Here is a 55,563-nt window from a genome sequence, read left to right on the forward strand (position 1 = left end):
GTCGTCGAGAGACCGGCCGGCAGGCGTGACCTCCTCCGAGCGGCCCGCGGCGGCCCGCGCCCCGGCGAAGTAGCGGACGGTCAACGGCCTCGGTTCCACGACTCAACCCCCGATCGCGGACATCGGCCGGGTCGGCTGGAGGAAGGTGGGGTCGTCGATGCCGTGCCCGGCCCGCTTGCCCCACATCGCGGTACGCCACCGCTGCGCCAACTCGTCGTCGGTCGCGTCGTCGCGCAGCGCCGCCCGTAGGTCGGACTCCTCGGTGGCGAACAGGCAGGCGCGCACCTGGCCGTCGGCGGTCAGCCGGGTTCGGTCGCAGTCGCCGCAGAAGGGCCGGGTGACGCTGGCGATCACGCCGACCCGGGCCGGGCCGCCGTCGACCAGCCAGGTCTCGGCGGGCGCCGCGCCGCGCTCGGCCGGGTCGGGGCTGAGGTCGAACTGGGTACGCAGGGAGGCCAGGATCTCCTCGGCGGTGACCATCGTGCTCCGGTCCCAGCCGTGCTGCGCGTCCAGCGGCATCTGCTCGATGATCCGCAGGTGGTAGCCGTGGTCGAGCGCGAAGCGGAGCAGGGCCGGCGCCTCGTCCTCGTTGACCCCACGCATCAGGACTGAGTTGATCTTCACGGGGTCGAGACCCGCGGCCGCCGCCCCGGCGAGCCCCGCCAGCACCGCGTCGAGGCGGGGACGGCGGGTGAGCTGGGCGAACCGGGCCGCGTCCAGGGTGTCCAGCGAGACGTTCACCCGGTCCAGGCCGGCCGTCCGCAGCGCGGGCGCCAGCCGGTCCAGGCCGATGCCGTTCGTGGTGAGCGAGATCCGGGGGCGCGGATCGAGCGCGGCGACCGCGCCCACGATGCCGAGCAGGCCGGGCCGGATCAACGGCTCCCCGCCGGTGAACCGCACCTCGGTCACGCCGAGCTGCTCGACGGCCACCCGGATCAGCCGGACGATCTCCTCGTCGGTGAGCAGCTCCGGGCCGGCCAACCAGGGCAGCCCTTCGGCCGGCATGCAGTACGTGCACCGCAGGTTGCACTTGTCGGTTAGGGAGACGCGCAGGTCCCGCGCGATGCGGCCGTACCGGTCGACGAGGACGCCGTCGGTACGTCGGTCGACACTCACCGGTCGACCGTAGCGCGCTCGACGCCGACCAGGGCGGCTCGGGCGACCCGGACAACCGCATCGCGGTAACCGGCGCCGAAGAGCGCGGTGTGCACGAGCAGCAGATGCAGCTGGTGCAGCGGCACCCGCTCGCGCCAACCGTCGGCCAGCGGCCAGCTCTCCCGGTAGGCGGCAAGGACCCGGTCCAGCTGCGCGACACCACCGAAGAGCGCCAGTTGGGCGAGGTCGGTCTCGCGGTGCCCGCCGTGCGCCGCCGGGTCGACCAGCCAGGCCCGCTCGTCGATGCCCCACAGCACGTTGCCCGGCCACAGGTCGCCGTGGACGCGGGCCGGCGGCTCGTCCCCGCCGAACTCACCGACGTGCCCGATCACCCGTTCGATGAGCGCGGCATCGCTGCTGGTCAGCGCACCGCCGTCGACGGACAGGCGTAGGTAGGGAACGAGTCGCCGCCGCGCGAACCACGTCGACCAGGGGCCGTCGTCGGGGGTGTTGTCCTGAGGAAGCGCACCGATGAAGCCGTCCCACGGCGCGCCGAAGGCAGGCGCGCCGGCCCGGTGCAGGGCGGCCAACTCCCGACCGAAGCGATCGGCGGCCTGCGGCGTCGGCTCGCCGGGCTCCACCCAGTCGAGCGCCAGCAGGTCGGGCAACGCCACGATCACCTCGGGTACGCCGATCGCGTCGGCCTCCCGCAGCCAGCGCAGCCCGGCGGCCTCGGCAGCGAAGAAGCCCTCGGGTGCCGGCCGGTCGGACCCCTCCGGCCAGGACTTCGCGAAGACCGAGTGACCGTCGTCCAGCGTCAGCCGGGCGGCGGCGCAGATGTCGCCTCCGGCGACCGGCGTCTCCCGGAGCCGCTGGTGGGTCCGGAACGTCGGCAGGTGTGCCGGGTGCGCGCGCAGGTACGCCAGGTCCATCAGCGCACGGTAGCGGCTGCCCATGACACCACGGTGTCCTGTGAGCACATCGAATCGCTTCTACCTCTGGGAATACGCTCCGTAGTTGTGGATAAGTCGCGTGTCATCCACAGGGTCTGGAAGGCTCCGCGGCTCGGACGCAGCCTTCCTGCATGACCTCGACCGAACGTCCGAAGCTCTCCGTCCGCTCGCCCGCAGATCTGATCGCCGCCGTGCCGTACCTGCTCGGCTTCCACCCGGCCGACAGCGTGGTCGCGGTGGCGCTGCGCGGTCGACAGATCATCTTCGCCGCCCGCGCCGACCTGCCCGAGCCGGCGACGGATCCGGTCGACCGTGCCCGGCACCTGGCCGGGGTGATCCACCGGCAGGGCGCGGACGCCGCCACCGTGGTGGGCTACGGGTCACCCGAGAGGGTGACCCCGAGCGTGGACGCGGTGCGCGCCGCCCTGACGGCGGCCGGCCTGGAGGTGCTCGACGCGCTGCGGGTGACCGACGGCCGGTGGTGGTCCTACCTGTGCACCGAGGTGGACTGCTGCCCGCCCGAGGGTCGGCGCTACGACCCGCAGGCCAATGCGGTGACCGCGTCGGCCGTGTTCGCCGGTCAGGTCGCCCTCCCCGATCGGGCGGCCCTCGTGGCGCAGGTGTCGCCGGTGGCCGGCCCGGCCCGCGAGGCGCTGCGGGCGGCCACCGTCCGGGCCGAGCGACGGCTAATCGAGCTGATCGAGCAGGCGCCCGCCAGCGACCTGCTGGGCGGGCGGGCCGTACGCTCCGCCGGGGTGACGGCGGTCCGCGACGCGCAACGACGACAGCGGCGCGGTGAGCGGCTCGACGACGACGAGGTGGCCTGGCTCAGCCTGCTCCTCGGGCACCTGCCGGTCCGCGACCACGCCTGGGAACGGACCGACGGCCGCGAGCGGGACATCGACCTCTGGACGGACGTGCTGCGCCGGGCCGAGCCGGAGTTGACCGCCGCGCCCGGCGCGCTCCTGGCGTTCGCGGCGTGGCGGGCGGGTCAGGGGGCCCTGGCGGCGGTCGCGCTGGAACGGACGCTGAGCCTGCACCCCGAATACTCGCTGGCCCTGCTCTTGGACGACCTGCTCCGGCGGGGCGTACCCCCCTCCGAACTGGACGGCTGGCCCTCGGTCGGTGTGCCCGGCGTGGTCCGCCCCCGCAAGCGACGTCGACGTGGCCGCCGCTGACCCGGGTCAGGTCGGCTGCTCGATGGTGATCCGCTGTGGGCCGGCGTACACGTTCATGGTCCGGCCGCGCAGGAATCCGACGAGCGTCATCCCCGCCTCCTCGGCCAGCTCGACCGCGAGGGTGCTCGGCGCGGACACTGCCGCCAGCAGCGGCAGTCCCGCCATCCAGGCCTTCTGGGTCAACTCGAAGCTCGCCCGGCCGGACACCAGCAGCAGGTGCCCGGTCAACGGCAGGTGCCGTTCCCGCACCGCCCAGCCGATGACCTTGTCCACGGCGTTGTGCCGGCCCACGTCCTCCCGCAGTGTCACCAGCTCTCCGGCCGGGGTGAACAGTCCCGCTGCGTGCAGCCCGCCGGTGCGGTCGAAGGCGTGCTGGGCGGCCCGCAGCCGGCCGGGCAGCTCGGCGAGGAGCGTGGCCGGTACGACGAGCGGGTCCTGGACGACCGGAAACAGCGAGCGGGTACGGACCGCGTCGATGCTGGCCTTGCCGCAGACCCCGCAGGAGCTGGTCGTGTAGAAGTTCCGGGACGGGTCGGTGGTTGGTTCCGGGACGCCGGGGGTCAGCACCACGTCCACCACGTTGTACGTGTTCGGAGTCTCCGCGCCGGAGCAGAGTTGAGCGGTCAGCACGTCGTCGGTGGACCGGATCAACCCCTCGGTCAGCAGGAAGCCGATCGCCAGGTCCAGGTCGTCTCCGGGGGTGCGCATGGTGACGGCGAGCGGCTTGCGTCGGTCCGGACCGGCCGGGCCGACCCGGATCTCCAACGGCTCCTCCACAGCGAGGGTGTCAGGCCGTCTGACGGCTGCGCGTCCGTCGGCCGCGTCCAGGTCGATCCGCAGTACGCGCCGTCGGTCAGTCGCCCGTCCCATCCCGCCATCCTGCACCCCGCCCCGGCCGGCCCGCACGGCCGCCGCCCATCAGGCACCCCGCAGCGCCCGGCGGCCGAGCGCCGGCACGGCTACCGTGACCGGATGGGGACGTACGCCGCCGTGGTGCTCGCGGGTGGGGCCGCCCGCCGGATGGGCGGGGTGGACAAGCCCGCGCTGCCGGTCGGTGGTCGCTCGATGCGCGACCGGGTGCTGGCCGCGGTGGGGGACGCCGCGCCGCGGGTGCTGGTCGGGCCCGCTGACGACGTGCCGGACGACGTACGGGTGACGCGCGAGGATCCGCCCGGAGGCGGGCCGGTCGCCGCGACGGCGGCCGGGTTGGCGCTGCTCGACCCCGACACGACGCTCGTCGCGCTGCTCGCCGCCGACCTGCCGCTGCTCACCCGCGCCGCGATCGGCGACCTGCTCACCCACCTCACCGCCGCGGGGAGGCCAGCACCAGCCGCCCCGGCGGACACCCCGGCACTCGCCGCCCCGGCGGACAGCCCGGCACTCGGCCTTCACCCTGAGGCTGTCGACGGGGTGTGCTTCGTCGACGCGGACGGACGGCGGCAGTCGCTCTGCGGAGTGTGGCGGGTCGACGCGCTGCGGGCCGGGCTGCTGCGGCTGGCCGCCGAGCGGGGCGGCAGTCCGGCCGGTGCTTCGATGCGGGCGCTGTTGGCCGGTCTGGCGATCCACGACGTGCCGTGGGCCGGTGCCGGTCCGCCGCCCTGGTTCGACTGCGACACTGACGAGGACGTACGCCGGGCGGAGGAGTGGGTGCGATGACGGTGTTGGACGACTGGGTCACGGCGGCCTGCGCCGAGGTGGGTCTGGACCCGGCCGAGGTGCCGGTTCCGGCGGTGCTGGACCTGGCCCGCGACGTCGCCCACCAGGTGGTGCGACCGGGTGCGCCGGTCAGCGCGTACCTCCTGGGGTTGGCCGTCGGTCGTGGCGCCGATCCGGCGGACGCCGCGGCCCGGCTCAGTGCCCTCGCGGCCGACTGGCCGGTCGGGCTCGACGCCGAACTCGCCGACCCCACCTCCTGACCGCCGCGCCCCGTGCGGGTGTCACGGCGCCGGGTGTCCGATCCCGGTCCGGGCTGATTCGAGCCGAGTGGACCGTGGGTAGGGTGATCGGAACGGACGGAGGCGATCATGACGGCTGACCACCCCTCGGCGTCGGATTCAGAGCCCGGCGGTACACCCGAGCCGGCGGAGTCGATCCTGCTCGACGACCCCAGCACCACCGATCTGCGGGCCAAGGTGACGGAGGCCTGGCGGGAGTTCGCCCGGATGCTCGCCCTGCGGCTACGGGAGCTACCGGCCGGCGCGCACCTCGAACTGACCCTCGATCCCACCGCCTCCGGTACGGGTGACGCCGTCTACTCGATCAGCGTCGACGCGACCGACGACGGCGGTCTCTCCGCTCGGGCGGTCGGTAACGCGGCGCTGCCGCAGGGCTACCGGCTGGACCGTGCCGCCGTGGCGGACATGGTGGCGCTCGGCTGGTCCCCGCCCGGCGTGGTGGCCGGCTCCGGCGGCGCGTTCGGGCTGGACGGCACGGTGGCGGAGGCCAACCGGATCGCCCCGCTGCTGTCCCGGACGCTGCGCGACGTGTACGGCGCACCCCACCCGGCCTTCCTCGTCTACCTGGTGCACGACGCCGACGGCGAGCCACTGGCCGTCGAGCCGTTGGGCACCGCGCGCAGCGAGTTCGGCCCGGACGCCGACGTGGAGGGGGACCTTCAGGAGGCGTTGGCCGAGGCGTCCGCCGACCGGGACGACGTGCTGGACCTGCCGGAGCGCGTCCGTACCGTCGTGTCCACGATGTTGAAGTCCGACGCCGAGCGGTTGCAGATCGACTCGGACGGCGACATCACCATCCGGGCCGGCTCGGCGATGGTCTTCGTGCGGGTGCGGGACAATCCGCCGCTGGTGGACGTCCTCTCCCCGGTCCTCACCGAGGTCGAGCCGACCGAACGGCTCTACGTCAAGCTGTCGGAGCTGACCAACCGCATGCCGATCGGTCGCCTGTACTGCGCCGACGACACGGTCTGGGCCTCCATCCCGGTCTTCGGCCGTAACTTCCAGGCGACCCATCTCATGCTGGCGGTGCAGGTGATGACCGGTCTCGCCGACGAGTTGGACGATCGCCTGCACGGTGAGTTCGGCGGTAAGCGCTTCTTCGGCGAGGGCGACAAGCCGGTCCGGAGTGACGATTCCCAGCACCGCACCGGCATGTACCTCTAGGCCACGTCCAACAGGGTCTTGCCGACCGTCGCGCGCGCCTCGATGGCGGCGTGCGCGTCGGCGGCGCGTTCGAGGGGGAAGCGCTGGCCGACCAGCGGCCGGAGCTGCCCGGCCGCCGCAGCCCCCAGGACCCCGATGGTGTACGCCCGCAGCCGCGCGGGCGGCACGTCCGGCCGGATCAGCGTGATCTGGCGTTCGGCGGCGGCATCCGGTGTGACGGGGGACCACTCGCCGCTGGCCAGCCCGTAGCTGATCATCCGGCCGCCCGGGTTCAACAGCTCGAACGCCGCCCTGGCCACCGAACCGCCGACGCCGTCGAACACCACGTCGACCCCGCCCACCGCGTCGCGGACGCCATCGGCCCAGCCCGGCCGTAGGTAGTCGACCGCCACGTCGGCGCCCAGCCCGGGCAGCAGGGCCACCTTGCGCGGTCCACCGGCCACGCCGATCACGTGTGCGCCGGCCCGCCTCGCGATCTGGACGAGCATGCTCCCCACCCCACCCGCGGCGGCCTCGACCAGCACGCGGTCGCCGGCGCGGACGCCGACCGCCTCGACGAGCATGGTGGCGGTACGCCCGTCGGCGAGCAGCGCCACGGCCGCGTCCAGCGCCAGCCCGGCCGGCACGTCGATGGGCGCGGACGCGTCCACCGCGACCTGTTCGGCGTACCCGCCGGCGCCGCCGGTGGCGGTGACCACCCGTTGCCCGATGCGGGCCGGGTCGACGTCCGACCCGACGGCGGTGATGACGCCGCCGACGCCGTTGCCGGGGATCAGCGGCGGGGCGTACCGGTTCGGCCCGGGACGCCCCGAGCGCTGCTGCGTCTCGACGAAGGTGACGTTCGCGTGCGCGACGTCGATCAACACCTGGCCGGGGCCGGGCGTCGGATCCGGCGCCGGGCCGGGCGTCAGCACCTCGGGACCGCCGAACTCACGTAGCCAGATCGCCCGCATCACTTCCCCCTCGTGTCGTGCCATGCCGCCACGAGTCCAACACCTGAACCAGACTTGAGGTCAAGCCGCGCATTGCGGGCCGAGCCGGGCGGCGGACGGTCAGGCGCCGGTGGACGGCCCGACGCCGGGGGATTCGACCAGCCGGGACAGCACGATGGTGCTGCGGGTGGACGTCACGAACGACTCGGCGCGCAGTCGCTCGAGGGCCGCCTCGAGGTGGGCGATGTCGGCGGCACGCAGGTGCACCAGCGCGTCCGCCTCGCCGGAGACGGTGTACGCGCCGACCACCTCGGGGTGTCGGCGGGCGGCCACGCCGATCTGCGCCGGGGTGGTCCGGCCGGCGCAGAACAGCTCGACGAACGCCTCGGTGGTCCAGCCGACGGCGGCCGGGTCGACGACAGCCGTGAATCCCCGGATGACGCCGGTGGCGCGCAGTCGGTCGACCCGGCGCTTGACTGCCGGGGCGGAGAGTGACACCCGGGTGCCGATGTCGGCGTACGACGCGCGGGCGTCGGCGACAAGCAACGCAATGATCCGCTGGTCAACGGCGTCTATCTGCAACGTTCCGCCTCTGGGAAGCAATGGTTGTGGCTGTTACCAAAGTTCAACGATACCTACTCTTGGTGACCGTGAACCAGCAGCGAGTCCCGCGAAAGCGGACGTATCTCATGTGCTCGCCCGAGCATTTCGCGGTCGAGTACGCGATCAATCCGTGGATGGACGTGACCACCCCGGTCGACCGGGAACTGGCCGTCAAGCAGTGGGACCGGCTGCGCGACACGCTCGTCGGTCTCGGCCACGAGGTGCACCTGCTCACGCCGGAGCCGGGGCTGCCCGACATGGTGTTCGCCGCCAACGGCGCCTTCGTGGTCGACGGCAGCGTCTACGGCGCGCGGTTCAAGCACGAGCAGCGGACCGCCGAGGCCGCCGCGCACCACGCGTTCTACGAGCAGCAGGGTTGGCGTTTCCTCGCCCCGAACGAGACCAACGAGGGTGAGGGCGACTTCGCGTACGTGCCGGAGGCGCACGGCGGACTCATCCTGGCCGGGCACGGCTTCCGTACCGAGATTCCGGCACACGCCGAGGCGCAGGAGGCGCTGGGTCGGCCGGTGGTGTCGTTGCGGCTGGTCGACCCGCGCTTCTACCACCTGGACGTGGCGCTCGCCGCCCTCGACGACGCGAACATCGTCTACTTCCCCGGCGCGTTCTCCGCGGCCAGTCAGCGCGTCCTCACGCAGCTCTTCCCGGACGCGGTGATCGCCGACGACGAGGACGCGTTGTCCTTCGGGCTCAACCTGGTCAGCGACGGCGCGAACGTGGTGCTCAACAGCGAGGCCACCCGACTGGCGGGCAAGCTCAAGGCCGCCGGTTACACGCCGGTGCCGGTCGATTTGGCCGAGCTGAAGAAGGGCGGCGGCAGCGTGAAGTGCTGCATCGCCGAACTGCGGCACTGACCCGAACAGCGCCGAGTACGGCAGGGGCCGGCCTCCCCACGGGAGGCCGGCCCCTGCTTCGTCCCGACAGGCTCTAGCCCAGCGTGGCCAGCTCGTTGATCAGCACGTTCGACATGACCTGACCGTCCTGCTGGACCTCCCGCAGGTACCACTTCTGCTGCGGGGTACGCGGCTGGTTGAACTGCCAGATGCCGCGCGGGCTGTCGATCTGGCCGATCTTGCCCAGCGCCAGGTTGACCTGCTGCGGGGTGGGCGTTCCGCCGGTCAGCTGGATGGCCTGGTCGAGCACCTGGGCCGCGTCGTACGACGCCATCGCGTAGGTCGTCGGCGTGCTCTGGTGCTTCTTGCGGTACGCCGAGGCGAAGACCCGGTTCGACGTGTTGTTGAGGTCGGCCGAGTAGTTCAGGGCGGTCTGGATGCCCAGCGCGTCCCGGCCCAGGCTATCCAGCACGGCGCCCTCGGTGAGGAAGCCGGGGGCGTACACGGGCCCGGAGAACTGGTCGCGGAGCTGCTTGATGAACTCGACGGCGGCCGCACCCGCGAAGAAGCAGAACACAGCGGTCGGGTTCTTGCGCAGCGCCTTCTCGATGTCCGCCACGTAGGTGGTCTTGCTCGGGTTCGGGGTGGGGCTGGTGTTGGTCACCGGGTCGGCGATGCGCGGGTCGGTGGGGCCGAACTCCTGCTTGAAGCCCCGCACGACGTCCGGGCTGCCCACGTTCTCCGGCACGATGATCGCGATCCGGCCGTTCGCCGGGAGCTGGTCGCGCAGGTAGCGGCCGAGTGCCCGCCCGGCCTCGTCCAGCACGTACGAGGTACGCCAGATGTAGACGACGCTCTGCAGGCTGCTCGGTGAGGCGTTCGACCCGATGAGCGGGATTCGGGCGTCCTCGATGGTGTCGCGGATACCCACCATCACCGACGAGTTGACCACGCCGGTGAGCGCCAGCACGTTCTGCTTGAGGAGCTGGTCGACGGCGGCCTTGCCGGTCTTGGCGGTCTCGCCCTCGTCGGCGGTGAGCAGCTCGACCGGATGCCCGCCCAGTTGCTGGTTGTGCAGGTCGAGGAAGAGCTGGAAGCCGTTGGTGATGTCGTCACCGATGGACTTGAAGCCGCCGCCCTTCGGTGCGATCAGACCAATCTTGATCGGGCTCTTGGTGGGGGTCGGCTGAGCCTCGGTGTCGGAGCCGCACGCGGTGGCGAATCCGGTCGTACCGAGCGCGGCCAGGAGTTGGAGCGCCCGCCTGCGATTCATCTGCGACACCGAGTTCCTTCCCAGGAGCGTTGCAGGGCGAACAGCGCCCCTCCGGCGTTCTACCTGCTCGGCGACGCTGCGTCAATGGCTAGTGATCATCGTGCAGGGACCGCAATGCATCGAGCACTCGGGGCCAGGCCGAGGACTCCGGATCGATCAGCCCGAAATGCTCGCATTCGGGCAGCTCGACAAGGGAAATATCGGATCCCACGGTACGAGCTGCCACCACGAAGTCCCGGCTCATCGAGACCGGCACCTGTTCGTCCAGTGAGCCGTGCATCACTACCGTGCGTGTTGGCATCGGTACCAATGATCGTGGATCGGCCGCCGCGTACCGGTCCGGCGCATCCCCCGGACCGCCGCCGAGCAGCGCGGCGACCGCACCGGAGTCCAGGTCCAGCCGGTACGCCTCGGCGAGATCGGCCACCGGGGCCAGGGCCAGCACCCCACCCACCGTCGACGGCGCGGTGGCCGCCGCGTACAACGCCAGGTGGCCACCGGCGGAATGACCGATCAGGATCGGCGGGGCCCCGCTCACCCGACCGGGCAGCGCCGGCGCGACCAGCGCCGGCAGCGCCGCGATCCCGGCGAGGGCGTCCGTCAACGTGCCCGGCCAGCCACCACTCGGTTGCCCGGTACGTCGGTACTCCAGTTGCGCCACCGGGTACCCGTCGGCCGCGAGCGCGGCGGCCAGCGGTCCGGTGTGCCGCCGGTCGTACTCGGCCCGCCAGAAGCCCCCGTGCACCACGACGACCAGCGGCCGGGCCGGCCCGGAACCGGCTGGGCGGCGAAGGTCGGCGACCTGGTCGGGGTGGTCGCCGTACGCCACCGTCCGGTCCGGCGCGGGCGCCGGCCGGGTCAGCACGGCGCGTGGGTCGGCAGACATGGCGCGACGGTAGCGCGCCCCGCCCGGGTGGTTCGGTCCAGGGGAGTCGGTCCCGGGCGGCGTGGGCCGGACCTCCTGGGTAAAAATGGACCCCATGACCGCTGAGCAGAACGACCAGCCCGGCCCCGACGACTCCGGCCACTCCGGCACCGTGGTGGTGGTCGGTCCGGACGGGCGGCCGATCGGCACCGTGCAGACCGAGGAGGGTCAGGGTGAGGATCCGACCCGCCTGGTCGAGCAGCCGGCCAAGGTGATGCGGATCGGCAGCATGATCAAGCAGCTGCTGGAGGAGGTCAAGGCCGCTCCGCTGGACGACGCCAGCCGGCACCGGATGCGGGAGATCCACGAACGCTCGATCGTCGAGCTGAAGGAAGGTCTCGCGCCCGAGCTGCGCGACGAGTTGGAGCGGATCTCGCTGCCCTTCACCGAGGACAAGGCGCCCAGCGAGAGCGAGCTGCGCATCGCGCACGCCCAGCTCGTCGGCTGGTTGGAGGGCCTGTTCCACGGCATCCAGGCCGCCCTGGTCGCCCAGCAGATGGCCGCCCGGGTTCAGCTTGAGCAGATGCGCGGCGGCCGGCAGGCGCTGCCCAGCGGCCCCGGTGGGGTCGTCCCGGGCATGCCGGGCATCGGCCAGCCCGGCGGCGGTGAGGGTCACAACACCGGCCAGTACCTCTGACCGGTCACTGGACCCCGAACACCTTCTCCAGGTACGCGGCCACGCCGTCGTCGGAGTTCGAGCCGGTCACCTCGTCGGCGACCGCGAGGACGGCGGGGTGCGCGTTGGCCACCGCCACGCCGCGCCCCGCCCAGCTCAGCATCGGTACGTCGTTCGGCATGTCGCCGAAGGCGACCACGTCCGCCGCGGCCACGCCGAGCCGGTCGCAGTACCAGTCGAGCCCGGCCGCCTTGGTCACCCCGGCCGCGGAGATCTCCACCAGCCCCGAGGACGACGAGTGCGTCGCCTCGGCCAGCCCTTGCAGCGCCCTGGCGATCAGCGCCGCGAACGCGTCCGGGTCCTGCTCGCCGGCCCGGGCGAGGAGCTTCACCGCCGGCACGGAGAGCAACTCCTCCGGCGTCTCGATCGGCCGGATGGCGTCGGCGTCGGCATCCCAGCGCAGCGGGTAGTCCGCCTCGTGACGCATCTCCCGGCTGTCCAGGATCTCCACGGCGAAGCTGATGCCGGGCACCTCGGCGCGCAGCCGCCGGGCCACCTCCACCAGATGCTGTGGCGCGAGCGGGTCGGCCCGTAACACCTCGTCGTTGACCGGGTCGTAGACCACGGCGCCGTTGGCGCAGACCGCCGGCAGAGGCTCGGTCAGCTGGTCGTACACCATCTTGAGCCAGCGGACCGGGCGGCCGGTGACCAGCACGACCGGCGTGCCTCGCGCGGAGATCCGCGCGAGCACGTCGGCGGTGTGCGGGCTGACCGTGTGGTCGTCGCGGATCAGCGTGCCGTCGATGTCCGTGGCTACCAGCCGGGGTGTCTCTCCCATCATCGGGAGAGTAGTCGGTCCAGATACACCGCCACTCCGTCGTCATCATTGCGCAGGGTCACCTCGTCGGCGGCCGCGCGGACGTCGGGGTGAGCGTTGGCGACCGCCACCCGCGACCAGCCGGCCCACTCGAACATCGGCAGGTCGTTGGGCATGTCGCCGAAGACCAGCACGTCGGCCGGGTCGACCCCGAGCGTCTGCGCCACGACGGTCAGCCCGGTCGCCTTGTCCACCCCGGGCGGGCAGATCTCGATGAAACCGAGCCCGGCCTGGGTGAGCGTGGCGACCTGCGGCTCGACGATCCGGCGGGCCACCGCCAGCAGTTCGTCCACGTGGTGGTCGGCGGTTCTGGCGAACGCCTTGAGCACGTCGCAGGAGAGGCACTCGTCGCGGGTGCGCGCCTCGAACCGGTCCTGGTAGGGCCAGCTCGGGTGGTAGTCACCCCAGAGCGGGGCGTCGTGCTCGTCGGACGCCTCGACCATCACGGTCAGCGGGCCGACCTCGGCCTCCAGGTCGGCGAGCAACCGGGCCAGCACCTCGGCGGGCAGGCGCTCGTCGCGGAGCACCACCGGGCCGGCCGGGTCGCTCTGGTCGACCACACGTCCGCCGCCGGCCATCACCAGGAAGTCGGCGGCGCGGATGTCGTTGCGGGTCAGCTCGGTCAGGCGAGGGCCGCGTCCGGTCGCGCCGACCACCGGAATACCGGCGGCCCGCACCCGGTCGAGCACCCCGTGGGTGTACGCGGAGACGGTGTCGTCGCTGCGGACGAGGGTTCCGTCGAGGTCGGTCGCGATCAGCTTGGGCAGTCCCGGGCGGGTCATCGTTCCTCCTTCGCCCACCGCCGTCGCAGCCAGCCGTGCGGTCCTGGTCGAGACCCGGCGTGACGGCGGGCAGCAACCGTACCTCGCCGAAAGGGTCGCAACCATGGCTTCCCGGCGAATCGGGCACCAACGCGCGCCACCCGCCAGGTGTCCAACCCCACCCGCGCCTCTCGCGCCCCGTTCCCGCGCCCGCGCCTCTCGCCCCGCCCTCGCCTCGCCGATCTTGCACTTTCGGTTGCTGATTTGTCGACTTATGCGCCTTATGTGAGGACAGAAATCGCAAGATCGGCGCGGGCGCGGGCGCGGGCGCGGGGCGCGGGGACGGGGCGCGGGGGTGGGGGTGGGGTTAGGTGGGGTTTTCGGGGCGGGCGAAGGGGGTGGCCGGTTCCACCGTCAGATCGGCGGGGGCGGGTAGGCCGTCGTCGAGTGGCCCCGGGTCCGGGCGGCGACGCCAGGAGCGCATCGCGGGTACGTCGGCGGCCGGGGCATCGTCGTCAGCCGGCCCGGCGGACGCGTCGGCCGGTACGGCCCCGGCCAGTCGCAGGGCGGCGGCGAAGAGGACGCACGCGACGAACGCCAGCACGAGACCGCGGCCGTACTCGACCCGGAACTCTTCCTCGGGCGAGTAGAGAAGGGCCCGCTCCCCGGTGTCGTGGAGCGTCGCGGTAGCGGCGACCAGCAACGCCAGGAGCGCGCCGGCCAGCGTGAGCCCGACCAGCCGCGCGTTCGCACGGACCGCCGCCGTGCCCCCCAGCGCCAGGGCCACGGCGCAGGCCAGGCCGAGCAGGCCGGCGAGATAAGCGACCCCGAAGCCGCCGATCTCGGACACGCTGGCCCGCACCTCGATCGTGTTGGGCCCCTCGGCCCCGCCGCTCGGCACGGTCGTCAGCAGCCACTCGCCGATCATCGACGCGATCCCGGCGACCGCGCCGAGGCCGGCCAGCAGCAGCGGCAGACGAGGGTCACGGGTCAGGCCGACCAGGGGATTACCGAACCGGCGTGTCCGCGCGGGCTCGTCGGCGCCCCACTCGATCACAGCCGGCGCGTCGGGCGAGTCTCCCTGCCGCGGAACGGGCAGATCCTCGGGCATCGGCCATCCCTCCGCCGGTCACGGGCCTGCGTCGAATCATGGCACAGCCCTCGGTCGCGGCGCTGCCGTCGACACCGCGCGCCCGCCCACGTCCGCCGCGCCGCCGATCACGGTGACGGGAATCGCAGGGCGGTCCTCGGTGCCGGCCGGTCGCCCGCAGGTCAGGTATCCGCTAGCGTTCTCAACATGCCTATCCGTACCGCTTCCGCACAATGGCAGGGCAATCTCACCGAGGGTTCCGGCACCGTCCGCACCGGTAAGGGCGGCCTGTCCGGCAACTACTCCTTCAAGTCGCGCTTCGAGGAGGGCGAGGGCACCAACCCCGAGGAGCTGATCGCCGCCGCGCACGCGGGCTGCTTCTCGATGGCGTTCTCGAAGGCCCTCGCCGACGCCGGCACCACGCCCACCTCGGTCGAGACCACCGCCAAGGTCCACCTGGACAAGACCGACGCCGGGTTCAGCGTGACCCGGATCGACCTCGAGACCGTCGGCCAGGTGCCCGGGGTCGACGAGGCGGAGTTCCAGAAGCTCGCCGAGGCCGCCAAGGCCAACTGCCCGATCTCCCGCCTGCTCTCGCCGGGTGCCGAGATCACCCTCACCGCCCGCCTGGCCGCCTGACCCGGCGACCCGCACACACGTGGACCACGGCCCGGGTCGCCGAGCGCGACCCGGCCGATCGGTCCCGCGTCGGGCAGAATGAACGTCGTGCCGGTGGAGATGACCCGCGAGCGCTTCGAGGAGCTGGTCGCTGACGCGCTCGACGAGGTGCCCGAAGGGCTTCTCGGCCTGATGAACAACGTGGTGATCCTCGTCGAGGACGACCCACCGCCGGGTGAGTCCGACCTGCTCGGCCTCTACGAGGGGCACGCGCTCACCAACCGGGGCTGGGACTACTCCGGCGTACTGCCGGACCGGATCTTCATCTACCGCCACCCGATCCTGCGGATCTGCGACAACGACGAGGACGTCGTCGACGAGGTGGCGGTGACAGTGGTGCACGAGATCGCCCACCACTTCGGCATCGACGACGAGCGGCTGCACGCCCTGGGCTGGGGCTGACGCGCGAGCCCACCGTCCGCGCGCCGCTGAACCGATCGCCTCCGGTTGCCGTGGTCACCTACGGTCGATGCAGCGACCGCGACCATTTCAGGAGGAACCTTTCATGCGCAGCGAGCTGTTCTCGTCCGAGAATCTGGAGAAGGAGTCGGCGCAGGCGGGCATGCGTCTGCAGAACTCCAAGATGTTGAAGATCGAGCTCAACGGCGAGGCGATGGCCCGGGTCGGCTCGATGGTCGCCTACCAGGGCAACGTGCAGTTCCAGGCGCTGGGCTCGGGCGGCCTCGGCAAGTTCCTCAAGCAGAAGCTCACCGGCGAGGGCGTCCCCCTGATGAAGGTCACCGGCCAGGGTGACGTCTTCCTCGCCGAGCTGGCCAAGGACGTCCACATCATCGACCTGGAGCCGGGCGACGCGCTCTCCATCAACGGTTCCAGCGTGCTCGCCTTCGACTCGACCCTGCAGTACGACATCAGGATGGTCGGCGGCGCCGGCATGGCCTCCTCGTCCGGGCTGTTCAACTGCGTGTTCAGCGGGTACGGCCGGATCGCCATCACGACCAAGGGCACTCCCGTGGTGCTCAACGTGGACGCCCCGACGTACGTCGACCCGCAGGCGGCCGTCTGCTGGTCGGCCAACCTCCAGACCGGCTACCACCGAGCCGAGCAGCTCGGTCTCGGCACGCTGCTCGGTCGACGCACCGGCGAGTCGTTCACCATGAGCTTCGCCGGTCAGGGCTTCGTCGTGGTGCAGCCGTCCGAGGAGCCGCCCGTCATGGGCAGTGGTCAGCAGCAGCAGGAGGGTGGCCTGCTCGGCGGTCTGCTGAGCTGAGCGCCGATCCGGGTGGGGCGCGCTCCGGAGCACCCCACCCCCAGGGCCTCGGCGCTCGGCCCGGTCAGCTCATCTCGCCGGTGCGCAGCCGGGCCAGCCAGGCCGCCGCGTCGGCGTAGTCGACGTCCGACAGGCCGGCCGGCGCGGGCACCCGCCGCTCGCCGGCCTCGACCCAACGGTGTCGGGGATAGGACCCGAGGAAACGGACCTCCGCGCACACCCGGCGCAGCCCCTGCAACGCCTCACCCAGGCGTACGTCGGCCACGTGCCCGGTGCAGTCGAGGAAGAAGACGTACCGGCCCAGCGCCTCACCGGTCGGGCGGGACTCGATCCGGGTCAGGTTCACCCCGCGTACGGCCAGCTCGACCAGCACCGACAGCAGCGCGCCCACCCGGTCGTGAGCGATGTAGACGGCCAGTGAGGTGAGGTCGTCGCCACTCGGCGGTGGGGGTGGCCCGGGACGGGAGACCAGCACGAACCGGGTCACCGCGTCGGGGTGGTCGGCGATCTTCTCGGCGAGCAGCGTGAGCCGGTGCCGGGCCGCCCCGATGGGCGCGCAGATCGCCGCGTCGTACTCGCCGGACCCGGCGCCGGCCGCCGCCGCGCCGTTGGAGAGGACATCGACGACCGTCGCATCGGGCAGGTGGTCACGCAGCCAGCCGCGGCACTGGGTGGACGCCTGCGGGTGTGCCGCGATGGAGCGGACCGTCGACAGCGCGGTGCCTGTACGCGCGGCGAGCACGAACTCCACCGGCAGGACCACCTCGCGGGTGATCACCAGCGGCGCACCCTCGACGATCTCGTCGAGGGTGACGCCGACCGCCCCGCCGATCGAGTTCTCCAGCGGTACGAGCGCCGCGTCGGCCTCTGCGGCCCGGATGCTGTCGAGCGCCTCCCCGACGCTGCGAGCCGGCGTACGGGAGCCGTGTTCGGCTGCCGGGATGGTGCGCAGGGCCTGCTCGGCGAAGGTGCCCTCGGGGCCGAGGTAGACGTAGCGCGTAGGCGGTGTTCCGGGCATGCCGCCCAGACTACGCACCCGGTCCGACCGCTGGAGATGGATCGCAGGCGAGCGTACGGATTCCGGCCGGCCCGGTGGCCCGGACCTCGATGGTGCACACGTCGGTGCCGGCCGTGACCAGTTGCAGAGCCGTCGGCCCGCCCTGGGTGACGACCTGAAGCTCCTCGTGCCCGGTCACCTCCAGCACGGTGTACTGCCAGTCCCCGGCGCACAGCGGGCCGGTGCGGACCCGGACCCGGACGTTGTCCGGGAGCACCGAGGCCCGTCCCTGCAGCAACTGCACCACCCGCTGCCCGGTCGGCCCGTTCCGGCAGGTCGTCGCCACCAGGCCGGGCTCCGGAGTGGCCGCGTGGGTGGCGGGCGGCGGTGCGGTCGGCGCGGTCGAGGGCGTGCCGGTCGCGACGCCGGTCGGGCCCGACGGCCTGGGGCTGCCGGCCCCGGTGGGCACGCCGGTCGGGTCACGCAGTTCCGGAGGTGCTCCGCAGCCGGTCAGCGCTCCGATGGTGAGGAGCGCCAGCAGCGCCGCCCACGCGGGCGCGGTGGGGGCAGACGGGTGGCGGGGTGGGCTGAACGGCACGGGCCGGTCCTCGGGACATCGGGATACGTCGCGGCCGGGTGGCCGAGCCCATCGTAGGGCGAGCGGTCGGCCGGGTGAAGCTCAGCCGAGGACGCGGTGTCCGGCGCGCTCCAACGCGGTTGTGCCCTCGGTCAGTCGGACGGCCGGCAGCAGCACGTAGTCGGTGTCGAAGGTGGAGAAGGTGACCACGCTGACCCGGGCCGCGGCGAGTGGGTCCACGAGCGCCGCGAGCGTGCCGGTGCCGTCCATGCCCGCCGGACCGGCGACGCGAAGGCAGCGCCAGATGGTCTCCACCACGGCCTCGTCGGGCAACCGATCGGCCGGGCAGATCACCGAGATCCCGTCGGCGGTCCAGCTCACCGTGACCACGTCGGCGCGACCCAGCCCGCTCGACAACTCGTCCGGCAGGGCGGTGCCGCCACCGAGCCGGCACACGGCGTACTCCCCCGGCAGCAGAGTGATATCGAGCATGAGGGCACCCTACGGCGTGGAACCGAGCCCATCTGGGCATCGCCGCGTGCGGCGAACACCACATCGCGCCGCAGGTCAGACCTCGGAGAAGAAGGTGAGCGAGCCCGCGACGGCGCCGTCGGAGAGCACCGGCGTGGAGATCGCGTCGACCGTCGCGTCAGGCCCCCCGCCGGAGGCGGCCTGCACCCGCAGCAGGCCCCGGGCGAGCCGGCCGGAGGAGAGCGCCAGCAGGGGCGGAATCTTGTCGATCTCGGCCTCGGTCAGCTCGCCCCGGTTCGCGGTGAAGTCGAGCAGGCGAAGGCCGCCGTCGAGCAGTGGACGCCCGATCAGGCCGGCGGGCTCGCCCAGGCAGAGCAGCGCGCAGCCGGCGGTGGAGATGGCCACCACCCGGGTGTCGGCGTCGATCAGCAGGCAGGGCTCGTCCGCCCGCCCGACGGTCGAGGACCACTGGCCGACATTGTCGAACTCAGACTCTGTCGAGGCTCGGGCCGAGGGCACGAACACTTCTGAGAGCGAGAGTTCGACGTGGGCCACCGCGCCTCCTATGTACAACGACGGACTGTCCACGCTAGCCGGTCAACGACGGATTCACCGAGCGAGCCGGGTCACCGCGCCGCAGCGGAGAACTCCCGGGCGGCCGGCGACGGCGCGGGAGCCGGTGGGTAGGTGGGGGACCGGGGCCGCGTGGCGTCGCCGGTGACGTTACCGGCGGTGGGCCGCCTTGTCAGCGGCCGTTCGGCCCTCCTCGTACCACCGGTAGTCGGCCGATGGACGGTACGTGCCGTTCAGCCAGGTGCTCGGGTGCTGTGCCACCCGTGCCAGCTTCTCGGCCGTGGTCGGGCTGATCCGGTTGCCACCGGCCACGAGAAGCCGGTCCAGCTCCCGGTGGGTGGCCATCAGGCAGTCCTTCGGGAGGCCGTAGACGCTGATCACGCCGGAACCCACGAAGGTCAGCACGGGCGTCACCGGGATGGTCAGCCCCACCGCGTCGGAGAGGGCCTTGCTGGCCCGCTTGGCGTCCCGGCGGGCCTCGGTCACGTACGGGGGCCGCTTCCCGTTGATCTGTACGACGTCCCCGGCGACGAGCACCCGGGCCCGGCCGTGGTCGGCGATGGTCACCGCGAACAGGCCGCTCGGCCCGATGGCGAGGAAACCGGCGCGGTCGTCCTGCGCGCGGTCGAGCAGGACGTCCGCCACGTCGGTGCGGGGCCACTCGATGACGTGCCAGGACGGCCCGAGGTGGTCGAGTTGACCGAGTGCCCGCGCGCCGGCCGCCTCCAGCCGACGGGCGCCTCGCTCGGCACGGCGGCGTCGGGCCCACTCGAGCGGTGTGGGGCGGATCGGTTCGAGAGCCCCCGGCGCCTCGACGCGGGGGTGGGGAACCGCGATGGGCGGCAGTGCCCGTGCGGTCGGTACGGCTCGTCGTGCGGGAAAGACAGTCATCGCGACCTCCGGCAAAAGGTCCCTCGAAGTTATGTCCTCACTACCCTACGTTGCCACTGTGGGTGTTCGGCAAGCCGGAACGCCGGAGTGACTGTGGATGAATGCCATATTCATCCACAGTTCTTTTCTCGGATGCCGCCAAACCCTGCCCTACGCTGCGGGAGTGACCCACTACGTCGACAGTGAAGTCGGCCGGCTCGGCACCGTCCTGCTGCACCGGCCCGGCCCGGAGCTGGCCCGGCTCACCCCGCGCAACAACGACTCGCTCCTGTTCGACGCGATCCCCTGGGTCGGCCGCGCGCAGGAGGAGCACGACGCCTTCGCGGCGGCGCTGCGCGAGCGCGGGGTCGAGGTGCTCTACCTGGCCACCCTGCTGGCCGAGGCGCTGGCCGTCGCGGACGCCCGCGCCGAACTGACCGAGCAGGTGCTGCGCTCGCGCCGCCTCGGCGACACGCTCCGCGCCCGGGTCGCCGACCACCTCGCCTACCTGGACCCGGCCGCGCTGGCCGACGTGCTGACCGCCGGGCTGGCCCACGAGGAGCTGCGGATCAGCTCGGAGCGGCCGGGCGGGCTCGTCTACACCCTGATGGACCGGCACGACTTCGTCATCGACCCGCTGCCCAACCTGCTCTTCACCCGGGACTCGTCGCTGTGGATCGGCGACCGGGTCGGCGTCACCAGCCTCGCCATGCCGGCCCGCCGCCGGGAGACCACCCTGACCGACGCCATCTACCGGCACCACCCCCGGTTCGCCGGCACCGAGTTCGTCTACCGCCCCGACCTGGAACACCTGGAGGGCGGGGACGTGCTGCTGCTCGCACCCGGCGTGCTGGCGGTCGGCGTGGGTGAGCGGACCACCCCGGCGGGCGCGGAACGCCTCGGCCGGCAGGTCTTCGCCGCCGGCCTGGCCCACACCATCCTGGTGGTGCCGATCGCCCAGAAACGCGCCACGATGCACCTGGACACCGTCTGCACGATGGTCGACGTCGACGCCGTCCTGATGTATCCGAACATCGCCAGCACGCTCTCGGCGTACACCGTCATCGCCGGCGCGGACGGCGAGGACCCACGGGTGGACGGCCCGGCGCCCTTCCTGCGAGCCGCCGCCGACGCGATGGACCTGGACCAGCTGCGGGTCATCGACACCGGCCTGGACCCGGTGACCGCGGAACGCGAACAGTGGGACGACGGCAACAACACCCTCGCCCTCGCGCCCCGGCTGTGCGTCGGTTATGAGCGCAACACGGAGACCAACGCGCAGTTGGAGCGGGCCGGCATCGAGATCATCCCGATCGCCGGTTCAGAGTTGGGCTCCGGCCGGGGCGGCCCGCGCTGCATGTCCTGCCCGATCGTCCGCGCCCCCCTGAAGGAAGGGCCCCCTGCTAACGCCTAGTGCATAGCAAGGGGCCCTTCCTAACAACGCCTCAGCGCAGGGTGAGCTGTCGGCCGAGCAACCCCTGGCGGGCCCGCCGGCCGGCGGCGTCCAACACCTCGGTGCTGGCGAGAGCCTCCGCGTACCGCTTGGCGAACTGCGCCACCGGGTCCTCCCACTCGCTCGCCGGCGTCTCCTCGGGCAGGTCCCAGACGGGTACGAGCCGGCCGTGGGCGCGGAACATCCCGGCGAACTTGGTCTGGTCGCCGAGCGTCAGCGTGCCGGCCGCGCCGAGCCGGGCCAGCGCGTCGAGGGCGCCGTCCTCGTCGTCCGGCAGCACCCAGCGCACGTGCGCCTTCTCGGGGACCCGGCACCAGTACGCGGCCTTCGCGGAGGTCATCCGCACCGTCGGGTAGATGGCGGCGTTCGCCCGCTCCAGGGACGCCTGGACGCTCGGGTCATCGGTCGCGCCGGGATCGAGCCAGAACTCGAACCCGTCGTGCATGCTGATCTCCAGCGGGCCGTCCACGAGGATGTCCTGAAGTCGCGGCCCGGGGCCGGGCAGCGGCGGCACGGAAACCTGGCCGCCCGGCTCGGTGCGCAGCGCGCTGAGGAGCGCCTCGGCCAGGTCCCGGGAGACATCGCCGGACTGCTGGTGACGCTGTAGACCGATGAGCACCTGGCCGTCCGGCTTGCTCACCGCCGGCGCGGCCATCGGCAGCACCGTGGCCAGGGTCGCCGACCGGTCGCCGAACTCCTCGACCAGGGCGGGCGCCAGGCGCAGCGGGGCGGACGCGGCGGGCACCAGCTCGCGCAGCGCGATCCACTCGGGCTCGTCGACCAGGCCCTCGAAGGGACGCGGCACGAAGACGTCCCGCACCTTGTCCCGACGGGGAGTGGTGTCGGTGGCTGCTCGCTGGCTCTTTCGACGCTTGCTCACGGCGTCACAGCCTAGAGCCCCGCCGGCCCCGGCATGACCCGGACCCACCCAACCCAGCGCGAGTTGATCATGAAGGTGTTAGCCGGCCGGCACCAGGCCGGGGGTGGGAGTGGGGTCGAACTCCGCCCAGACGCGCTGACCCATACCGTCCCGCTCGACACCCCAGCGGGTCGCCAGGCCGGCGACGATGTGCAGGCCCCGCCCGTCCGCCGCGTCGAGGCCGGCGGTGCGGATCCGTGGGCCGGTGGCCGCGCCGCCGTCGGTCACCCGCAACTGGATCCGTGGGCCGTCGGCGGACGGCCGCAGCCGCCAGGCCACCCGGACCACGCCGCCGGGCAGCGGGTGGGCGTGCCGGACCGAGTTGCCCACCAGTTCGGCGAGCACCGCGATCAGATCCGCGAGGAGCGCCGGGGGCACGACGTCCGCCAGGTCGTCGGCGAGCCGATGCCGGGCCAGTCGTGCGCCGGCGGGGTGGTGGGGAACCACCACGCACCACGCCCGATCCCTCGCCGCCGTCGCCACCGTCGCCTCCACGTCGCGCCCCGCAGGTCAACCGCGCGGTAGCCGCACCTCTGCGACCGTACCGCCGTCGGTCCTCGGACGTAGGGATACCCATCCATTCTGCTGTTCAACGATCCGGCGGACGAGATAGAGGCCCAGCCCCGCCCCGGGGTAGCCGCGCCGGTCACCGGACTCGCCCTGCCAGAACCGGTCGAACGCCCGTTCCACGTGCTCCGGCCGGATGCTGATGCCGCGGTCGCTCACCCGGAACGCGACCAACTGACCGTCGACCCCGGCCGTGATCTCGATGGGGGAGCCCGGCGGCGAGTACTTGCCGGCGTTGGTCACCAGCTCGGTCAGGACGGTGGCCAAACTGGGACGGTGGCCGAGCGCCTTGGGCAGGTCGACGGGCAGGCGGAGCGTCAGCCGGTGCCGCAGCTCCGCCGGCAGGTCCACGACCGCCGCGCGCAGCGCCGCACCGAGGTCGAACGGGGTGGGCGGCTCGTCCGCGGGCCCCGTCTCGGCCGCCGAGGAGAGCAGCCGGTCGACCAACCGGGCCAGCTCGTTGGCGCGCTGCCCGATCACCCGGGCGGCCTGCCGTCGGTCGCCGTCGGTCAGCGACTCCCAGTGGTCGGTGAGGGTGTCCGCGTACCCCTTGATGACGGTGACCGGCGTGCGTAGCTCGTGGCTGGTCACCGCGACGAACAGCTCCCGGTCGTGATCGCGGCGCTGCTGGTCGGTGATGTCGCGGAAGGTGACCACCCGCAGCGCGCCCGGGCCGGGCAGGTCGCCGGAGGTGATGCGCAGCCAGCGCCCGTCCGGCAGCCGGTGGTCGCGAACCTGGCCGGCAGGCGGCAGCGGCAGCGGCAACGGCCGGTTCAGGGCCTGGCCCGTCGTGCAGCCGGTGACCTGGACGGCGGCCGGGTTCCACAGCCGGACGTGCCCGTCCCGGTCGACCACCGCCAGCCCGTCGGCGAGCGCCGCCACCACCGGCCCGTCGCCGTGCACCGGCAGTCCGCTCTGGTCGCCGTACATGTGGGCGACGCACGAGGCGAGGTACGCGATGACGCCCTGCTGCTCGGCGCCCGGCTCGTCGTCGCCCGGATAGAGGGCGTGCAGGCTGCCGACGGTGTGACCGCCGATCTCGGCCCGGGACACCACCATCCGGTGCAGGCCGCTGCCGGCGAGTTCGGCGGCGAGCTTGCCGCTCAGATCGGTCACCCGGACCTGGCTCACCCGGGGGCCGGAGAGCAGCCGGACCGTGTCCGGGTCGTCCGCCGCGAGCGGGCGGCCGAGCGCCCACTCCGCCGCGCCGGTGGCCGCGATCACCCGGCCGCCCGTCGGACCGAACTCGACGAACGCCATTCCGCTCGCGGACAGCGCCGGTTGGGCCATCCGGAGGAGTTGGGTGAGGACCGGCAGGCCCGCGTCCCCCGCATTGATCATCTCGATCACGACGGTGTGGCCGGCGAGAAGAGCGGGAAAATCGATACGCTCCGGCATGTGCCGAGTCTGCCCCGCCGGCCCGGCTTTCGGCACCCCCGGTTGTCGGGTGGGCGTAGGCGTAGGCGCTGCCGGCGGTCGACGCGCTGGGCGGCCGGCTCGGCGTCGCGGCCCGTTCAGCGGTCCCGCCGGGCCAGCACGTGCGCCGGTCGGTCCGTGATGATCCCGTCCACCTCCCCGGCCAGCACCAGCTCCACGTCGGCCGGCTCGTTGACCGTCCAGACGTACACCTGGTTGCCGGCGGCGCGCAGCGCGGGCAGCAGGTGGGGGCGGGCCCGGAGCAGGCCGATGCCCGGGCCGGCGATGCGGGCGCCGAACGGCAGCCGGCCCAGCCGCAGCCAGGGTGGAAGCACCTCCAGCAGCAGCACCGTGGGCAGCGCCGGGGCCAACTCCCGGACCCGGCGTACGGCCAGCGGGGAGAACGACATGACGGTCACCTGGACCGGGTCGTCCGGTGCCGGATCGACCAGCCCGTACTGCCGCAGCAGGTCGACCAGCCGCCGCTCCACCAACGAGCCGAAGCGGGACGGATGCTTCGTCTCGACGAGCAACCGGACGGGCCGCCCGGCGGCGAGCACCGCGTCGAGCAGCCGGGCCAGGGTCAACAGCCGGGTGTGCGACTCGTCCGGCGGCAGGTCACCGCTCGGCGCGCCGGCTGGATGCCACGAGCCGAAGTCCAGCGCGTCCAACTCGGCGAGAGTTCGCGCGCTGACCAGCCCGCGACCGTTGCTCGTGCGGTCCAGCCGCCGGTCGTGTACGCAGACCAGATGACCGTCCCGGGTCAGCCGGACGTCGCACTCCAGCCCGTCGGCGCCCTCGTCGAGGGCGCGCAGGTACGCGGCGAGGGTGTGCTCCGGAAGGTCGTACGAGGCGCCGCGGTGCGCGAAGACCAGTGGCCCGCCCATCCCGGCCGCCTCAGATGACCTGGCCGGGCTGCCCGTTCGCGTCGACCACTGCTCGGCCGACCGCTGCCCACTGGCGCATCCCGCCGTCGGCGTTGCGCACCTGACCCCACCCGTTGTTGATCAGGTAGGCGACGACCTGGGCGGATCGTCCACCGGAGCGGCAGATGACGGCCACGTCCCGGTCGGTCGGCACCTCGGCCAGCCGCGCGGGCAGTTCCATCATCGGCAGGTGGTGGGCGGTGGGGGCGTGGCCGGCCGCCCATTCGTCGGCCTCCCGCACATCGAGCAGGTAGGTGTCGTCGGCGATCTCGGTCACGGGCACGGTGGGAACCTGGGGTCCGAACACAGGAAGCAACACTAGATCCTCGGGGGCCGGATCGGCACCGACCCGGCCGTCGCCACGGTCACAACCGGGTCACCCAGCGCGGGTTGGCCTGCGCCCAGTCCGGTACGCGGGTGCCCCGGACCGCCTCGAACAGCCCGTTGCCGCCGTTGTCGAGCACCACGTACGAGACCTGGTCGATGGTCTGCGGGGACGAGGGCACCTGGACGCCGCGCATTCCGTCGGGCGGCAGCGCGCGGAGCGCGAGGAGCAGATCCTCAAGGGGTACGCCGTTGGTGTCGACGGTCAACGAGCCGCCGACCGCCCGGAGCACCTGGTCCAGCTTCACCGGATTGTTGCGCAGGTCGGCGTCGCCGGCGCTGTCCAGCATCGCCCGCAGGAGTTGCTGCTGGTGGCGCTGCCGGTCGTAGTCGCCCCCGGGCAGGTCGTAGCGCTGCCGTACGTAGTCCAGCGCCTGTGCCCCGTCCATCCGCTGGCAGCCGGTCCGGAAGACCCGGTTGGTGTGGATCGAGCGCACCTCGGTGTCGACGCACATCTGCACCCCGCCCAAAAGGTCGATCACCTTCCGGAAACCGGAGAAGTCGATCAGGGCGGCGCCGTCGAACCGGATGCCGGTGAGCCGGTTCAGGGTGGTGGAGAGCAGTCGGGCGCCGGCCGATCCGCCGCCACCGTGCTCGTACGCGGCGTTGATCTTGTCGGGGCCGCCGCCGAAGCCGTTCGCCGGTGGGATGGCGACCAGCAGGTCACGCGGGATGGAGACCAGGTACGCCGCACGCCGTCCGGCGGGTACGTGCACGATGAGGATGGTGTCGGAGCGCTGGTCCGGCTCGCTGCCGCCGGCGCGTTTGTCGGTGCCGATCAGCAGGTAGTTGAGCGCCCCGTCCAGGTCGGTCCGGTCGGTTCGGGCGTTGGCGTCGAGCAACTGCTCCTTGGTGACCGTACGGTCGTACCGGTGGGTCAGTGTCTTGAGGCCCATCACCGCGAGCCCGGCCAGCAGGACTAGGGCCAGTCCGACGGCGAGCAGGAGGCGTGGCCAGCGATCGCGGCGCGACCCGGCCGGGTGTGCCCGGCCGGCCGCGTTCCGTCCCCACCTGGACGTGACCGCCTCCCCGCAGCCGATACGTGAACCTTGCTCACGTCAGGCTACGGTCAGTGACGGAACGGTCGCCGGGCTTTCCGCGACTTGGCCGTCACTTCCGGCCGGAGATCACCTCGGGGTGGGTGAAGACGAACTCGGCGAGCTTGTCCTGCTTGACCGCCTCGAACATCGCCATCGTCTCCTCGTTCAACGCCTCACGGTTGTTGCCGTTGCCGTTGAAGCTGCCGTTGTTGGTCTTCAACATGGTCAACTCGTTGGCGGTGACGCCACGCATGGTGAAGATGAAGTTCTCGATCGGCACGCCGCCGGTGTCCAGGACGAAGGCCTTGCCGGCTGCCTTGATCAACGAGTTCATCTTGGCCGGGTTGGTCAGCATGCCGCCGTCGTTGGCCTTGCGGGCCATCGCCTTGATCAGTTGCTGCTGGTTCTGCTGCCGGTCGTAGTCGCCGTTGCGGAGGGTCTTGCGCTGCCGCGAGTAGTCGAGCGCAGCCCAACCCTCCATCTCCTGGCAGCCCTTCTTGTGCACCACCGGCTTCATCGTCTTGCCGGTCTTCTTGGCGTCGGCGTTCCACATCGGCTTACCGTCGACATAACTCATGTGCAGCGACGTGACCTCCTGGCTCACGCAGATGCGCACGGTGCCCAGGGTGTCGATGACGTTCTTGAAGCCCCCGAAGTTGATGATCGCCGCGCCGTCGAAGCTGATGCCCGTGAGGCGCTTGATCGTCTGCGCCATGAGCTGGGCGCCACCCTCCCAGCCGCCACCGTTGCGGGCACCGGCCTGGAAGGCGGCGTTGATCTTGTCGGTGCCACCGGTGTAGCCGCTCTTCTTGAACGGGGGGATCTGCGCCTCGGTGTCGCGGGGGATGGAGATCAGGTACGCCTGGTCGTGCGAGGCCGGGATGTGCAGGACGATGATGCTGTCCGACCGGACGTCGTCGGCGGCCCAGCGTTCCCGGGCGTCCACGCCGAGCAGCAGCATGTCGATCGGCCCGTCCAGGCTCGCGCCACCCTCGGCGTCGGTCTTGCCGGCGTCGCCGAGCAGGTTGCGCTGGGCGATGTCACCGGTGGCCTGACCGACCAGCACCTTCGTGCCGACGATCGCCACCCCGCTGCTGAGCATCAGCACCGCACCGAAGATCACGGTCAGGCGGGCCCAGAGCGGATCCTTGCGCCGGGGCCGCTTCTTCGCCGGCCCCTTGCCGCCTGTCCGGCTGTCGCCGGCACCTGGCGGACGACCGCCCGGGCCGCCGCCCGACGGGCCGGGCTGCACCGGTATGGACGCGGCGATACGACCGCTCTGCGCGGCGGATGTAGTGGACGGAGGGCGACGGCTGGCCTGAACCGGCATTCGTGCTCCAGCTCGTGATCAGGAGGGGGCGGCACCACTGTACGTACATCAATTCGACTTTGCGAGTTCATCTGGACTCAATTCGCTCGCCAGGCACCGTCAACCAGGCGATCGCCCCCACTCGATGACCAGAAAGGCGAGGCAGCGATGGCCTGATCGGCTCGAACGCCTCAATGCCCCTAATGTCCGATTCTATCTGACAAGTTGGCGCGGCACCTGGTGTGGCACGCGCGAAAGGGGGCCCGACCCGGATGGGTCGGACCCCCGCAGGGTCTACTTGCTCGCTGGCGGAATCGGCCCGTACGCGCAGGTGGACGCCGAGTCGATGCGGATCCCGTTGGGGATCCCGTAGTACCCGACGTCGTAGAGGGTGTTGGGCTTGCCGGCGGCCATGCACTTGATCAGCCCGGTGGTGTACCGGACGTACACAACGTCGTCGTTGCGGCTGTTGGCGCCGTACACGACATCGACCCCGTTCGAGATGGACTGGAAGCCCGAGGTCACGACCTGGTACTTGTGATCGATGACCTTGTCCTGGTCGGAGAGGCACGTGTAGGGGTACGGGCACCCGAGGGCGGCAGCCTGAGCCGGTGCGGCGGTGGCTGCCAGGCCAGCCCCCGTGATGAGCGCGGCGGCGGCCGTCGCCCCTAACGCCTTGTGCAGCTTGCCTGTCATCGACTTCTCCTCGCCTTGGTGGCAGAGGGCAACGACCCGAAGCGATGCCGGGCGCCTCCCTCGATCGAGACGCCCGGCAAGCGGTTCGCCCGGCCAGGGCCCCTGCCGTGTCCGTGGTTGTCATTGATCGAGGTGCGAGGCCCAAACCTAAGACAATCCCCAATGGACGGTCAAGACACTTACGGAGTGGGGGCAGGAGAGGAGGCTCAGCCGCCGTCGTTGCTCTTCGGCGGGTTGGCCTTCACCCAGTCCGCCATCGTGTCCGCCGACATGGCCTTGTACATCGCCAGCGCCTTCTCCCGGTCCGACACCACCACCGACTCGCCGTTGATGGTGTCGCTGCCCGAGTTCGGGCTGGTCAGGAACGTGAGGTTCTCACCACGCAGGCTCCGGAACTGCACCGCCATATCGGTCAACGAGAAGCCCTGGTCGACCGTCACCGCCGCGGTCACCGACTTGAGGAAGTCGTTGAGCTTCTTCGGGTTCGCCAGGGTGCCGGTGCTGGCCGCCTTGTCCATCAGCGCCCGCAGGAAGTCCTGCTGGTGCCGCATCCGGGCGAAGTCGCCGTCCGGGAACTGCTTACGCTGCCGGATCCAGTCCAGCGCCTCCGCGCCGTCCATGTGGTTGGTGCCCTTGGTGAACGTCCGGTACGGCTTGTGGATCGAGGTGATCGTCCGCTCCACCTTCAGGTCCACCCCGCCGAGGGCGTCGGTGACCTCCTTGAACCCGCCGAAGTCGATCGCCATGACGTGGTCGATCCGGACGTCGCTGAAGCACTCGACGGTACGGACCGCCAGCGGCAGGCCACCGAAGGCGAACGCTGCGTTGATCTTCGCCCGCCGGCCGGAGCCGCAGTCCGCGCCCGCGCTCTCCGGGATCGGCACGTACAGGTCACGCGGGATGGAGACCAGGTACGCCTCCTTATGGTCGGCCGGGATGTGCATCACGATGATCGTGTCGGCCCGCCACTGGCTCTTGGTGTCGACCGGCGCGTCCGGGTCCCGGGAGTCGCTGCCGACCAGCAGGATGTTCAACGCGCCGTCGACGGGCTTCGCCGGACGGCCGCCGGTGATCTCCGCGAAGGGATCGGTGCGGGCCAGGTCGTTGTTGAGGCCGCGCGCGTACAGCCACGCGCCCAGGCCGCCGAGCAGCGCCAACACCAGCACCGCGATGCCCGCCACCAGGCCGATCCGCCCCCAGCGTGGGCGGGGACCACGCCGTCCCGACCCGCCGGCGCCACCCGGCCCGCCCGGTCCCGTCGGCCCGCCGGGGCCGACCTGCCGATCGTCGTACGACGGGTAGAAGCGCGCCTCGGCCGGACGCGCGCGTCCGGAGGCGCCCCGGTCGGGGCCGGGCACCGAGGCGCGCCCGGCGCTGCGGTGCAGGTACGGGTGGGGAACGCCGGCAGGGGTCGCTGACATGCAACTCAGAGTACGTAGCGAGGGCCACTACCGCCCTCAGGTGACACTCAGCGATCGGCGGTCCGCCGCGAGCCGGTTACCCTAGCCGCGCCCGGAAGTACTCGATCGTGCGTCGCAGGCCGTCTTCGGGCGTCACGGCCGGCTCGTATCCGAGCAGTTCACGGGCGAGGGTCAGGTCGGGGCGCCGCATCTCTGGGTCGTCCGCGCTGCGCGTGATGTACGTCACCTCCGAGTTGCTGTCGGAGAGTGACACGATCAACTCGGCGAGTTGACGCATGGACATCTCGTGCTCGGTACCGCAGTTGACCGGCCCGGTCTCGGTCGAGTCGAGCAGCAGCAGGATGCCCCGCACCAGATCCTCGACGAAGCAGATTGACCGGGTCTGGTTGCCGGTGCCGTGCACGGTGATCGGCTCGTCACGCAGCGCCTGGGAGATGAAGGTCGGGATGGCGCGACCGTCGTCCGGGCGCATCCGCGGGCCGTACGTGTTGAAGATCCGCACGATCGCGGCGTCCAGCCCCCGGTACCGGTGGTACGCCATGGTGGCCGCCTCGGAGAAGCGCTTCGCCTCGTCGTAGACGCTGCGGACGCCGATGGGGTTGACGTTGCCCCAGTAGGTCTCGCGCTGCGGGTGCTCCTTCGGGTCCCCGTACGCCTCGCTGGTGGAGGCCATCAGGAACCGGGCGCCGTCGGCGACCGCGCGGTCCAGCAGGTGCAGGGTGCCCACCGACCCGACCCGGAGGATCTCCACCGGAAGCTGGGCGAAGTCGGTGGGGCTGGCCGGCGAGGCCATGTGCAGGATCGCGTCGAAGCGCTCGGCCAGCGCCGGGTGGTGCGTCGGCAGGCCGTCGGAGAGGTCCGCCTCGACCAGGGTGAAGGTTGGCCGGTCCAGCAGGTGGGCGACGTTCTCCTTGGAACCGGTGACGAAGTTGTCCAGGGCCACCACCGTGCACCCGCGGGCGATCAGCGAGTCGACCAGGTGCGACGGAACGAAACCGGCGCCGCCGGTGACAAGAACGCGGTGACCAGACCCAAAGCGCGTAGCAACCTTCATGCCGGTCAGCCTACCGACTGAAGGAAGGGCCCCCTGCTAACGCCTGGCGTTGTACAGGGGGCCCTTCCTAACAGCTAGCGCGTCAGTGCGCACCCGCGCCGGTGAGGGCGCGGACCTCCAGCTCGGCGTACTTGTCCTCGTCGTGCTCCTTCGAGATGAGCGTGCCGACGAACCCGCAAAGGAACCCGAACGGGATGGACAGGATGCCCGGGTTGGACAGCGGGAACCACTGCCAGTCGTGGTCCGGGAACATCGACGTCGCCGCGCCCGACACCACCGGTGAGAAGAACACCAGCACCACGGCCGAGATCAGACCGCCGTAGATCGCCCATACCGCTCCGGAAGTGTTGAACCGCTTCCAGAACAGGCTGTAGAGGATCGCCGGCAGGTTGCCCGAGGCGGCGACCGCGAAGGCCAACGCCACGAGGAACGCCACGTTGAGGTTCTGCGCGTAGATCGACAGCAGGATCGAGATCGCGCCGATCACCAGGGCGGAGATCCGGGCGACCCGTACCTCCTGGCGCTCGGACGTCTCGCCCTTCTTCAGGACGTTCGCGTAGAAGTCGTGAGCCAGGCTGGACGAGGAGGCCAGGGTCAATCCGGCGACCACGGCCAGGATGGTGGCGAAGGCGACCGCCGCGATGATCGCCAGCAGGGCCGCGCCACCCAGGTCACCGCCGAAGAACTCCAGGCCGAGCGCCTCGGCCAACTGCGGCGCGGCGGTGTTGCCGGCCTTGTCCTGCGCGATGATCGCCGGACCACCCACCATCGCCGCCGCGCCGAAGCCGAGGGCCAGGGTGAGCAGGTAGAAGGTGCCGATGATGCCGATGGCCCAGAGCACGCTCTTACGGGCCGCCTTGGCGGTCGGCACGGTGTAGAAGCGGATCAGGATGTGCGGCAGACCGGCCGTGCCGAGCACCAGGGCGATGCCGAGCGAGAGCAGGTCCATCTTGTTGTAGAACGTCTGCGTGGCGTTCCCGGCGACCTCCACCCCGTACCGCAGGCCCGGTTCCAGGAGTTTGTCGCCCTTGCCGGACGCGGAGGCGGCGGCGCCGAGCAGCTCGGACAGGTTGAAGTGGTACTTCGCCAGCACCAGCACGGTCATCAGCAGGGCGCCGCTCATCAGCAGGAACGCCTTGACGATCTGCACGTACGTGGTGCCCTTCATGCCACCCACGGTCACGTAGATGATCATCAGGGCGCCGACCATGATGATGGTCGCCACCTTGGCCGTGGCGGCATCCATGCCGAGGAAGGTCGTCCCGGGCTTGATGCCGAGCAGCAGCGCGACGAGCGCGCCGGCGCCGACCATCTGGGCGAGCAGATAGAAGATCGAGACGGTGATGGTGGAGACGGCAGCTGCCGTACGCACCGGACGCTGCCGCATCCGGAACGCCAGCACGTCGGCCATCGTGTACCGGCCGGAGTTGCGCAGCAGCTCCGCGACCAGCAGGAGGGCCACCAGCCAGGCGACCAGGAAGCCGATCGAGTAGAGGAAGCCGTCGTAGCCGTAGAGCGCGATGATGCCGGCGATGCCGAGGAACGAGGCGGCCGACATGTAGTCGCCACCGATCGCCATGCCGTTCTGGAAACCGGAGAAGGAGCGGCCGCCGGCGTAGAAGTCCGTGGCCGTCTTGGTCTGCCGGCTGGCCCAGATGGTGATGCCCAGGGTCACCGCCACGAACACCAGGAACAGCGTGATGGTCAGGTTGCGGGCCGTGTGGTTCGTCGCGTCGGCCGCGAGGAGCAGGTCAGCCGCGTGGACCGTCATCGTGGGTCACCTCCCCGATCTCGGCACGGATGCGGTCGGCCACCGGGTCGATCTTCCGGTCGGCGTACCGGGAGTAAAGCCAGGCGATCAGGAACGTCGAGACGAACTGGAGCAGGCCGAAGACCAGGGCAACGTTGATGTTGCTGCCGAACAGCTTCGTGCCCATGAAGTCCCGGGCGTACGCGGAGAGAATGACGTAGAGCGCGTACCACAGGAAGAACGCGACGGTCATCGGGAAGACGAAGCCGCGCAACGCGCGCCGCAACCCGGCGAACTCGTCTGACTGTTGTACGGCCAGGTACTTGTCCGGCCGGGAAGCGGTCGGCGCGGGTGTGTCCGTGGACATCTGTGGATCACCACCTTCACAGGCGTCGGGGGTAGTTGCGCGCACCGTAGGAGGCACGCTCCCCGCCGGGGAAGGTCGAGATCGACGCCGGTCGTCGAGTGCGCCGAGCGGTTGGCTGGGTGCGCCGAGTGACCTACGTCACCCCGGTGACCGGTCGCGCTCCCAGGCCCCTGGTCAGCCCCGCAGCTCGAGGTACCGCCCCCGGTAGTGCAGCAGCGGTGTGGTGTCCTCGGCCAGGTCGACGGCCTCGATGGTGGCCTCCACCAGCAGGCCCCAGCCGTACTCCCGGGCGGTGTCCAGCCGGCACCCCGCCCAGCCGCCGGCGTCGGACGGCACCGGCCCGTAGGGCGTGTCGGTCCACCCGCCGGAGGCGAAGAGCCCTCCCGGCGCGGGAAAGAGGCCGGCGAAGCGGTCGGCGAGCTGCCGGTGTGGCGGGCCGAGCGGCGCGACGGCGAACCGACCCGCCTCCTCGACGGCGGCCCAGAGGTCGGACTCCGGGTCGATCAGCCCGAGCAGCCGGTCCGGCTCCCCCTCGGCGACCAGTGTCGACGCGACCGTCAGACCCGCCGGGCCGGGCGCCGTCCAGAGGGTGACCGGCGCGGCGAGCCGACCCCGCAGCCGGCGGGCCGGCGACCGTTGCCCGGCCGGCACCGCGAACGGATCGGTGTGGTGGATCTCGGCGCCCGGCTCATGATTCACGTGAAACATTGTGCCGCCCCGGCCGCGCACCCAGCCCAGAAAACGTGCGTGCAGGTCGGCGGGTCGCCCGCTCAGCCGGGCGAGCTGATCGCCCGCCTCCGCCATCAGCGTGCCCAGGTAGAACAGCAGCGCCGTGCGGTCGTCCCGGTACTCGGCCAGCAACGCCAGCCGCGCCGGTTGGCAGGGCCAGTGCGCGCCGCAGCCGCGACACCGCCACAGCGGTCGCATCGGCAGGTGCGGCCGACTCACTCCGCACCGCCGGCGGCTGGCGGGAGGCAACACTTCGGTGAGCGTGATGCCGGTGAGTCATCTTGATGACTGACAGGCATCACGCTCGTTGGGGTGTCAGGTGCCCGCACGTGACGCGCCACACCGCCGTGTGCCGGCTCGATCGCGCCCGGCACGGTCGTCGCCGCCACGTTCCTCATCGAGTACGACCACCGCGCCCCGCCCCGACCAGGAATGAATCCGAGCACGGCTGACCTCCTCCCAGTGGATGCGAGGGCCGCCCCGATCGGGGGAGTGACCGGGACGGCCCCGACGCAGGACCGACCGCCGGGTCATCGCCTCCACCAGCCGGGCCGCGTGCTCTCCACCCTGGACGGCGCGGCGCGGACACGGGAGGATTCCAGGGCTTACTACGCTGCGCAGTCACGTACTTACCGGAGAGGTAAGGATGAACATCGAGATGTGGGTACGGGCGTTGAAGGCCGCCCGCGCCGGTGCCGACGTGTCCCAGGAGGCGCTGGCGACCCTGATCAGGTGGAGTCCGTCCACGGTGGCCGCCATCGAGACCGGCCGTCGCCGACCGACGATGGAATTCGCGGTGGCCGCCGACGAAGCCCTGGCCACCGGCGGCCTCCTCGCCGAACTCCTCAAGGCTGCGGACCAGGAACACGGCCCATCCTGGTTCGTCCCGTGGCGCGGCTACGAGCAGCGGGCGACGCGCCTCCGAGCCTTCGAGGCATGCCTGGTGCCCGGCCTGTTGCAGACCGAGGAGTATGCCCGCGCTGTCATCTCGGCGGGTGGATTGCAGCCGCCGGCCGTGGTCGACGAACTTGTCGCGGTTCGCCTGGAACGTCAACGGCTGTTGTCCCGGGAGGTGCCGCCGCACTGCGTCTTCGTGGTGGATGAAATGGGCCTGCATCGCCCCGTGGGGGGTCACGCCGTGCTCAATGCCCAACTCGGTCGACTGCTTGAGGTGGCGGACCTTCCGTTCGTGCGGCTGCACGTCATTCCATTGAGCGTCGGTGAGCATGTCGGGTTCGGTGGCGGCTTCGTATTCGCCGATCTGCCTGACGGGGAAGGGGTGCTCTACCTGGAGAATGCCGCTCGCGGACACGTCATGGATGAACCGCAGACGCTCCGATTGATTGATCGCAAATGGGATAGTCTGCTCGGCGAAGCACTGTCCACAGGTGCGTCAATGGACCTGATTCGGAAGCTGAAGGTGACACCGTGACGATGATTGAGCCGCGCTGGCGCACCTCTATCCGGTCGACCGACTCCGGCGGCAACTGCGTCGAGGTGGCGGACAATCTGCCGGGTGTCGTGCTGGTGCGGGACAGCAAGGATCGGTCCGGCCCGGTGCTCACGTTCAGCCCGTCGGCCTGGACCGGATTCCTCGCTGCCCACGCGTCTCGCGGCCCGGCCGCCTAGCGGCGTGGCGTGACGGTGGCGAGCAGTTCCGGCTGACGTCGGTCCAGCACGTCACCGGCCAGGTAAGCGCCGAGCAGGGCCGCACCCAGCCCGTACGCCGCGCCGACCGGAAGGGCCAGCCACAGCCAGGCCTCGCCGAGCAGCGCGGCGGCCACCACCATCGGCACCGCGACGGCCGCCGAGGTGACCATGGCCAGCAGGGTGAGCAGCCCCTTCGCCATGCCCGCACCGCTGTTCATCCCGAACGGGTTGCTCGTCTCCGGCAGCGAGTACGCCCCGAGCACCGAGACGAAACTGTTCACCGCCAATCCCGCACCGTAGGTGGCGAGCAGACTGCCCACCATCAGCCCGATCCACTCCGGTCGGCTGAGCAGCGCCGACAGCACCACTGCGATGATCGCCAGCATCGGCAGGACGTACAGCGAGAAGGCGGTCATCCGCGCGCGCAGCTCGACGCGACCCGGCACGCCAGCCACGACGTTCGCGGCGTACGCGCTGCCGTCGAAGCCGAACTGGTTGGCCAGGGTGACCGAGGCGAGTACGCCGACGAAGAGAAGCGAGATGGTGACCACGACCGGTGAGCTGTCGCTGGCGGCCGCCGTGAACCCCGCGTTCTCGGCCGCGAAGTCGCCGCCCATGACGTTGATCAGGACGGGCACGAAGATGCCGACCACCGCGATGGTGATCAGGTTGGCTCGGCGGCGGGCGTCCCGCCACCAGTAGCGGGCCTCCCGGGCGACGAGCGCGCCGAACCGGTCCCGCCGCGCCCAGGTGGCGGCCCGGGGGAAGAGTTGGGCGACCGCGCCGCCGTCGACGCCGCGTCGCGCCGGTGCCCGGCCGGCGGTCGCCGAGCCCACCATCGCCGACTCCAGCGACCGCGACCACCAGGCCAGCAGCGCGCCGATCGCCGCCAGCGTGATCAGCAGCTTGAGCGGGGCGGCCCACACCCGTCCCTGTGCCACGTCGATGCCGGCGGTCCACGGCGCCCCGAACGGCGTCCACCCGAGCACCGACGCGGCTCCGGTCAGTCGGGTCCAGTCCGTCTGGCGCAGCGCCGCCAGGCCGAACACCTGCAACGGGCCGAGTAGCGCGGCGGTCACCGCCAACAGCACGGCGGCCAGGTCGCGTACCCGACGGGACCGCAGCATGCTGGCGAAGGCGCTGGTCACCGCGCGGCTCGCGGCCACACAGAGCAACAACCCGGCGAGTACGCCGAGCACGGCCACGACACCGGCGGACCAGCCGCCCAGCGCCCAGGCGGTCAGTACCAGCCCCAGCGAGGCGATCGACGCCGCCAGCACCGGCACGCTGACCAGCGCGGCGGCGAACAGGCCGACGACAAGGGTGCGGCGCGGCAGCGGCAGCAGCGCGAACCGGGCCGGGTCCAGTGTCTCGTCCACCCCGAAGAAGACCAGCGGCAGCAGCAGCCAACCGAGCACCAGCAGGCCCCCGCCGGCCGCCGCGACCAGCACCGCGTACCGGCCGTTGCCCGTCATGCCCGGCGCGGCGAACAGGAAGAAGCCGCTGGCCGCGAGCCAGAGGCCGACCAGCGCCCCGCCGACGAACATCGCGATCCGCCAGCCCTGGCCCCGGAAGTTGTTGCCCATCACCCGGAGCTTGAGCCGTACGAAGTGCCGCGCGGAGACCCGTCGCGCCGGAGCGGCGGGTGCGGTGGCCGCGGTGGCCCGGTTCACCGAGACAGCCATGACAACTCGTCACCGGTCGCGGTGCGCCCGCCGACCACCTCGACGAAGACCTGTTCCAGCGACCGGTCGCCCCGGACGTCCGCGATCGTGCCGACCCGCTTGATGGTGCCCTGGGCCAGGATCGCCACGTGCGAGCACAGCCGCTCGACGACCTCCATCACGTGACTGGAGAAGACCACCGTGCCGCCGCCGGCCGCGTACCGGGTGAGAATGTCGCGGATCAGCGCCGCCGACACCGGGTCGACCGCCTCGAACGGCTCGTCCAGCACCAGCACCCGGGGCGCGTGCAGCAACGCGCAGGCCAGGCCGATCTTCTTCTTCATGCCCGCCGAGTAGTCCACCACCAGCGTCCGGCCGGCGTCGCCGAGCGCCAGGACGTCCAGCAGCTCCGCAGCCCGCTGGTCGACCACCGCCGGGTCCATCCCCCGCAGCAGCCCGTGGTACGCCAGCAGTTCCGCGCCGCTGAGCCGGTCGAACAGCCGGACACCGTCGGGCATCACGCCGAGCAACTGCTTGGCCGTGACCGGGTCGCGCCACACGTCCTGGCCGAGCACCCACGCCGAGCCGGCGTCCGGCCGTAGCAGGCCGACCGCCATCGACAGGGTGGTGGTCTTGCCGGCCCCGTTCGGGCCGAGCAGCCCGTAGAAGGACCCGGCCGGTACGTCCAGGTCGACACCGGCGACCGCGACCGTGCCGTCGAACCGTTTAGCCAGACCACGCAGCACGAGCGCGGGATGTTCACCAGTCATGGCCCGACGTTATCCGCCGACCGCCAGATCCGCCGTCCGGCGACAGGCGGACGCACGATCATTCCGGAGGCGTAGCCGCCCGGCTTGATCCACTCGTGTTTCGTGATGCTGCGGTATCCCCTCGCCCGGACACCCCTATTTCAGTGATCCCGAGTGGATCAACGCCCTCGCGGCGCCGATCTTGCAGTTTCGGTTGTCCATAAGCGTGAGATGTCGTCTTTGTCGCCACAGAAACTGCAAGATCGCGGGGCGCGGGGCGCGGGGCGCGGGGCGCGGGGCCGGGGCGCGGGGGGGCGGGGGGCGGAGGGGGCGGGGGCGCGGGGGGCTACAGGCGGAGGGCTTCGGGGGTGTGGAGGCGGAGCATGGTGGCCGCTACGTCGGCCGGTGCTCGGCGGCGGGTCGCCATCGACACCGCGACCATCACGGTGAAGGCCAGCGGCACCGTCCACGCGGCCGGCTGCGCGGTGAGGGTGGCGGGCCAGCCGGACAGCGGCGGGCCGAGGACGGTCACCAGCACCGCGCCGATCGCCGCCCCGCCGCCGGCCAGCACCCCGGCGGCCGCGCCCAGGTCGGTCAGACCGCGCCACCAGATGCCCAGCACCAGCAGCGGGCAGAAGCTCGACGCGGCGACGGCGAAGGCCAACCCGACCACCTGTGAGACGTCCAGGCCGGAGACGTGCAGGGCCAGCACCGCCGGTACGCCCCCGGCGATGATGGTCGCCCAGCGGAAGCCGCGTACCGAGCCGCGGCCGAGCACGTCCGTCGAGATCACCCCGGCGACGCTGGTCAGCAGGCCCGACGAGGTGGACAGGAAGGCGGCGAACGCTCCCGCCGAGACCAGCGCGGCGAGCAGCCGCCCGGTGAGCCCGTCACCGAGGACCGCGCCGGGCAGCAGGACCACCACCGCGTCGGTCTGCCCGCTGACGAGCAGTTGCGGGGTGTAGATCCGGCCCAGCACCCCGTACAGGGTGGGTAGCAGGTAGAAGACGCCGACCAGGGCCAGCACCACCAGCGTCGTCCGGCGTGCCGCCGCGCCGTCGGGGTTGGTGTAGAAGCGGACCAGCACGTGCGGGAGACCCATCGTGCCCAGGAAGGTGGCCAGGATCAGCGAGTACGTGCCGAACAGGCCCCGGTCGTCGGCGCCGGCGGCGCTGGGCAGCAACCAGTCCGCCGCGTCGGTGGCCACCCCGGACACCTCCGGCACCGGGTCACCGGCGGCGAACGACAGCTCGTCGCCGGGGCGTACCTCCCGAATCTCACCGTCGGCCAGGGTGAGGGTCGCGCGGTGCTCGACCACGACGGTGGTCGCGGCCCGGAACGTCGGCCCGTCCGGCGGTGTCACCGCCGGGCGGGCATCGGCCTGCCACTGCAGCGCCAAGAAGATCACGGGTACGGCGAGAGCGGTCAACTTGAGCCAGTACTGGAACGCCTGGACGAAGGTGATGGCCCGCATCCCGCCGAGCGCCACGTTCGCGGTGACCACGGCCGCGACCAGAAGGGCACCCACCGGGTACGGGGAGCCGGCCACCGTGGCCAGCGTGAGCCCGGCACCCTGTAACTGCGGCACCAGGTAGAGCCAGCCGATGAAGATCACGAAGGCGGTGGCGAGGATGCGCAGGCGGCGTGACCCGAGCCGTAGTTCACAGAAGTCGGGCAGCGTGAACGCGCCGGAGCGGCGCAGCGGCGCGGCCACGAACAGCAGGAGAGCCAGGTAGCCGGCGGCGAAGCCGACCGGGTACCAGAGCACGTCCACGCCGTACTTGAGGACCAGGCCAGCGATGCCGAGGAAGCTCGCGGCCGACAGGTACTCCCCACCGATGGCGGCAGCGTTCCAGGTCGGACTGATCGCCCGCGAGGCGACCAGGAAATCTGACGTGGTCCGGGCCAGCCGCAGCCCGTAGAAGCCGATGCCGACGGTGACCAGGGTGACCGCGACGATGGCCGGAACCACGTAGTCGTTGCCCACCTCAGTGCTCCGGCCGCTGCACCAGGTCGGTGAAGTCCTGCTCGTTGCGCTCGGCCAGCCGCACGTACGCCCAGCCCACCGCGATCAGGAACGGGAACGACGCCACCCCGAGCAGCAGCCAGGGCAGGTTGACGCCGGCCACGGTGGTCCGGCCGAGCGACGGCGCGATGGCGAACAGCCAGGGCAACCCGCCCAGCCCAATGACGACCACCAGCGACAACCGCAACGCCAGCGCGAGCTGGGCCCGGACCAGGCCACGGACCAGCGCCTCGCCGACCTGGGTCTGCTGGGCCAGCTCGGCGCGGGTCCGCTCGGAGCGCGTGTCGCGCCGGGTGATGTCGGCCAACACGATCCGGGCCCGGCGGGGCGGCGGAACCGCACCGCCCGACCCCACGTCAGGGAGTTGCTTGGCCACCCCGGCAGTCTTGCCCGCCTCGCCGGATTGTCAAGCGTCGACGCTCACCAGCCACGCGGGACGAGGCAGTGCGAGGCCGGGCCGATCACCGGGATCCGGTCCAGCTCGGGGCGGGCGCGCTCCCGTCCGAGGTTCGTCGCCCAGACACCGTCCCGTGGCAGTTCGACGGCGAGCCGGGACAGCGCGCAGATCCGCATCGGCTCGGGCAGCCGGGCCAGGGCGGGTACGGCGTCCGCCGAGAGGCCGGACACGTAGTCGACGTCCAACCGGCCGGTCTGCAGGTACCTGTCGACGTTCCGGTCGGCGATCAGCCGATCGGGGTTGACCAGGGCCAGCCCGAGCAGCGCCAGTACCGCCGTGCCGATCACCAGTCGGGGCAGCCAGGTGGCCCGCAGCCGTACCACGGCTACGCCGACCAGCACGAACAGCAGCCCGAGCCACAGTTCGACGGTTGCCACGACGAGCCGCAGGCGGGTGGCGCCGTACGCGTCGGCGTAGACCTGCATCCGGTAGAGCGCCGAGGCGACGATCACCAGGCTGAGCGCGGTCAGCGCCCCGAGCAGCGCGCGGACGAGCAGCCGGTCGGTCCGTGTGGCCTTCGGTGCCCGACGGGCGGCGACGGCGATCACCAGCAGGGTGAGCCCGGTGACGGCGAGCAGTTGCCAGAAGCCGCCGCGCGCGTACTGCGCGTAGGTGAGCCCTGCCGTGCGCAGCACGTGCCCCGAGCCACCGAACAGCACCGTCAACTGGACCAGTACGAACGCCGCGAACAGGGCGTCGAGCAGCACCAGCGGAAGCGTCCACTCGAGCCGGTGCGCCGGCCGCGCCGGCCCAGGCCGCAGGCCGTCGAGGTTGGGCGGTCGACTGACCAGGTACGCGGCACCCAGCAGACCGCCACCGATCAGCAGCAGACGGAACGTCCACCCGATGGTGCCGGGAACCGAGATGTCGGGCAACAAGCCGCTGACCAGGTCGGCGAAGACCGCGTCGGCGGAGGAGAAGAGCAGGCCGAACAGCATCAGCAGACCGGCGGAGATCGCCACGCTGGTCAGGACCCGTCCGACGGCGATCCCCGAGCCGGCCGGTCGGGTGTCGCGCAGCCCGCGTACCGCCCAGGGGAGCGCCCGTACCGTCGCGGCCGGCGGCAGGGTCGCGGCCAGCAGCATCCCGAGCGGGCTCCGCCCGCCGGTCACCGCGAGCGTCCCGGTCACCACGGCGGCGAGCAGGCAGAGCGCGAAGAGCCAGCCGGCTGCCCGGAGGGTACCCACGCCCACCAACGCGACGGTCGCGGCGGCCCAGACGACCTGCGCCGCCCGCCCCGATGCCCCCGTGGCATCGGGACGGGCGATGGCCGCCGGGGTTACCCGGTCCGTTGGCGTGGCCTGGGCCGTCGTCGTGGTCGGAGTGGCCGGGTCGGACGTCGTGGTCGGAGTGGCCTGGCCGGTTGCGATGGACGGAGTCGCCGGGGTCGCCGGACTGGATGGGGTGGTCGGTGGCGTCGGTGTCGCCGACGCGGGTGGCGCGGTCGACGGTCTCGCCCGAACGACGGCGGCGACGGCGAGCGCGGCGGTGCCGGCCAGCACGGCCACCAGCCAGCCGAGTCCGGGACGAATCATCGTGATCGTCGACGCGCCGAGGACGGAGGCCGCCGTCAGGGCCGCCAGGACGAGCGGGCGCGCGGCACCCGATGGCCCTGGCCAGCGCCGCTCGATCAGCGATGGCGGCCGGGGTGCAGCCGCCATCGGCTGGGGCCAGGCCGGAAGCGGCCGTCCGGCAGGGCCGGTCGGCGGTGCGGCTGGGCCTCCGGCCCGGGGTGCCGCTGGGCCTCCGGTCGGCGGTGCCGACGGGTTGGCGGTCGGCCGTGCCGGTGCTTCGGCGACTCGCGTCGCCGGGCCGCTGGTCGGCGGCGGAGTGCTGCCAGGGGTGGTCATGCGACCTCTCCTCGGTCTGGGCCGTTGTTCGGGATGGTGACCTGGATGCGGCAGCCCGGACGGGCGCCCTTGGCGGCGCTGACCGGGTCGAGGACCGCGATCCGGCCGCCGTGGAGTTCGACGACCCAGCGGGCGATGGCGAGGCCGAGGCCGGTTCCACCCCCGGCGGCGCGGTCGCCGCGGGTGAATCGTTCGAACACCCGCGACCGCTCGGCCGTCGGGATGCCCGGTCCCTCGTCGCTGACCTCGAAGTGGAGCTGGCCGGCGTGTTCCTCGGCGCTCACCCGCACGGTGCCGCCCGGCGGACTGTGTCGCGCCGCGTTGTCGAGCAGGTTGGTGAACACCTGGTGCAACCGCCACGGGTCGGCGTGCACGGTCAACGGCGTCGCCAACTCGTGCAGCCGGAAGTCCACGTCCAGCCCCGCGCCGGCCGCGCTGGCGGTGGCGTGCTCCACCGCCTCGTCGAGGAAGTCCCCCACGTCGATGGTGACCCGGCGCAGTGGCACCACCCCGGCGTCGAGACGGGACAGGTCGAGCAGGTCGGCGACGAGATGACCGAGCCGCTCGGTCTGGGACAACGCCGCGCGCAGTGCCGCCGGCTCCGGCTCGGCCACCCCGTCCACCATGTTCTCCAGTACGCCCTGCAACGCGGTGATCGGCGTCCGCAGCTCGTGGGAGACGTTGGCGATCAGCTCACGCCGCCGCTGGTCCGCCGCGTGCAGGTCCTCGGCCATCTTGTTGAACGCCTGGGCCAGCTCGCCCACCTCGTCCCGGGAGGTGGCGCGTACCCGACGGGTGTAGTCGCCGCGGGCCATCACCCCGGCGGCGGCCGTCATCTCGCGCAGCGGCGAGGTCATCCCGTGGGCGAGCACCTGCGAGGTGACCAGCGCAATGCAGATGGCGGTGATCGCCGTGCCCGGTGGGAGCCAGCCGATGCCGTACCAGAAGTAGCCGATGGCCACCGCCCAGGAGGCGACCAGCAGGACACCGAGCTTCATCTTGATCGAGCGGACCGGGTCGAGGGGGCGGGGAAGCACCCGGTTCAGCCAGTCCACCTGCGGGCCGGTCACGCGGGAACCTCCAGGGCGTACCCGACGCCGTGGACGGTCCGGATCAGGTCGGCGCCGAGTTTGCGGCGCAAGGCCTTCACGTGGCTGTCCACCGTGCGGGTGCCGGTGCCGTCGGCCCAGCCCCACACGTCGGCGAGCAGTCGTTCCCGGGGAAGCACCGTCCGGGGTCGGCCGGCGAGGTGCAGCAGGAGGTCGAACTCGGTCGGCGTGAGGTGCACGTCCGCGCCGGCCCGGCGAACCCGCCGTTCGGCTTCGTTGATCTCGATGTCGCCGAGGCGGATGGCGGGTGGCGCGGGGGTCGCGGCCCGTTCCATCCGGCGCAGCAGCACGTGGACGCGGGCAGCCAGCTCGCGCATCGAGAACGGCTTGGTGAGGTAGTCGTCCGCGCCGACGGCGAGCCCGACCAGCAGATCGGTCTCGTCGTCGCGGGCGGTGAGCATCAGCACCGGAACCGGCCGGACCGCCTGGATACGCCGGCACACCTCCAGACCGTCGAACCCGGGCAGCATGACGTCGAGGACGACGAGGTCCGGCTGCCCGGTCCGGAACCGCTCGACCGCGCTGGGGCCGTCCGTGGCGATCTCCACCGCGAAACCCTCGGCGCGGAGTCGGGCGGCGACCGACTCGGCGATGGTGCGTTCGTCCTCGACGACCAGGACGCGGCGTTCCTTCATGGGGTCTGACTGTAGGGAGCCACCGTGGAGATCAGTGGGTGGCGTTGTGAACAACCTGTGGAGAACCGGTCAGCCCTGTGGATAACTCGGCGGTAATGGCCGCCGGCCTCCCCGAACGTCCGAGGCTCGTTGTGGACGACCAACCGAGCTGTCAGGGTGGACCGGTAGAGAGGAGGTGTGACGGTGACCAACCCTGCCCGGCCCGGCCGAGGTGACGCCTGGACGGTGGACGACCTCCAGGCCCTCCCCGAGGACAACCAGGTCTACGAGATCTTCGACGGGAGCCTGCTCGTGTCCCCCCATGCGGACGTCTTCCACGGCGCGGTCGCCAACCGCCTCCGCCGAATCCTCGACCGGCAGGCACCGCCTGGTCTGCTTGTCGGGCAGGACATCGGCGTCAGCGCGAAGCGCTCGTCGTACTTCGTTCCGGATCTGTTCGTCGCACGCGAGAGCGCGATGGATCGGGGTGGCGCCGCGCTCGACCCGGTCGACGTGCTCCTCGTCGTTGAGGTGATCTCGCCGAGCAACGCCGGCCGCGACCTGGTGCTCAACCGGCACGAGTACGCGGCGGCCGGCATTCCCCGCTACTGGCTGGTGGAGCCCCGCAAGCAGACCGTGACGGTGCTCGTGAACGCGCCCGGCGGTTACCGGGAGCAGGTCGTCATGCCAGCGGGCGAGGTCTACCGCAGTGAGCAGCCGTTCCCGCTCACGCTTGCGCTCGCCGACATCTTCTGACCTGGCCTCTGCTCGGTGGTTGCCGGGTTCAGTCCAGGCCGACGCGCTCGGGGCGGGCCGAGGCGGAGCCGAGCCAGGTGTGCGGGTTGCCGTACCAGCACCAGCCGAGCTTCGGCGCGCCCTGGCTGATCCACAGCGCCGGCACCCGCTTGTCGCCGCACCGTGATCCGACCAGCGAGAAGCACCTGTTGCTGGCCAGCGCCTCGGGGTACAGCGTGATGAAGGCGAGCCCCTCGTCGATGGTGAGCGGAAGCCGATCCTGGGCGGTCATACCCTCCATGGCCGCCGCCGGGGCGAGGTTGCGGAACTCCTCACCACGGTCGACGTCGAAGAGGAGGTACGCCGGCCCGGCGGGCACCTCCAGCTCCTTGATGGGGTCGAAGCGCGGCAGGTCGTCCTCGGCGTAGTGCCGGTCGAGGAAGCCGGGCTTGCGCTTGCCGGCCAGGGTGGTGAGTTCGAGTCGGGGCTCCACGCCGATCAGGTCGCGCGTGACGACCAGCAGGAACGGCACCCGGGCGTCGGTGGGCGCGGGCAGGCCGGCGGCACCGTCGACCGCTCGCGCCCGCAGGGGCGCGACCAGGTCGCGGAAGGCGCTCTCGGTCATCCCGGCCAGGGCCGGATAGCCCAACTTCAGCAGGCGGTCGAGCTGGCTGTCGAACTCGGTCTCGGCGTTGAACGGAGTTTCGTGCACGGCGGCCTCCCGGGTTGTCGTACGGCCTAGCGTACAACGTACGGGATGGTCGGGCGCATTCCCGGTTCAGCGACTCCAATCCTGCTTCGCCGCCCTGACCAGCTTGTCCTTCAGCTCGCGGGTGTGCCGCCGGCTCACCGGCAGCTCGGTGGAGTCGACCACCACCACGTAGCCGGAGTTCACCAGACGCAGTTCGGCGATCAACTTCAACTGCACCAGGTACGACCGGTGCACCCGCACGAAACCCGCGTCCGCCCAACGCTCGGCAAGCGTGGCGAGCGAAACCCGTACCAGGTGCGACCCCTCGGCGGTGTGCAGCCGCGCGTAATCGCCCTGCGCCTCCACCCAGCGCACCGCCGAGCGCGGCAGCATCCGGGTCGTCCCGGCCAGCTCGATCGGGATGGTCGGATCCTCCTCGGCGCGGGCCAGCGCCGCCGGGTGCGACGGCACCACCCGCGAACCGATCACCCGCCGCAGCGACTCGGCCAGCCGTTCGGCGCGTACCGGTTTGCGGACATAGTCCGTGGCGCCCAGGTCGAAGGCGTCCACCGCGCCGTCGTCGTACGCGGTGACGAAGACGATCGCCGGTGGCCGGGCGAACCGCCGCAGCACCCGGGCCAGCTCCATGCCGTCCAGGCCGGGCATCCGGATGTCCAGGAAGACCACGTCCACGTCGCCGTCGCGCAGCAGCCGCAGCGCCTCCGTGGCGTCCCCGGCCGTGTGCAGGCGGGCCACCCGGGGATCGGCCCGCAGGTGGTAGGCCAACTCGTCGAGTGCCGGCGGCTCGTCGTCCACCGCCAACACCCGCAGGAACCCGGTGGTCACGAGCCGGCCCGTACGCCCGGGTGGAACTTCGGCACCCGCACGCTCACCCGCGTGCCCGAGCCCAGCCCGGTCTCGACGACCAGCCCGAAACGATCACCGAAGACCGAGCGCAGCCGCTCGTCGACGTTCGAGAGGCCGACGTGCTGGCCCGTGTCGTCACCCGGGTCGCCGGTGCTGCGGGCCAGCTCGGCGATGCCGGCGGTCAGCGCGGTCGGATCCATACCCACCCCGTCGTCCTCCACCGTGATGTGGCATTCGGCGCCCGCGTCCCGGGCCTCGATGCTCACCATGCCCGTGCCCGGCTTGCGGGACAACCCGTGCCGGACGGCGTTCTCCACCAGCGGCTGGAGGCACAGGAACGGCAGCGTCACCGGCAGCACCTCCGGCGCGATCTGCAACCGCACCTGCAACCGGTCGCCGAAGCGGGCCCGCTCGATCGTCAGGTACCGGTCGATCGACCGCAGCTCCTCGGCGAGGGTGGTGAACTCCCCGTGCGCCCGGAACGAGTACCTGGTGAACTCCGCGAACTCCAGGATCAACTCCCGGGCGCGCTCCGGGTCGGTGCGGACGAACGAGCCGATCGCGGTCAACGCGTTGTAGATGAAGTGTGGGCTGATCTGCGCCCGCAGCGCCCGGATCTCGGCCCGCGCCAGCCGCTCCCGGGACGAGTCCAGCTCGGCCAGGGCGAGCTGGTTGCCGGCCCAGTGCGCGGTCTCCAGGGTCGCCTGCACCAGCCCCGGCGCCGGCGCGTTGTCGGCGATCGCCACCAGCGCCCCGACCACCCGGGCGTCGGCGCCGTGCAGGGGCGCGACCACCGCACCCCGGATCGGGCAGTCCACCCGGTCGCAGCGCAGGTCGGACTCCCCGAGCACCGTCGACCGCCCGGAGCTGATCGACCGCTGGGCCGCCGCCAGCAGCTGCTCGCCGTGGTGCGTGCCGCGTCCGTCGAGGGCGAGCACCTTGTCGGCGTCCGTGAGCGCCAGCCCGACCGCGCCCGCCAGGGCCCGCAGATGGCGTACGGCCTTCGCCGCGCCGGCCGCGCTCAGCCCCGCCCGGAGCGGTTCGGCGGCCAGCCCGGCGGTGTGCAGCACCTCGTAGGTGGCCCGCTGGGTGGCGGTGGCGATGCCGCGCCGGGCGCGCAGTCGCAGCACCGCCAGCAGAGCCGCGGTCAGCGCGGTGACCAGCGAGACGACGCCGACGACGGCGGAGAGGTTGCCACCCACGCAGCGATCCTGACGGCTCGCCGCCGCCCGCGCTAGTAGGCGCCCTTGCGGGCGAGCACCACACCGACCGTCCGCCACAGGATGCTGAGGTCGTACGCCAGCGACCAGTTGTCGACGTAGTAGAGGTCGAGCCGGACGGCCTCGTCCCACGACAGGTCGGAGCGGCCGGAGACCTGCCACAGCCCGGTCATGCCGGGGCGCACCAGCAGCCGGCGTCGCACGTCGCCCAGGAAGTCGCCGTCGTCGGCGGGCAGCGGGCGCGGTCCGACCAGCGACATCTCACCCCAGAGCACGTTGATCAACTGCGGCAGCTCGTCCAGCGACGAGGCCCGCAGGAAGCGACCCACCGGGAAGACCCGGGGGTCCTGCTTCATCTTGAACAGCATGCCGTCGGTCTCGTTCTGGTCGGTGAGGCTGGCCAGCCGGTCCTCGGCGTCGACGTACATCGTCCGGAACTTCCACACCCGGAACGTGCGTCCCTCGTGCCCCACCCGGGGCTGGCGGAAGAAGACCGGCCCGCGGTCGGAGATTCGGATCGCCACCGCGATCGAGATGAAGAGCGGGATCAGCAGCAGCAGGCCCAGGCCGGCGGCGACCCGGTCCATCAGGTTCTTGGCCAGCAGCGCCGGCCCGGAGAGCGTCGGCTCCTCGACGTGCAGCAGCGGCAGACCCTCGATCGGCCGGATGTGCACACGCGGGCCGGCGATGTCGGTCAACTGCGGGGCGACCACGAGATCGACCCCGGAGCCTTCGAGCTGCCAGGCCAGTCGGCGCAGCTCGCCCGGCTCGGCGCTGGCCGACCCGCACACGGCGATGGTGTCCCCGCCGACCTCGCGGACCAGGGCCAAGACGTCCCGGCCCGAGTGCACCGGCACCGGTGTCGGCACCCCGCGGGCCGCCGCGTAGCCGTCGGTGATGTGGATGGCGACCGGCATCAGGCCGGCGGCCGGGCTACGGGTGACCGCCGCGTAGACCTCCAGGCACTCCGGCAGGGTGCCGACCAGCACCATCCGGTGCGCGGCCTGACCGGCCCGCCGACGGATGTAGTGCAGCGCCCAGCGGGCCACGAAACGGCCCCACAGGATCAGCAGCAGCGCCCCGAGCAGCGCCGTGCCCACCGTCCACCGCGACAGCGCGGTCTTGGTGGCGAAGGCGAGGAAGGAGACGCTGGCCGCCACCGTGACCGCGGCCCTGATGACCCGCTTGAACTCGTCCGGGCCGAGCCCCAGATAGCGCCGGTCGTACGCCCGGTTGCTCCAGAGGATGACCACCCAGCCCAGCGGCAGCAGGAGGTAGGAGATGGTGTGGAACCAGGTCGGGTCCTGGTTGGTGCCCGAGAAACCCGAGGCGGCCTGGTCGAAGAGTTGGATCGCGATCCAACTGGCGAACGCCGCCGCGCCGAAGTCGAGCAGCAGCAGGATCGCGGTGTAGGGGCGGTGCCAACGGGAGACACGTCGTCGCGCCCTGGCCCACGCCGACCGAGGGACGCCGTTGTGTGACGGCGGCGTCGGCGGCTGGATCTCGAAGCTGTCGACGTGCCGCACGAGTCTGCTCCGGCCTTCGTTGGATACCGGGCGCTGGAGGCTTGCCGTCACCTCACCCATGTCCTCCCGCATGACACGTGCCGCTCACTCGCCGTGAGGGCCCGGGTCGCCCACCGTCCCAGTCTCCCACGCGGGCTCCGGCCGGTCGCCGCCCCGCAGGAGATTGGCGACCGATGGTGTCGGCGGGATCTGGCCGGCTCCGCACCATTTCAGAAGCCGGGGACCGGGCCACTATACCGATGGATACGCCTGTGGCGAGAACGGTGGACCGGAGGTTCGGCTCACTCGGGTCGATTCCGCTCTGTAGTCGCCTCGTGGGATTACTCACCGTACGAGACGGGACAACCGTCGGTCAGCCAGCGGCTTGCCGCCGGTCTGACAGGTGGCGCAGTACTGCAGGCTCGAGTCGGCGAACGAGACTTCCCGGACGGTGTCGCCACAGACCGGGCAGGGCAGGCCGGTACGGGCGTGCACCTTCAACCCGGATCGCTTCTCGCCCTTGAGTTCGGCGGCACGCTGACCGAGGGACCGCTCGACGGCGTCCCCGAGCACCTGCCGTGTCGCCGCGTGCAGGGTGGCGAGCTGGGCGTCCGTGAGCCGATCGGTGATCGCGAACGGAGACAGCTTCGCGGCGTGCAGGATCTCGTCGGAGTACGCGTTGCCCACCCCGGACAGCACCGACTGGTCGGTCAGCACCCCCTTGACCTGCCCGCGTCGGCTGCGCAGCCGCTCGGCGAAGGTGGGCAGGTCGGCGGCGAGCGCGTCCGGCCCCAGCTTGGCCACCCCGGGTACCGCCGCCGGGTCGGTGACCAGGTAGGCGGCCAGCTTCTTCTGCGTACCGGCCTCGGTGAGGTCGAAGCCGGAGCCGTCGTCGAGCCGGACCCGCACGGCGATCGGGCCCTTGCCGGGGCGCAACGGGGTGGTGGCCGGGAACGCCTCCCGGTAGTGCAGCCAGCCTGCCCGGGCCAGATGAACCACGAGATGCAGGTCACCCTCGATCACCACGTCGAGGAACTTGCCGTGCCGACGGGCGTCGACCACCGCCTTGCCGGCGACGGCGGTGGGTGCCGGATCGTACGTCTTCAGGGCGCTGATCGCGGCGATCTCCAGCCGGTCGACACGCCGCCCCACCGCGCGCTGCCGCAGGTAACCCGCGAGCGCTTCAACCTCCGGTAGTTCGGGCACCAGCCAACGGTAGCCTTCTTTCCCGTGAGAATCGTGGTGGCGCACAACCGGTACCGGGAAGCTCAGCCCTCCGGCGAGAACACCATCGTCGACGCGGAGATCGCCCAGCTCACCGCCGCCGGTGTCGAGGTGCTGCCCTTCATCCGCAGCTCGGACGAGATCCCCTCGATGTCGAAGGCCGCCAAGGCGCTGCTGCCGATCTCACCGATCTGGGCGCCCCGCGCACAGCAGGACCTGAGCCGGCTGCTCACCGAGCACCGACCGGACGTCCTGCACCTGCACAACCCGTACCCTCTGATCTCGCCCTGGGTGGTGCGGACCGCGCACCGGCACGGCGTGCCGGTGGTGCAGACGGTGCACAACTACCGGCAGGTCTGCTCCTCGGGGATCTACTTCCGCGACGGGGTGATCTGCCAGGACTGCAAGGGCCGGGCGCTGGGCGTGCCGGCGATCAGGCACCGGTGCTACCGCGACTCGGCGGCGCAGAGCGCGCTGATGGCGACCACCCTGGCCGTGCACCGGGGCACCTGGCGCTCCGTGGACCGGTACATCGCGCTCACCACGGCCATCGCCGACCACCTCCGCGACTACGGCATCCCGGACGACCGGATCGTCGTGAAGCCGAACGCGATCCCCGACCCGGGCCGACCGTCGCCGCTGGGTGACGGGTTCCTCTACCTGGCCCGGCTCTCCCCCGAGAAGGGCGTCGACCTGCTGCTGGACGCTTGGCGACGGCATCCGGTGGGTTCGCTGGGCACGCTGCGGGTGGCCGGTGACGGCGAGCTGCGCCCGCTCGTGGAGGCAGCCGCCGCCGAACGACCCGACGTGGTCTACCTCGGTCAGCTCGACCGGGCCGGCGTGCAGGCCGCAGTCGAGGCGAGCGCGGTGGTGATCGCCGCCGCGATGTGGCACGACGTGCTGCCCACCGTGATCATCGAGGCGTTGGCGAGTGGCCGGCCGGTGCTGGGGACGGCGCTGGGCGGCATTCCGTACCTGGTCGGGGCCGACGCCCCGCACGAGCCCGCCGGCACCGGGCCCGCCGAGATCGCCTCCGCCGTCGCCGGCCATTCCCCGCCGCCGGCAGGTCCGCCTGCGGTGCCGGCCGGCCTGGTCACCGGCACCGCCGGCTGGGTGGTCCCGCCGGACCCGGCCGCGTTGGCCGCAGCGCTCCCGGTCGCGCGGGCTGGCGCCGCCGCGCTCGCCGCACCGGCCCGGCTGCGGTACGAGCAGACGTTTCACCCCGACGTGGTCATCAAGCGCCACCTGGACATCTACGCCGACGTGGCCCGCCGCCGTTGACCCCGAACCTGCCGAAAGGTTGATCACCGCTCAGGTGTTGGGCAGGGAGCGTTGTTGGCGGAGTTGTTCGAGGAGGGCGGTGTCGGCTTCGAGGTCGGGGCGGTCGACCTGCCGGTCCAGGTCGACGACGTGTTCGAGTTCCCGGATCGCCTGGTCGAGGTCACCCCCCGCCCCGTGGGCCATCGCGATGTTGTACCGAGTGACGGCTTCGCCGGCCCGGTCGCCGACCTCCCGCTGGATAAAGAGGGCTTGGTGGTAGTGGTCGAGGGCCTGTTGCCGATCGCCCAAACTGTTGTGGACGCTGCCGATGTTGTTGAGGGTGGCGGCTTCGCCGGCCCGGTTGCCGACGTTCCGCTGGATGGGGAGGGCCTGCTGGTAGTGGTCGAGGGCTCGCTGCCGATCCCCTAAACCGTCGTACACGTGGCCGATGTTGTTGAGGATGGTGGCTTCGCCGGCCCGGTCGCCGACTTCCCGCGCAATGCCGAAAGCCTGGTGGTAGTGGTCGAGGGCCTGCTGCCGATCCCCCAAACTGTTGTGGACGCTGCCGATGTTGTTGAGGGTGGCGGCTTCACCGGCCCGGTTGCCGACGTTCCGCTGGATGGGGAGGGCTTGCTGGTAGTGGTCGAGGGCCTGCTGCCGATCCCCTAAACCGTGGTACGCGAGGCCGATGTTGTTGAGGGTGGCGGCTTCGCCGGCCCGGTCGCCGACCTCCCTACCAATGGGGAGGGCTTGGTGGTAGTGGTCGAGAGCCTGCCGCCGATCCCCCAACCGGTTGTACACGTGGCCGATGTTGTTGAGGGTGGCGGCCTCGCCGGCCCGGTTGCCGACCTCCCTCAGGATGGGGAGGGCCTGGTGGTAGTGGTCGAGAGCCAGCCGCCGATCCCCCAGCTTGTCGTACACGCTGCCGATGTTGTTGAGGGCGGCGGCTTCGCCGGCCCGGTCGCCGGCCTGCTGGTACAAGGTCAGGGCCTGCTGGTAGTCCTCCAGTGCCGGCCAGGGCCGACCGGTTGACGCCCGCGCCCAGCCACGCCGATAGAGGGCGTCGGCGTCCGGGCCGAGGGTCAGGGTCGCGGTGGCCATGGCCTCGACCGCCGCGAACCGCGACGTATCCAGCCACACCTGACACACCCGGGCACCGACATCCCCGGCGATCGCCGGCTGCCGCCCGACGACAGCAAGCCGATGCACCTCGACCCATCGGGCGAGGTCCCTCGGGTCAGTGGCCATCGGAAGGGGCGACGCTGTCGTTCGGCCCCACGGCCCCGACCAGCGCGGCCCGCAGCTCCGCCGCCCAGCTCGCGGCTTGCGCCCCGGACACCTGCACCGTGGCGTTTCCCATCGCCCGCGCCCTCCCCCGGTACGCCCGGTCAAGCCGGCCCAGGACCGCCCACGTCCGGCCTCGGCTAAGTGATCGACGGGCGGACCTTGGCGGCTACTGTACGTTTCATCCGCTTCCCGGGACCGCTCGATGAGTCCGCCTCAGGTGACGGGTTTCCGACGCGCTTAGCGCATCCCGGCCATCGTGGGAAGAACAATGACGGCCGATGCCACCGCCGCATGCCGGTGGTGTCGCGGTCCGACCCTCGGCAACCGCCGCGTCGGCAACCGGTAGCAGCAGGAGGAGCGAGGTGGGTCGGGCATGGCGGGTCGGGGAACGCCGCGACCGCGCCCCGTCGCCCCCGCTGCGGCGACCACCGTCGCCCGACACGTGGAGGTGCATCGGCTTGCTGTCGCTGGTCGGCTGCCGGCGATCGCCCGGGACCTCGGTGCCCGCGTGTGTCAGGTGTGGCTGGACACGTCGCGGTTCGCCGCGGTCGAGGCCATGGCCACCGCGACCCTGACCCTCGGCCCGGACGCCGATGCCCTCTATCAGCGTGGCTGGGCCCGGTCGTCGACCGGTCGGCCCTGGCCGGCACTGGAGGACTACCAGCAGGCCCTGACCTTGTACCAGCAGGCCGGCGACCGGGTCGGCGAAGCCGCCGCCCTCAACAACATCGGCAGCGTCTACAACCGGTTGGGGGATCGGCAGCGGGCCCTCGACCACTACCACCAGGCCTTGCCCATCCTGAGGGAGGTCGGCGCCCGGGCCGGCGAAGCTACCGCCCTCAACAACATCGGCCACGTGTACAGCCGGTTGGGGGATCGGCAGCGGGCCTTCGACTACTACCACCAGGCCCTCCCCATTACGCGGGAGGTCGGCGACCGGGCCGTCGAAGCCACCACCCTCAGCAACATCGGCCACGCGTACGCCGGTTCAGGGGATCGGCAGCAGGCCCTGGACCACTATCACCAGGCCCTCCCCATTACGCGGGAGGTCGGCGACCAGGCCGGCGAAGCCACCACCCTCAGCAACATCGGCCACGTGTACGCCGGTTCAGGGGATCGGCAGCGGGCTCTGGACCACTATCACCAGGCCCTGCCCATCCAGCGGGAGGTGGGCGACCGGGCCGGCGAAGCCGTCACCCGGTACAACATCGCGATGGCCCACCGGGCGGGGGGTGACCTCGACCAGGCGATCCGGGAACTCGAACAGGTCGTCGACCTCGACCGGCAGGTCGACCACCCCGACCTCGAAGCCGACACCGCCATCCTCGAACAACTCCGCCAACAACGCGCGGAAGACCGCGGTTCTGAACCGCCTGCGGGACCGTGAGGGCAGCGCTGCCGACGGCGAAGACGAGACGCCCCGATGCCAACGGGTTGCCTTCCCTCAACCCACACGCCGACACCCCGCGCCCCCGCGAGATCGTGCTTGATCCAGGATCTAGTGGCCTCGGGGCGGCCGGATGGCACTGTTTCCTGGTTCGAGCACGATCTTGTCGGCGGGCGTCGGGTCAGGACACCACTGCGGTCGTTTCGGGCGCACGGGCGCGGCAAGATCTACACGACATCAGGGAAACTGCTGCCTCCCACATCCAGGAGGCAGCAGTTTCGGGGAAGTTGTGCGGATCTTGTGAAACGCAGCCGCAGGCGGGTCAGCGCAGGGAGGCTGCGGATCTTGCGGAACGCGGCGGGGGTGGGGTCAGCGCAGCGAGGCGCGGGCGGAGAAGGCGATGCTCGCCAGCAGGAAGCCGCCGTTGACGATGGTGAACGCGACAAGCACCCAGAGCGCCAGCGCGGGCGCTGCGGCGAGGACCAGGGCGGCCACGAAGACGACCGCGCCGTAGTCGCGGACCAGCTTCACGAGGCGTACGGGCAGCGAGGTCGAGGTGACCATGCTGGCGGCGTTCGGGCCGGCCTGCATCACCGAGGTGACCAGGTTGACCATCCAGGTGCCCGCGAAGGTGGCCACCAGCCAGGTCGGGGTGGACGGCTCCTGCGCGACGGCGGTGGCGGCCAGCGCGGCCACCAGGGCGATCTGCGCGGCCACGTCGCAGAGCACGTCGATCCGGGCCCCGGCCGCGCTGCCCTGGCCGGTCACCCGGGCGAGCTGCCCGTCGGCGCAGTCCAGGGAGTACGCCACCTGCCAGCCGACCAGGGCGATCAGGCCGACGACCCAGGCCGGTACGTCCCCGTCGGCGACCGGACCGGCGAGCGCTACCACGGAGATCGAGGTGGCCAGCCCGAGCACCAGGTTGGTGAGGGTCAGCGCGGTCGGGCGCAGCCCGAGGCGTTGCGCGACCAGCGCGAACACCGCGCCGAGCCACTGGCTGATCGACTCGCTGAACAGGCCGCCGCCCCGGTTGACCCGGTGGAAGTCGGCGACGGTGGGACGGGGGTCAGCCAAGCTGGTCGCGGATTGCACCGGCGTAGTCTGCCAGCCGCTCCCGCGTCTCGGTAGGCGACAGGGCCAGGTGCTCGAGGATGGTGTACCGGTCCGGGCGGGTACGCGGCGCGAACTGCACCGCCTCCACGAACTGGTCGTCGGTGAGCGCCACCTCGGCGGGGAGCCGGGGCAGACCGTGCCGGGCGAGGCAGGCGGACATCTCCGCGAAGCGGCGTTGGTCACCGCGCAGCCAGGTACAGAACAACGCCCCCAGCCCGGCCAGCTCGCCGTGCGAGGCGGTGCCGGGGAAGAGGGAGTCGACCGCGTGCATGATCTCGTGGCAGCCGCCGCTGGACGGACGGCTGGTGCCGCAGACCGCCATCGCCAGGCCGCTGGAGATCAACGCTTCGGCGAGGACGGTCACGAAGGAGTCGTCGCTCATGTCGCCGGGGTGGTTGAGCACCGCTTCGGCGCCCGCCCGGGAGAGCGAGGCGGCCAGTCCATCGACCGGCTCACC

General features: G+C 71.8%; 60 protein-coding genes (2 of these 60 cut by a window edge). 15 read left to right on the forward strand and 45 right to left on the reverse strand.

What is annotated here, in order from left to right:
- The 3 genes in view from AB0B55_RS13005 to AB0B55_RS13015 are tightly spaced (at most 3 nt apart) and all read right to left on the reverse strand, a layout consistent with a single transcriptional unit that may run on beyond the window.
- Positions 1-99, reverse strand: the 5' portion of a protein-coding gene (locus tag AB0B55_RS13005) for a MoaD/ThiS family protein (RefSeq protein WP_355048625.1). It extends 156 nt beyond the left edge of the window; the window shows 99 of its 255 coding nt (coding positions 1-99); the start codon lies at positions 97-99; its stop codon lies off the left edge, out of view.
- Positions 100-102: 3 nt separating this feature from the next.
- Positions 103-1,116 (reverse strand): GTP 3',8-cyclase MoaA, encoded by a 1,014-nt coding sequence (gene moaA, locus AB0B55_RS13010; RefSeq protein WP_357131425.1) that lies wholly within the window; start codon positions 1,114-1,116, stop codon positions 103-105.
- Entirely contained in the window at positions 1,113-2,027 is a 915-nt protein-coding gene (locus AB0B55_RS13015) for a fructosamine kinase family protein (RefSeq protein ID WP_357131812.1), read from the reverse strand. The genes moaA and AB0B55_RS13015 overlap by 4 nt, the downstream gene beginning before the upstream one ends.
- A 152-nt stretch (positions 2,028-2,179) precedes the next feature.
- Between AB0B55_RS13015 and AB0B55_RS13020 the strand changes: the two genes are divergently transcribed.
- Entirely contained in the window at positions 2,180-3,226 is a 1,047-nt protein-coding gene (locus AB0B55_RS13020; protein ID WP_357131429.1) for a DUF4192 domain-containing protein, read from the forward strand.
- Between the two features lie 6 nt (positions 3,227-3,232).
- Here AB0B55_RS13020 and fdhD read toward each other — a convergent pair whose 3' ends face one another.
- Complete coding sequence (fdhD, locus tag AB0B55_RS13025; protein ID WP_357171772.1) at positions 3,233-4,096, reverse strand: formate dehydrogenase accessory sulfurtransferase FdhD; 864 nt, start codon at positions 4,094-4,096, stop codon at positions 3,233-3,235.
- A 102-nt stretch (positions 4,097-4,198) separates the two neighbouring features.
- Here fdhD and AB0B55_RS13030 point away from each other — a divergent pair, with 102 nt between their 5' ends.
- The 3 genes from AB0B55_RS13030 (at position 4,199) to AB0B55_RS13040 (ending at position 6,345) form a co-directional block, all read left to right on the forward strand.
- The gene (locus tag AB0B55_RS13030; protein WP_357171773.1) at positions 4,199-4,882 is read left to right on the forward strand and encodes an NTP transferase domain-containing protein; all 684 of its coding nucleotides are present in this window, start codon (positions 4,199-4,201) and stop codon (positions 4,880-4,882) included.
- The gene (locus tag AB0B55_RS13035) at positions 4,879-5,142 is read left to right on the forward strand and encodes a DUF6457 domain-containing protein (RefSeq protein ID WP_357131438.1); all 264 of its coding nucleotides are present in this window, start codon (positions 4,879-4,881) and stop codon (positions 5,140-5,142) included. Before AB0B55_RS13030 ends, AB0B55_RS13035 begins: the two co-directional genes overlap by 4 nt.
- Positions 5,143-5,250: 108 nt before the next feature.
- Positions 5,251-6,345, forward strand: a complete 1,095-nt coding sequence (locus AB0B55_RS13040) for a hypothetical protein (RefSeq protein ID WP_357171774.1) — start codon at positions 5,251-5,253, stop codon at positions 6,343-6,345.
- Here AB0B55_RS13040 and AB0B55_RS13045 read toward each other — a convergent pair.
- Together AB0B55_RS13045 and AB0B55_RS13050 are read right to left on the reverse strand one after the other, a co-directional pair.
- Positions 6,342-7,298 carry a zinc-binding dehydrogenase gene (locus tag AB0B55_RS13045; RefSeq protein WP_357171775.1) on the reverse strand — a complete coding sequence of 319 codons (957 nt, stop codon included), beginning with the start codon at positions 7,296-7,298 and terminating at the stop codon, positions 6,342-6,344. The two genes, AB0B55_RS13040 and AB0B55_RS13045, sit on opposite strands and share 4 nt — an antisense overlap.
- Positions 7,299-7,397: 99 nt before the next feature.
- Positions 7,398-7,859 (reverse strand): Lrp/AsnC family transcriptional regulator, encoded by a 462-nt coding sequence (locus AB0B55_RS13050; RefSeq protein WP_354814963.1) that lies wholly within the window; start codon positions 7,857-7,859, stop codon positions 7,398-7,400.
- A 59-nt stretch (positions 7,860-7,918) separates the two neighbouring features.
- Here AB0B55_RS13050 and ddaH point away from each other — a divergent pair, with 59 nt between their 5' ends.
- A complete protein-coding gene (gene ddaH / locus AB0B55_RS13055) occupies positions 7,919-8,752 on the forward strand; it encodes a dimethylargininase (RefSeq protein ID WP_357131448.1) in 834 nt (277 codons plus the stop codon).
- A 73-nt stretch (positions 8,753-8,825) separates the two neighbouring features.
- On the opposite strand, the gene AB0B55_RS13060 is transcribed toward ddaH, so the two are convergent.
- Both AB0B55_RS13060 and AB0B55_RS13065 read right to left on the reverse strand, forming a co-directional pair.
- Positions 8,826-10,013 (reverse strand): ABC transporter substrate-binding protein, encoded by a 1,188-nt coding sequence (locus AB0B55_RS13060; protein WP_357131451.1) that lies wholly within the window; start codon positions 10,011-10,013, stop codon positions 8,826-8,828.
- A 79-nt stretch (positions 10,014-10,092) separates the two neighbouring features.
- Positions 10,093-10,890, reverse strand: a complete 798-nt coding sequence (locus AB0B55_RS13065; protein ID WP_357171776.1) for an alpha/beta fold hydrolase — start codon at positions 10,888-10,890, stop codon at positions 10,093-10,095.
- 85 nt (positions 10,891-10,975) lie between these two features.
- Between AB0B55_RS13065 and AB0B55_RS13070 the strand changes: the two genes are divergently transcribed.
- The gene (locus AB0B55_RS13070) at positions 10,976-11,566 is read left to right on the forward strand and encodes a bacterial proteasome activator family protein (RefSeq protein WP_357131456.1); all 591 of its coding nucleotides are present in this window, start codon (positions 10,976-10,978) and stop codon (positions 11,564-11,566) included.
- 4 nt (positions 11,567-11,570) lie between these two features.
- Here AB0B55_RS13070 and AB0B55_RS13075 read toward each other — a convergent pair whose 3' ends face one another.
- The 3 genes from AB0B55_RS13075 to AB0B55_RS13085 all read right to left on the reverse strand — a co-directional run bounded on the left by AB0B55_RS13075 (position 11,571) and on the right by AB0B55_RS13085 (position 14,294).
- Positions 11,571-12,383: an HAD family hydrolase gene (locus tag AB0B55_RS13075; protein WP_357131459.1), complete on the reverse strand. Its 813-nt coding sequence runs from the start codon at positions 12,381-12,383 to the stop codon at positions 11,571-11,573.
- Complete coding sequence (locus tag AB0B55_RS13080; protein ID WP_355048642.1) at positions 12,383-13,204, reverse strand: HAD hydrolase family protein; 822 nt, start codon at positions 13,202-13,204, stop codon at positions 12,383-12,385. The genes AB0B55_RS13075 and AB0B55_RS13080 overlap by 1 nt, the downstream gene beginning before the upstream one ends.
- A gap of 346 nt (positions 13,205-13,550) precedes the next feature.
- Positions 13,551-14,294, reverse strand: a complete 744-nt coding sequence (locus AB0B55_RS13085; protein ID WP_357171777.1) for a hypothetical protein — start codon at positions 14,292-14,294, stop codon at positions 13,551-13,553.
- A gap of 186 nt (positions 14,295-14,480) precedes the next feature.
- On the opposite strand from AB0B55_RS13085, the gene AB0B55_RS13090 reads away from it, so the two are divergent.
- From AB0B55_RS13090 to AB0B55_RS13100, 3 genes are all read left to right on the forward strand, one after another.
- The gene (locus AB0B55_RS13090) at positions 14,481-14,912 is read left to right on the forward strand and encodes an OsmC family protein (protein ID WP_355048644.1); all 432 of its coding nucleotides are present in this window, start codon (positions 14,481-14,483) and stop codon (positions 14,910-14,912) included.
- A gap of 93 nt (positions 14,913-15,005) precedes the next feature.
- Entirely contained in the window at positions 15,006-15,353 is a 348-nt protein-coding gene (locus AB0B55_RS13095) for a metallopeptidase family protein (RefSeq protein WP_357131815.1), read from the forward strand.
- Positions 15,354-15,456: 103 nt separating this feature from the next.
- Positions 15,457-16,179 (forward strand): AIM24 family protein, encoded by a 723-nt coding sequence (locus AB0B55_RS13100; RefSeq protein WP_357131467.1) that lies wholly within the window; start codon positions 15,457-15,459, stop codon positions 16,177-16,179.
- Positions 16,180-16,243: 64 nt separating this feature from the next.
- Here the strand turns inward: AB0B55_RS13100 and pheA are convergent, their stop codons facing one another.
- The 5 genes from pheA to AB0B55_RS13125 all read right to left on the reverse strand — a co-directional run bounded on the left by pheA (position 16,244) and on the right by AB0B55_RS13125 (position 19,688).
- Positions 16,244-17,197, reverse strand: coding sequence for a prephenate dehydratase (gene pheA, locus AB0B55_RS13105; protein ID WP_357131471.1), 954 nt, complete (start codon positions 17,195-17,197; stop codon positions 16,244-16,246).
- 10 nt (positions 17,198-17,207) lie between these two features.
- Entirely contained in the window at positions 17,208-17,774 is a 567-nt protein-coding gene (locus tag AB0B55_RS13110) for a hypothetical protein (protein ID WP_357171778.1), read from the reverse strand.
- Positions 17,775-17,855: 81 nt separating this feature from the next.
- The gene (locus tag AB0B55_RS13115) at positions 17,856-18,245 is read right to left on the reverse strand and encodes an ACT domain-containing protein (protein WP_357131477.1); all 390 of its coding nucleotides are present in this window, start codon (positions 18,243-18,245) and stop codon (positions 17,856-17,858) included.
- Positions 18,246-18,320: 75 nt separating this feature from the next.
- Positions 18,321-18,779: a hypothetical protein gene (locus tag AB0B55_RS13120; RefSeq protein ID WP_357131480.1), complete on the reverse strand. Its 459-nt coding sequence runs from the start codon at positions 18,777-18,779 to the stop codon at positions 18,321-18,323.
- Positions 18,780-18,947: 168 nt separating this feature from the next.
- Positions 18,948-19,688 carry a hypothetical protein gene (locus tag AB0B55_RS13125; RefSeq protein ID WP_357131483.1) on the reverse strand — a complete coding sequence of 247 codons (741 nt, stop codon included), beginning with the start codon at positions 19,686-19,688 and terminating at the stop codon, positions 18,948-18,950.
- A 163-nt stretch (positions 19,689-19,851) separates the two neighbouring features.
- On the opposite strand from AB0B55_RS13125, the gene AB0B55_RS13130 reads away from it, so the two are divergent.
- On the forward strand, positions 19,852-21,081 hold the full coding sequence (locus AB0B55_RS13130; protein ID WP_357131487.1) for an arginine deiminase: 1,230 nt from the start codon (positions 19,852-19,854) through the stop codon (positions 21,079-21,081).
- Between the two features lie 31 nt (positions 21,082-21,112).
- Here AB0B55_RS13130 and AB0B55_RS13135 read toward each other — a convergent pair whose 3' ends face one another.
- The 13 genes from AB0B55_RS13135 to AB0B55_RS13195 all read right to left on the reverse strand — a co-directional run bounded on the left by AB0B55_RS13135 (position 21,113) and on the right by AB0B55_RS13195 (position 33,896).
- Positions 21,113-22,000 carry a DUF5926 family protein gene (locus tag AB0B55_RS13135; protein WP_357131491.1) on the reverse strand — a complete coding sequence of 296 codons (888 nt, stop codon included), beginning with the start codon at positions 21,998-22,000 and terminating at the stop codon, positions 21,113-21,115.
- A gap of 78 nt (positions 22,001-22,078) precedes the next feature.
- Positions 22,079-22,489 (reverse strand): ATP-binding protein, encoded by a 411-nt coding sequence (locus AB0B55_RS13140; protein ID WP_357131818.1) that lies wholly within the window; start codon positions 22,487-22,489, stop codon positions 22,079-22,081.
- A 60-nt stretch (positions 22,490-22,549) separates the two neighbouring features.
- Positions 22,550-24,004 (reverse strand): ATP-binding protein, encoded by a 1,455-nt coding sequence (locus AB0B55_RS13145; RefSeq protein ID WP_357131494.1) that lies wholly within the window; start codon positions 24,002-24,004, stop codon positions 22,550-22,552.
- 116 nt (positions 24,005-24,120) lie between these two features.
- Positions 24,121-24,909, reverse strand: a complete 789-nt coding sequence (locus AB0B55_RS13150) for a glycerophosphodiester phosphodiesterase family protein (RefSeq protein ID WP_357131497.1) — start codon at positions 24,907-24,909, stop codon at positions 24,121-24,123.
- Positions 24,910-24,919: 10 nt separating this feature from the next.
- Positions 24,920-25,255 (reverse strand): rhodanese-like domain-containing protein, encoded by a 336-nt coding sequence (locus tag AB0B55_RS13155; RefSeq protein WP_357131500.1) that lies wholly within the window; start codon positions 25,253-25,255, stop codon positions 24,920-24,922.
- A 58-nt stretch (positions 25,256-25,313) separates the two neighbouring features.
- Positions 25,314-26,228, reverse strand: coding sequence for an LCP family protein (locus AB0B55_RS13160; protein ID WP_357171779.1), 915 nt, complete (start codon positions 26,226-26,228; stop codon positions 25,314-25,316).
- A 214-nt stretch (positions 26,229-26,442) separates the two neighbouring features.
- Positions 26,443-27,702, reverse strand: a complete 1,260-nt coding sequence (locus AB0B55_RS13165; protein WP_357131506.1) for an LCP family protein — start codon at positions 27,700-27,702, stop codon at positions 26,443-26,445.
- 273 nt (positions 27,703-27,975) lie between these two features.
- Entirely contained in the window at positions 27,976-28,377 is a 402-nt protein-coding gene (locus tag AB0B55_RS13170; RefSeq protein WP_357131509.1) for a hypothetical protein, read from the reverse strand.
- Positions 28,378-28,583: 206 nt separating this feature from the next.
- On the reverse strand, positions 28,584-29,798 hold the full coding sequence (locus AB0B55_RS13175) for an LCP family protein (RefSeq protein ID WP_357131512.1): 1,215 nt from the start codon (positions 29,796-29,798) through the stop codon (positions 28,584-28,586).
- Between the two features lie 76 nt (positions 29,799-29,874).
- A complete protein-coding gene (locus AB0B55_RS13180; protein ID WP_357131516.1) occupies positions 29,875-30,852 on the reverse strand; it encodes an NAD-dependent epimerase/dehydratase family protein in 978 nt (325 codons plus the stop codon).
- A gap of 82 nt (positions 30,853-30,934) precedes the next feature.
- On the reverse strand, positions 30,935-32,623 hold the full coding sequence (locus AB0B55_RS13185; protein WP_357131519.1) for a cation acetate symporter: 1,689 nt from the start codon (positions 32,621-32,623) through the stop codon (positions 30,935-30,937).
- On the reverse strand, positions 32,604-32,969 hold the full coding sequence (locus AB0B55_RS13190) for a DUF485 domain-containing protein (RefSeq protein WP_357171780.1): 366 nt from the start codon (positions 32,967-32,969) through the stop codon (positions 32,604-32,606). Before AB0B55_RS13190 ends, AB0B55_RS13185 begins: the two co-directional genes overlap by 20 nt.
- A 174-nt stretch (positions 32,970-33,143) precedes the next feature.
- Positions 33,144-33,896: a flavin reductase family protein gene (locus AB0B55_RS13195; RefSeq protein WP_357171831.1), complete on the reverse strand. Its 753-nt coding sequence runs from the start codon at positions 33,894-33,896 to the stop codon at positions 33,144-33,146.
- Between the two features lie 448 nt (positions 33,897-34,344).
- Between AB0B55_RS13195 and AB0B55_RS13200 the strand changes: the two genes are divergently transcribed.
- Positions 34,345-35,130 carry a helix-turn-helix transcriptional regulator gene (locus AB0B55_RS13200; RefSeq protein WP_357131523.1) on the forward strand — a complete coding sequence of 262 codons (786 nt, stop codon included), beginning with the start codon at positions 34,345-34,347 and terminating at the stop codon, positions 35,128-35,130.
- Positions 35,127-35,327 (forward strand): DUF397 domain-containing protein, encoded by a 201-nt coding sequence (locus AB0B55_RS13205; RefSeq protein ID WP_357131526.1) that lies wholly within the window; start codon positions 35,127-35,129, stop codon positions 35,325-35,327. Before AB0B55_RS13200 ends, AB0B55_RS13205 begins: the two co-directional genes overlap by 4 nt.
- Here the strand turns inward: AB0B55_RS13205 and AB0B55_RS13210 are convergent.
- From AB0B55_RS13210 to AB0B55_RS13240, 7 genes are all read right to left on the reverse strand, one after another.
- Positions 35,324-37,033 (reverse strand): ABC transporter permease, encoded by a 1,710-nt coding sequence (locus AB0B55_RS13210; protein ID WP_357131529.1) that lies wholly within the window; start codon positions 37,031-37,033, stop codon positions 35,324-35,326. The two genes, AB0B55_RS13205 and AB0B55_RS13210, sit on opposite strands and share 4 nt — an antisense overlap.
- Positions 37,018-37,782 (reverse strand): ABC transporter ATP-binding protein, encoded by a 765-nt coding sequence (locus AB0B55_RS13215; RefSeq protein ID WP_355048664.1) that lies wholly within the window; start codon positions 37,780-37,782, stop codon positions 37,018-37,020. Before AB0B55_RS13215 ends, AB0B55_RS13210 begins: the two co-directional genes overlap by 16 nt.
- A 325-nt stretch (positions 37,783-38,107) precedes the next feature.
- Positions 38,108-39,748, reverse strand: a complete 1,641-nt coding sequence (locus tag AB0B55_RS13220; RefSeq protein WP_357171781.1) for a cation acetate symporter — start codon at positions 39,746-39,748, stop codon at positions 38,108-38,110.
- A gap of 1 nt (position 39,749) precedes the next feature.
- Positions 39,750-40,163, reverse strand: coding sequence for a hypothetical protein (locus AB0B55_RS13225; protein WP_355048671.1), 414 nt, complete (start codon positions 40,161-40,163; stop codon positions 39,750-39,752).
- 44 nt (positions 40,164-40,207) lie between these two features.
- On the reverse strand, positions 40,208-41,779 hold the full coding sequence (locus AB0B55_RS13230; protein WP_357171782.1) for a DUF4173 domain-containing protein: 1,572 nt from the start codon (positions 41,777-41,779) through the stop codon (positions 40,208-40,210).
- Positions 41,780-42,090: 311 nt separating this feature from the next.
- A complete protein-coding gene (locus tag AB0B55_RS13235; protein ID WP_357171783.1) occupies positions 42,091-43,164 on the reverse strand; it encodes a HAMP domain-containing sensor histidine kinase in 1,074 nt (357 codons plus the stop codon).
- Positions 43,161-43,838, reverse strand: coding sequence for a response regulator transcription factor (locus AB0B55_RS13240; protein WP_355048673.1), 678 nt, complete (start codon positions 43,836-43,838; stop codon positions 43,161-43,163). Before AB0B55_RS13240 ends, AB0B55_RS13235 begins: the two co-directional genes overlap by 4 nt.
- A 183-nt stretch (positions 43,839-44,021) precedes the next feature.
- On the opposite strand from AB0B55_RS13240, the gene AB0B55_RS13245 reads away from it, so the two are divergent.
- Positions 44,022-44,573 (forward strand): Uma2 family endonuclease, encoded by a 552-nt coding sequence (locus AB0B55_RS13245; RefSeq protein WP_357171784.1) that lies wholly within the window; start codon positions 44,022-44,024, stop codon positions 44,571-44,573.
- A gap of 28 nt (positions 44,574-44,601) precedes the next feature.
- On the opposite strand, the gene AB0B55_RS13250 is transcribed toward AB0B55_RS13245, so the two are convergent.
- From AB0B55_RS13250 to AB0B55_RS13270, 5 genes are all read right to left on the reverse strand, one after another.
- Positions 44,602-45,264, reverse strand: a complete 663-nt coding sequence (locus AB0B55_RS13250) for a DUF5701 family protein (RefSeq protein WP_357131542.1) — start codon at positions 45,262-45,264, stop codon at positions 44,602-44,604.
- 66 nt (positions 45,265-45,330) lie between these two features.
- Positions 45,331-46,089: a LytTR family DNA-binding domain-containing protein gene (locus AB0B55_RS13255; protein WP_053651534.1), complete on the reverse strand. Its 759-nt coding sequence runs from the start codon at positions 46,087-46,089 to the stop codon at positions 45,331-45,333.
- Positions 46,086-47,312: a histidine kinase gene (locus AB0B55_RS13260; protein WP_357171785.1), complete on the reverse strand. Its 1,227-nt coding sequence runs from the start codon at positions 47,310-47,312 to the stop codon at positions 46,086-46,088. The genes AB0B55_RS13255 and AB0B55_RS13260 overlap by 4 nt, the downstream gene beginning before the upstream one ends.
- 32 nt (positions 47,313-47,344) lie before the next feature.
- Positions 47,345-48,916, reverse strand: coding sequence for a sugar transferase (locus tag AB0B55_RS13265; protein ID WP_357131827.1), 1,572 nt, complete (start codon positions 48,914-48,916; stop codon positions 47,345-47,347).
- A 264-nt stretch (positions 48,917-49,180) separates the two neighbouring features.
- Positions 49,181-50,041 (reverse strand): DNA-formamidopyrimidine glycosylase family protein, encoded by an 861-nt coding sequence (locus AB0B55_RS13270; protein ID WP_357131550.1) that lies wholly within the window; start codon positions 50,039-50,041, stop codon positions 49,181-49,183.
- 24 nt (positions 50,042-50,065) lie between these two features.
- On the opposite strand from AB0B55_RS13270, the gene AB0B55_RS13275 reads away from it, so the two are divergent.
- On the forward strand, positions 50,066-51,340 hold the full coding sequence (locus tag AB0B55_RS13275; RefSeq protein ID WP_357131553.1) for a glycosyltransferase: 1,275 nt from the start codon (positions 50,066-50,068) through the stop codon (positions 51,338-51,340).
- Between the two features lie 30 nt (positions 51,341-51,370).
- Here AB0B55_RS13275 and AB0B55_RS13280 read toward each other — a convergent pair whose 3' ends face one another.
- Positions 51,371-52,459 (reverse strand): tetratricopeptide repeat protein, encoded by a 1,089-nt coding sequence (locus tag AB0B55_RS13280; RefSeq protein WP_357171786.1) that lies wholly within the window; start codon positions 52,457-52,459, stop codon positions 51,371-51,373.
- A 97-nt stretch (positions 52,460-52,556) separates the two neighbouring features.
- Positions 52,557-52,679, reverse strand: a complete 123-nt coding sequence (locus AB0B55_RS13285; RefSeq protein WP_357131559.1) for a hypothetical protein — start codon at positions 52,677-52,679, stop codon at positions 52,557-52,559.
- A 300-nt stretch (positions 52,680-52,979) separates the two neighbouring features.
- On the opposite strand from AB0B55_RS13285, the gene AB0B55_RS13290 reads away from it, so the two are divergent.
- Complete coding sequence (locus AB0B55_RS13290; protein WP_357131562.1) at positions 52,980-53,993, forward strand: tetratricopeptide repeat protein; 1,014 nt, start codon at positions 52,980-52,982, stop codon at positions 53,991-53,993.
- Between the two features lie 369 nt (positions 53,994-54,362).
- Here the strand turns inward: AB0B55_RS13290 and AB0B55_RS13295 are convergent, their stop codons facing one another.
- Together AB0B55_RS13295 and AB0B55_RS13300 are read right to left on the reverse strand one after the other, a co-directional pair.
- Complete coding sequence (locus AB0B55_RS13295) at positions 54,363-55,085, reverse strand: CDP-alcohol phosphatidyltransferase family protein (RefSeq protein ID WP_357131565.1); 723 nt, start codon at positions 55,083-55,085, stop codon at positions 54,363-54,365.
- Positions 55,060-55,563: the final stretch of an iron-containing alcohol dehydrogenase family protein gene (locus tag AB0B55_RS13300; protein WP_357131568.1), read on the reverse strand. The gene runs 564 nt beyond the window's last position; only the last 504 of its 1,068 coding nucleotides appear in the window; the start codon falls outside the window, past its right edge — the gene reads right to left on this strand; it ends in the stop codon at positions 55,060-55,062. The genes AB0B55_RS13295 and AB0B55_RS13300 overlap by 26 nt, the downstream gene beginning before the upstream one ends.

The organism is Micromonospora sp. NPDC049107 (assembly GCF_040648595.1).
Lineage (GTDB): Bacteria > Actinomycetota > Actinomycetes > Mycobacteriales > Micromonosporaceae > Micromonospora.

Coding starts and splice junctions, on each gene's coding strand:
- AB0B55_RS13035 (WP_357131438.1), top strand. CDS start 4,879: ATGACGGTGTTGGACGACTGGGTCACGGCGGCCTGCGCCGAGGTGGGT.
- AB0B55_RS13170 (WP_357131509.1), bottom strand. CDS start 28,377: ATGACAGGCAAGCTGCACAAGGCGTTAGGGGCGACGGCCGCCGCCGCG.
- AB0B55_RS13240 (WP_355048673.1), bottom strand. CDS start 43,838: ATGAAGGAACGCCGCGTCCTGGTCGTCGAGGACGAACGCACCATCGCC.
- AB0B55_RS13070 (WP_357131456.1), top strand. CDS start 10,976: ATGGACCCCATGACCGCTGAGCAGAACGACCAGCCCGGCCCCGACGAC.
- AB0B55_RS13145 (WP_357131494.1), bottom strand. CDS start 24,004: ATGCCGGAGCGTATCGATTTTCCCGCTCTTCTCGCCGGCCACACCGTC.
- AB0B55_RS13015 (WP_357131812.1), bottom strand. CDS start 2,027: ATGGACCTGGCGTACCTGCGCGCGCACCCGGCACACCTGCCGACGTTC.
- fdhD (WP_357171772.1), bottom strand. CDS start 4,096: ATGGGACGGGCGACTGACCGACGGCGCGTACTGCGGATCGACCTGGAC.
- AB0B55_RS13090 (WP_355048644.1), top strand. CDS start 14,481: ATGCCTATCCGTACCGCTTCCGCACAATGGCAGGGCAATCTCACCGAG.
- AB0B55_RS13215 (WP_355048664.1), bottom strand. CDS start 37,782: ATGACTGGTGAACATCCCGCGCTCGTGCTGCGTGGTCTGGCTAAACGG.
- AB0B55_RS13100 (WP_357131467.1), top strand. CDS start 15,457: ATGCGCAGCGAGCTGTTCTCGTCCGAGAATCTGGAGAAGGAGTCGGCG.
- AB0B55_RS13290 (WP_357131562.1), top strand. CDS start 52,980: ATGGCGGGTCGGGGAACGCCGCGACCGCGCCCCGTCGCCCCCGCTGCG.
- AB0B55_RS13065 (WP_357171776.1), bottom strand. CDS start 10,890: ATGTCTGCCGACCCACGCGCCGTGCTGACCCGGCCGGCGCCCGCGCCG.
- AB0B55_RS13045 (WP_357171775.1), bottom strand. CDS start 7,298: ATGCGGGCGATCTGGCTACGTGAGTTCGGCGGTCCCGAGGTGCTGACG.
- AB0B55_RS13115 (WP_357131477.1), bottom strand. CDS start 18,245: ATGCTCGATATCACTCTGCTGCCGGGGGAGTACGCCGTGTGCCGGCTC.
- AB0B55_RS13125 (WP_357131483.1), bottom strand. CDS start 19,688: ATGACTGTCTTTCCCGCACGACGAGCCGTACCGACCGCACGGGCACTG.
- AB0B55_RS13265 (WP_357131827.1), bottom strand. CDS start 48,916: ATGGGTGAGGTGACGGCAAGCCTCCAGCGCCCGGTATCCAACGAAGGC.
- AB0B55_RS13200 (WP_357131523.1), top strand. CDS start 34,345: ATGAACATCGAGATGTGGGTACGGGCGTTGAAGGCCGCCCGCGCCGGT.
- pheA (WP_357131471.1), bottom strand. CDS start 17,197: ATGCCCGGAACACCGCCTACGCGCTACGTCTACCTCGGCCCCGAGGGC.
- AB0B55_RS13160 (WP_357171779.1), bottom strand. CDS start 26,228: ATGGGCCTCAAGACACTGACCCACCGGTACGACCGTACGGTCACCAAG.
- AB0B55_RS13080 (WP_355048642.1), bottom strand. CDS start 13,204: ATGACCCGCCCGGGACTGCCCAAGCTGATCGCGACCGACCTCGACGGA.
- AB0B55_RS13175 (WP_357131512.1), bottom strand. CDS start 29,798: ATGTCAGCGACCCCTGCCGGCGTTCCCCACCCGTACCTGCACCGCAGC.
- AB0B55_RS13085 (WP_357171777.1), bottom strand. CDS start 14,294: ATGCCCGAGGATCTGCCCGTTCCGCGGCAGGGAGACTCGCCCGACGCG.
- AB0B55_RS13040 (WP_357171774.1), top strand. CDS start 5,251: ATGACGGCTGACCACCCCTCGGCGTCGGATTCAGAGCCCGGCGGTACA.
- AB0B55_RS13285 (WP_357131559.1), bottom strand. CDS start 52,679: ATGGGAAACGCCACGGTGCAGGTGTCCGGGGCGCAAGCCGCGAGCTGG.
- AB0B55_RS13165 (WP_357131506.1), bottom strand. CDS start 27,702: ATGCCGGTTCAGGCCAGCCGTCGCCCTCCGTCCACTACATCCGCCGCG.
- AB0B55_RS13180 (WP_357131516.1), bottom strand. CDS start 30,852: ATGAAGGTTGCTACGCGCTTTGGGTCTGGTCACCGCGTTCTTGTCACC.
- AB0B55_RS13230 (WP_357171782.1), bottom strand. CDS start 41,779: ATGATTCGTCCCGGACTCGGCTGGCTGGTGGCCGTGCTGGCCGGCACC.
- AB0B55_RS13150 (WP_357131497.1), bottom strand. CDS start 24,909: ATGGGCGGGCCACTGGTCTTCGCGCACCGCGGCGCCTCGTACGACCTT.
- AB0B55_RS13185 (WP_357131519.1), bottom strand. CDS start 32,623: ATGACGGTCCACGCGGCTGACCTGCTCCTCGCGGCCGACGCGACGAAC.
- AB0B55_RS13030 (WP_357171773.1), top strand. CDS start 4,199: ATGGGGACGTACGCCGCCGTGGTGCTCGCGGGTGGGGCCGCCCGCCGG.
- AB0B55_RS13210 (WP_357131529.1), bottom strand. CDS start 37,033: ATGGCTGTCTCGGTGAACCGGGCCACCGCGGCCACCGCACCCGCCGCT.
- AB0B55_RS13020 (WP_357131429.1), top strand. CDS start 2,180: ATGACCTCGACCGAACGTCCGAAGCTCTCCGTCCGCTCGCCCGCAGAT.
- AB0B55_RS13195 (WP_357171831.1), bottom strand. CDS start 33,896: ATGCGACCGCTGTGGCGGTGTCGCGGCTGCGGCGCGCACTGGCCCTGC.
- AB0B55_RS13075 (WP_357131459.1), bottom strand. CDS start 12,383: ATGGGAGAGACACCCCGGCTGGTAGCCACGGACATCGACGGCACGCTG.
- AB0B55_RS13190 (WP_357171780.1), bottom strand. CDS start 32,969: ATGTCCACGGACACACCCGCGCCGACCGCTTCCCGGCCGGACAAGTAC.